Origin of the sequence: Pseudomonas sp. MEJ086, from assembly GCF_030209025.1 — a bacterium.
GTDB classification, from domain to species: Bacteria; Pseudomonadota; Gammaproteobacteria; order Pseudomonadales; family Pseudomonadaceae; genus Aquipseudomonas; species Aquipseudomonas fulva_A.
Map to the genome: position 1 here is coordinate 1 of NZ_JARVSV010000037.1, position 54,843 is coordinate 54,843.

The window sequence follows — 54,843 nt, forward strand, 5'->3', positions numbered from 1 at the left end:
AGAGAAGCTGGCGGCCTAAACCATAAACGGTGTCCAGAATTACTTGACCAGTTCACTCTGCTGCCTTATGTGATCGTTCTATTGTGGGAACGGGCCATGCCCGTGACTTTTTCGCGGGCATGGCCCGCTCCCACAGTGATCTGCACATTCCGCTACAGCTTTGTTAGCGCCGACCTTCCCCTGGCCACAAGAGAGCCGAAATAGAACGGCCGGTGTGATCGCTCACACCGGCCGTTTTTATTTCCGCTAGCACGGGCCTCAGGTAAAGACGATTTCGTCACCCTCGACCTTGCCGATCACTGTGCTGCCGGGGTTGAACTTGCCAGCCAGGATCATCTGCGCCAGCGGGTTCTCGATCCAGCGCTGGATCGCCCGCTTCAATGGCCGTGCGCCGTACACCGGGTCGTAACCCACGGCAATCAGCTTGTCCATCGCCTCGTCGGACAATTCCAGGCTGAGCTCGCGCTCGGCCAGGCGCTGCAGCAGGCGCGACAGCTGGATACGGGCAATGCCGGCGATCTGCTCGCGGGCAAGCGGTTCGAACACCACCACCTCGTCGATACGGTTGACGAACTCCGGACGGAAGTGATTGCCCACCGCGTCCATGACCGCCGCGCGCTGCGCCTCGCGATCACCGACCAGCTCCTGAATCTGCGCGGATCCCAGGTTGGAGGTCATCACGATCACGGTGTTCTTGAAGTCCACGGTACGGCCATGGCTATCGGTCAGGCGACCATCCTCGAGCACTTGCAGCAGCACGTTGAAGACGTCCGGGTGAGCCTTCTCGACCTCGTCGAGCAGCACCACCGAGTAGGGTTTACGGCGTACTGCCTCGGTCAGGTAGCCGCCCTCCTCGTAACCGACATAGCCCGGTGGGGCGCCGATCAGACGAGCGACGGAATGCTTCTCCATGAACTCGGACATGTCGATGCGCACCAGAGCGTCTTCCGTATCGAAGAGGAACTCGGCCAGCGCCTTGCACAGTTCGGTCTTGCCGACACCGGTCGGGCCAAGGAACAGGAACGAGCCGCTGGGCCGGTTAGGGTCCGACAGGCCTGCCCGGGAACGACGCACGGCATTGGCGACGGCCACCACGGCCTCGTCCTGACCGATGACCCGCTGGTGCAGCAGCCCTTCCATCTTCAGCAGCTTGTCGCGCTCACCCTCGAGCATCTTCGACACCGGAATGCCGGTCCACTTGGAGACGACCTCGGCAATCTCTTCCTCGGTGACCTTGCTGCGCAGCAACTGGTTTTCGGTCTTGCCGTGCTGATCGACCATCTGCAGGCTGCGCTCCAGGTCGGGGATGATCCCGTACTGCAATTCGGCCATGCGGTTCAGGTCGCCCTTGCGGCGAGCCGCTTCGAGTTCGGTACGAGACTGTTCGATCTTTTGCTGGATCTGCGCCGAGCCCTGAACTTCGGCCTTTTCCGATTTCCAGATTTCATCGAGATCGGAGTACTCCTTCTCGAGCTTGGCGATGTCTTCCTGCAGTTTGACGAAGCGTTTCTTGGCCGCCTCGTCTTCTTCCTTCTTGAGCGCCTGGGCTTCCACCTTGAGCTGGATCAGACGACGGTCCAGTCGATCAAGCACCTCCGGCTTGGAGTCGATTTCCATGCGGATGCGGCTGGCGGCTTCGTCGATCAGGTCGATGGCCTTGTCCGGCAACTGGCGATCGGTGATGTAGCGATGGCTGAGCTTGGCCGCGGCGATGATCGCACCGTCGGTGATGGCCACCTTGTGGTGCACCTCGTAACGCTCCTTGAGGCCGCGCAGGATGGCAATGGTGTCTTCTTCGCTCGGTTCGTCGACCAGCACCTTCTGGAAGCGACGCTCCAGCGCGGCATCCTTCTCGATGAACTGGCGATACTCGTTCAGGGTGGTGGCGCCCACGCAGTGCAGTTCACCACGAGCCAGGGACGGCTTGAGCATGTTGCCAGCGTCCATGGCGCCCTCGGCCTTGCCGGCTCCGACCATGGTATGCAGTTCATCAATGAACAGAATGATGCGGCCTTCCTGCTTGGACAGTTCGTTGAGTACGGCCTTGAGGCGCTCCTCGAACTCGCCGCGGAACTTGGCACCGGCGATCAGCGAGCCCATATCCAATGACAGCAGGCGTTTGTCCTTGAGGCCGTCCGGCACTTCACCATTGACGATCCGCTGGGCCAGCCCTTCGGCAATGGCGGTCTTGCCCACGCCGGGCTCGCCGATCAGCACCGGATTGTTCTTGGTGCGGCGCTGCAGGACCTGGATGGTCCGGCGGATTTCATCGTCACGACCGATCACCGGATCGAGCTTGCCCTCTTCGGCACGCTTGGTGAGGTCGACGGTGTACTTGTCCAGCGCCTGACGGGACTCCTCGATATTGGGGTCATTCACCGCATCGCCGCCGCGCAGGTTGTTCACGGCGTTTTCCAGAGCCTTGCGGCTCACGCCCTGGCCGAGCAGAAGCTTGCCCAGCTTGGTGTTCTCGTCCATGGCGGCAAGCAGCACCAGTTCGCTGGAGATGAACTGGTCACCCTTCTGCTGCGACAGGCGATCGGCCTGGTTGAGCAGACGCGCCAGATCCTGGGACAGGCTCACATCGCCAGTCGGGTTCTGGATCTTGCCGAGGTGATCGAGCTCTTTGCTCAGGGCCTGGCGCAGGCCATTCACATCGAAGCCCACCTGCATCAGCAGCGGGCGAATGGAGCCGCCCTGCTGGTCGAGCAGCGCCAGCATCAGGTGCAGCGGCTCGATGGCGGAATGGTCGTGGCCGACAGCCAGGGACTGGGCGTCGGAAAGGGCAAGTTGCAACTTGCTGGTCAAACGGTCGATTCGCATGGCGTCATCCTTCCTCTTGGAGGCAGGCCGGCGCGATGGATGCGCCTAAATGAAGAACCTGCCGAGATGGAGCATAGATGAGGCCGATTGCGCGGGTTTCAAGCGGAGACGGTTTTGATAGGTGTCAGTGCAGTGACCGGCAACGCAACCGTCGTAGCATTTTGGCCCTGGAGCGAAGGTTGGCGGACGTTAACGCCAACGCATCGCGCCGAGGGCGACGCTCCCACGCAATCGTGAGCTAACACCGATCCGTGGGAGCCGCGACCTCGCGGCGATTGAGTCTGATAACGCCATTATTGCGGCATAACGCTGCCGAAATTGCGCTCAGCGATCCGCCAACCAGATCAGCGAAGCGAACCGGCCGGTCTGCGCGGCACTGCGGTAGGAGTAGAAGCGCGGGTCGTTGACGGTGCAGAACCCGCCGCCATACAGGGCGTTGATACCCCGGGCAGCGAGACGGATACGCGCCAACTGATAGATGTCCGCCATGAAGCGGCCAGCATTGGCGCTGGGCACGAAGGCGCTGGCGGCCTGGGCATGCACACTGACGAACGCCTCACGTACCTCGGGCCCGACCTCGAAAGCCTGGGGACCGATGGCCGGGCCGAGCCATACCAGGGTGTCGTCAGGCTCGATGGCCAGCGCATCCAGAGTGGCCTCCAGCACACCGTTCGCCAAACCACGCCAACCCGCATGGGCGGCGGCGACGCGGGTGCCGGCGCGGTCACAGAACAGCGCGGGCAGGCAATCGGCGGTCATCACCGTACAGGCAACGCCCGGCGTCGATGTCCAACTGGCATCGGCTTGCGCGACCGTTTCCGGGTCAGCCTGGGCGACGGCAATGCCATGCACCTGCTGCAGCCAGGCCGGACGGCAACCCAGCTGACTCAGCAGACGCTGACGGTTCTTGGCCACGGCTACTGGGTCATCCTCGACATGCTCGGCGAGGTTGAAGCTGTCGTAAGGTGCCGTGCTCACACCGCCAGCGCGGGTGGTCACGCAGGCCCGCACCCAACCTGGCGCGGGCCAATTGGGCGTCAACCAGTCATGGGCCTTGCCACTCATCCGATGAAAGCCTCGCGATCCTGACGCAGCAGCGTCAGCAACCAGACGAAGTCATCGGGCAGCGGTGACTGCCATTTCATCCGCTCACCGGTGATCGGATGATCCAGCTCGAGGAACCGAGCATGCAGGGCCTGACGCGGAAACTCCTTGAGGCTCTGCACCATGGTCTGGCTGGCGGCCGGAGGAATACGGAAGCGCCCGGCATACACCGGGTCACCCACCAGCGGATAGCCGATGTGGCTCATGTGCACGCGAATCTGGTGCGTGCGCCCGGTTTCCAGTTTGACCCGGCTGTGGGTATGCGAACGGAAACGCTCGAGTACGCGGTAATGACTGACAGCGGGCTTGCCGCCGTCGGTCACGGCCATGCGCTGGCGCTGCGAGGAGCTACGCCCGATGGGAGCGTTGATCTTGCCGCCGGCGGTGATCACGCCGATCACGATGCATTCATAGATACGGCTGACCGTACGCTTCTGCAACTGATCGACCAGGCGGGTCTGCGCCTCGATGGTCTTGGCCACCACCATCAGACCGGTGGTGTCCTTGTCGAGACGATGGACGATGCCCGCCCGCGGCACGTTGACGATATCCGGCACGTGATGCAGCAGCGCATTGAGCAGGGTGCCGTCGGCGTGCCCGGCAGCCGGATGCACGACCAGGCCAGCCGGCTTGTCGATCACCAGAATCTGCTCGTCTTCGTAGACGATGTTGAGCTCGATGTCCTGGGCGATCCATTCACCCTGGGCTTCCTGCTCGGCGGAGAGGGCCAGCACGGAGCCGCCGTGAACGATGTCACGGGGGCGCAGCACCTGACCGTCGACGGTCAGATTGCCCTCCTTGATCCAGCCGGACAGGCGCGAGCGCGAGTGCTCGGCGAACAGCTGGGCGGCGACTTGGTCGAGGCGTTGACCGCCCAGATCGTAGGGCACCTCGGCGGATAACTGAATGGCCTGCTTATTAATAGATGACATGCTCGGCAACGGCGGGGGCATAGCCTTTGGTTTCAGCTACACGCTTGTGGTTAAATACGGCGTCTTTGCCCCAGGGGTACCGGGGGCGCTCATCATAACAGGACGGCCCTGCCCAAGACAGCCGCCGTCCCAGGGACGCAAGCCGCCATGCAAGTGAAACACCTGCTGCTGATCGCCATCCTCGCACTCACCGCCGCCTGTTCGTCCAAGGAAGTCCTGGATGAAAACCTCAGCGAGGCAGAACTCTACCAGCAGGCTCAGCAAGATCTGGACAACGGTAGCTATACCAGCGCCGTTACCAAGCTCAAGGCTTTGGAGTCGCGCTACCCGTTCGGCCGCTACGCCGAGCAGTCGCAGCTCGAGCTGATCTACGCCAACTACAAGAACGCCGAGCCGGAAGCCGCGCGCTCCTCCGCCGAGCGTTTCATCCGCCTGCATCCGCAGCACCCGAACGTCGACTACGCCTACTACCTGAAGGGCCTGGCCTCGTTCGACCAGGACCGTGGCCTGCTGGCGCGCTTCCTGCCGCTGGACATGACCAAGCGTGACCCGGGCGCTGCCCGCGACTCGTACAACGAGTTCGCCCAGCTGACCAGCCGCTACCCGAACAGCCGCTACGCGCCGGACGCCAAGCAGCGCATGATCTACCTGCGCAACCTGCTGGCGTCCTACGAAATTCACGTCGCCCACTACTACCTGACTCGTCAGGCCTACGTCGCCGCAGCCAATCGTGGCCGCTACGTGGTGGAAAACTTCCAGGAAACGCCGTCCGTCGGCGACGGCCTGGCCGTGATGGTCGAGGCGTATCAGCGCCTGACCCTGGACGACCTGGCCGCGACCAGCCTGGAAACTCTGAAACTCAACTACCCGGATCACCCGAGCCTGGTCAACGGCGAGTTCGTGCCCCGCGAAGAGGAAGCCGACAGCCGCTCCTGGCTGGCCAAGGCCACACTGGGCCTGATCGAGAGCGATGTACCGCCTCCGCCTAGCCAGACCCAGGCTAGCCAGGATGTGATTCGTCAGTACGAAGAAGCCTCGGATCAGATCCCTGCCGAACTCAAGCCGGAAAACCAGACCGAGCAAAGCGATGAGCCGCAAGGCAGCAAACGCTCCTGGTTCAGCTACGCAACGTTCGGTCTGTTCGACTGATCAGCACCGCAACACACGAAATGCCAGTCGATCGACTGGCATTTTGCATTCCGGTCGAGCAAAAACGCTGACCAGGCAACTGTCCGCACACCCCTTCCTTGGCTAAACTGGCGCATTCCTCTATATGAAGAGAGCGTCATGGGCCTGTTCCGCCTGCTGTTCTGGATTGCCATCATCTTCGCCGTCATCTGGGTATGGCGCCGCTACGTCGGTGCGGCTCGCCGACGCCAGACGCCGCCACCGGCAGACACGCCGGCACCGATGGTGCGCTGCGCCCACTGCGGCGTGCACACGCCACAGCAGCATGCCGTACAGCTGGCAGAGCGCTGGTACTGCAGCCAGGCGCATCTCGAACAAGGCCGCAAGCCCGGTGCCCGATAAAGCCCTCGCACTGAGCGGCCTCCAGGGCCGGCGTATTTTCAGGCTGTACCACCTGTACCGCCTGCTCATCGGCGTCTTGCTGGTCCTGCTGGTCTCCGCCGACCTGGATGCAGAGCTGCTCCAACTGGCGCACGTGCCAATGTTCCGCGGCGCCAGCTGGCTGTACCTGATCCTCAATATCTTCGTCGCAGTGCTCATTCACAACCCGCGCAGCCTCATTCAAGTGTTCGGCGTGGCGCTGGTCGACGTCATTTTGCTGTCTGCACTGTTCTATGCCGGTGGTGGTACGCCCAGCGGTATCGGCAACCTGCTGATCGTTGCAGTGGCGATCGCCAATATCCTGCTGCGTGGCCGAGTGGGCGTATTGATCGCTGCGAGCGCGGCGATCGGCCTGATCTACCTGACGTTCTACCTCAGTCTCAACCATCCACAAGCCAGCAGTCAGTACGTGCAGGCCGCGGCCCTGGGCGCGCTGTGCTTCACCGCCGCCCTGTTCGTACAGGGTGTGACGCGGCGCCTGCAGGCCAGTGAAATCCTCGCCGAGCAGCGTGCCGCCGACGTGGCGGATCTGGAAGCCCTGAACAACCTGATCCTGCAGCGCATGCGTACCGGCATTCTGGTGGTCGACGAGCAGCATCGCGTGCTGCTGGCCAACCAGGGGGCCTTGAGCCTGCTGGGGCAAGAGCATCTGGCCGGCAAGATTCTCGACCCGCACTGCACAGAGCTGGTCAAGCGCCTGCAGTACTGGCAGGAAAATACCAGCCTGCGCCCAACCAGCTTGCAGGCACGTGTCGATGGCCCGACCCTGCAACCCAGCTTCATCGCCCTGCAACGCGGCGGCCAGCGCCACACGCTGATCCTGCTCGACGATATCTCGCAGATTGCCCAGCAGGCCCAGCAACTCAAGCTGGTCGCCCTCGGCCGACTGACCGCAGGCATCGCCCACGAGATTCGCAATCCGCTGGGCGCCATCAGCCACGCGGCGCAACTGCTTCAGGAGTCCGAGGACCTGCATGGGCCGGACAAGCGTCTGGCGCAGATCATTCAGGATCACTCGCGCCGCATGAACCTGATCATCGAAAACGTGTTGCAGCTGTCTCGACGCCGTCAGGCGGAGCCGCAGCTGCTCGACCTCAAGTACTGGCTGCACCGTTTCGCCGCAGAATTTCGCAGCACCGCCCCGACCACGAAAATTCTGCACCTGGCCATCGAAGGCAGCAGCATTCAGACGCGCATGGACCCCAACCAGCTGACCCAGGTGATCACCAACCTCGTGCAGAACGGCTTGCGCTACAGCGCTCAGCTCAATCCGCAGGGCCAGGTGTGGCTGAAACTGTTCCGCGACCCGCGCAGCGATCTGCCGGTACTCGAGGTGCTCGATGACGGCCCCGGCGTTCCTGCGGACCAACTGCATCACATCTTCGAGCCTTTCTACACCACGGAAAACAAAGGCACCGGCCTGGGCCTGTATATTTCCCGCGAGCTTTGCGAAAGCAACCAGGCTCATCTTCACTACAAACCACGCGAAGGCGGCGGCGCATGCTTCCGTATCACCTTCGCTCATCCGCGCAAAATGAGCTGAACGATGAATCGCCAGAGAGCCCTGATCGTCGACGACGAACCCGATATCCGCGAGCTGCTGGAGATCACCCTCGGACGCATGAAGCTCGACACGCGCAGCGCGCGCAACGTCAAGGAAGCGCGTGACTGGCTGGCCAAGGAGCCATTCGATCTGTGCCTCACCGACATGCGCCTGCCCGACGGCACCGGCCTGGATATCGTGCAGCACATCCAGCAGCGCTATCCGCAGACCCCGGTGGCCATGATCACTGCGTTCGGCAGCGTGGATACCGCGATCAACGCGCTCAAGGCAGGTGCCTTCGACTTCCTCACCAAGCCGGTCGACCTCGGCCGCCTGCGTGAACTGGTCGCCACCGCTCTGCGCCTGGGGGGCACGGACGATGAAGGAGCACCAGGCGCCAGCCGTCTGCTCGGTGAATCGCCACCGATGCGCGCGCTGCGTGCACAGATCCAGAAACTGGCGCGCAGCCAGGCGCCGGTCTACATCAGCGGCGAGTCTGGCAGTGGCAAGGAGCTGGTAGCGCGCCTGATCCACGAACAGGGGCCGCGCCGGGAGCGCGCCTTCGTGCCGGTCAACTGTGGCGCCATTCCATCGGAGCTGATGGAAAGCGAGTTCTTTGGCCACAAGAAAGGCAGCTTCACCGGCGCCATCGAAGACAAGCAGGGCCTGTTTCAGGCGGCCAACGGCGGCAGCCTGTTCCTCGACGAAGTGGCCGATCTACCGCTCGCCATGCAGGTCAAGCTGCTGCGGGCGATCCAGGAGAAGGCCGTTCGCAGTGTCGGCGGCCAGCAGGAGGTGGTGGTGGATACCCGCATCCTCTGCGCCACCCACAAGGATCTCGCCGCCGAAGTGGCTGCCGGACGCTTTCGCCAAGACCTGTACTACCGCCTCAATGTCATCGAACTGCGCGTACCGCCACTGCGTGAACGCCGCGAAGACATCCCACTGCTCGCCGACGTCATGCTCAAGCGCCTCAACGAGGGCATCGGCCTGCCACCCGTGAAGCTCGATGGCCCGGCCCTGGACAAGCTGAAGAGCTACCGCTTCCCGGGTAACGTGCGCGAACTGGAAAACATGCTGGAGCGCGCCTACACGCTGTGTGAAGGCGATGTGATCTGTGCCAACGACCTGCGCCTGGCCGACGCCTCATCTGCCGGCGAGAACGGCGATGCCAGCCTGGCACAGATCGACAACATCGAGGACTACCTGGAAGACGTCGAGCGCAAACTGATCATGCAGGCCCTCGAAGAAACCCGCTGGAACCGCACCGCCGCAGCCCAGCGCCTGGGCCTGAGCTTCCGCTCGATGCGCTATCGACTGAAGAAGCTCGGGATCGACTGACCGCAGCGCCACTCAGGACGACCGTGCCTGACGGCGCTACGCCAACCGCCCCGATGGCGCATAAGGAGCAGGATCGATGATCGGCTCCCGCCCCAGCATCAGGTCCACCAGCAACTGGCAGGACGCTGGTGCCAGCACCAGGCCATTGCGGTAATGCCCGCAGTTCAACCACAGGCCCTCGTGGCCGGACACCTCGCCAATGAACGGAATGCCTTCGGGCGAACCGGGCCGCAACCCAGCCCAGTGCCCAACCACTTGGGCATCCTTCAGCGCCGGCAGCAAGGCTTCGGCCGACGCGCGCAAGCTGCTCAGGGCGTCGGCGGTGGGGGTCTTGTCGAAGCCGGCGTGCTCAAGCGTACTGCCCACCAGGATATGACCGTCACGGCGAGGAATCGCGTAGCGCCCACGGGCCAGCACCATGCTCGGCAGAAAATCTTCGGCGCATTTGAACAGGATCATCTGCCCCTTCACCGGCTCTACCGGTAATGCCAGCCCGAGACTACGCAGCACTTCGCCGCTCCAGGCCCCCGCCGCCACTACCACCTGCTCGCCCAACGACTCTCCGTCGGCGGTACGCACGCCGACAACCCGATCGACATCGCGCACGAAACCTTCAACCGGACTGTTTTCGATCAGCGTGACGGCAGGCATTGCCTGCAGTGCCATACGCAGCGCTTTCACCAGGCGCGGGTTGCGGACATTGGCCACGCCCGACATGTAAATGGCGCGTTGAAACCCCTCGCCCAATGGCGCAACGGCGGCGTAAGCGGAGTCGACGGAAACTTCATGCAAGGGTCGCCCTTCACGCTGCGCCCAGGCCAGCGCCTCGGCCTGATCTTCCAGATCCAGCCAGTACAGCCCGGTGATATGCACCTCGGGATCCAGACCCGTCTGGGCCAGTAACCGCTGACCAAGCCCGGGGTAGAAATCCTGAGACCAGTGGGCCAGCGCCGTCACCGCCTGGCTGTAACGCCAGGGATACAGCGGCGAAACGATTCCGCCGCCCGCCCAGGATGCCTCGCCACCCAAGGGCCCTCGGTCGAGCAGCGTCACCCGCTTGCCTGCCGCAGCCAGTTGATAGGCCGACAACAACCCGATGACCCCGCCGCCAACAACGATCACATCCGCACGCACAACTCACCCCATCGCATGAACGGCAAACCTTGACAGCGACACCTCAGGGTCTAAACAGAAAAGGCAGGCCAGGAAGGCCGCCAATGATACGCGCAAAGGGATTTGCATCATGAACGGAGATCAACAGAAGGCGTTCAGCCTCGTGGAATGGCTGGCTACGCTTGCCCTTCTTCTGACCCTGGTTAACCTCGCCATGCCATCGTTCGCGAGCTGGATGGAAAGCAGGCGCCAGGCAATCGCCCTCGACCTGCTCACCCAGTACATCCAGAAAACCCGCGCCAAGGCCGTTCTCTTCGGACGCCCCCATCGGCTGTGCGGCTCCAGCGACGGAGAGGCCTGCGACGGTGATTGGGCCGGCTACTGGCTGATTACCACGACAGGTAGCGACCCCACCCTGCTGCGCCAGCAACAGGCACCCACGAAGAACCTCTGCTGGTCCGGTTTCAGCAGTGACAGCATTCACTTCCACCCCAACGGCACCAGCTGGAAAAGCAACGGCACCTTCTCCTTCTGCAATGCGAACGGCCCCCATCGGCAGCTGATCCTCAACCGCCAGGGTCGCCTGAAACATGACAGCGGCCACAAATCGAAATGTTGCTAGACCGGCCATCCGCGCCGCGGAACCGATCATCTCCAGCCGCAAGACAGGCAACAACGGAGCCGTCAGGATTCGCTTGCCCTCCTGTATTCAGACTGGACAACCATGCCAAGACTCTCGGATAGCCAGCCATCGGCGTACTCGCATACGCAGCGTGGCTTCACCCTGATTGAGCTAATGATCATCATCGCTCTGGTCGGCATTTTTGCAGCCATCGCAGTGCCAAGTTTCACTCAGTTCATCAACAAGAGTCGTACTCAGTCGTTCAACAACGAGCTGCTGGAGTTGCTGCAATTCGCCCGCGCCAGCGCAGTCGAGCGGCGCACCTTCGTCAGGGCCTGCAAGGAAGACACTGCCTGGACAGTGAAGAAGGCCTGTACCGATACCGATGTCATCCGCCGGCTGGACATTCCGTCCACCATCACGGCAACCACGACAACCACCCCGATCAGCTTTCGCTACAACGGGAGCGGCACAGAGGCAACGCTCGTGACTTGTCAGGGAACAGATTCAGCGAATGGCTTCACCATCGACGTCAAGCCTAGCGGCAGCATCCAGGCTTGGCCACGGGGCAAGAATGGGACCAGCAGCGATATGAGCAAGTGCCAGTGAAGGGGCGAATGGCGATGAGCAAACACAATCGGGGATTCAGCCTGATCGAGGTATTGGTGGCGCTGGTGCTGACCACGGTCGGCGTGCTGGGCATGGTCGCTCTGCAAGGACGTAGCGTGCAGTACTCGCAAGACTCCGTGCAGCGTAACGTGGCCGTGGATCTGGCCAGCGAACTGATCGAGATCATCCGTACCAACCCAGGCGAAACCTTCAATAATACTGCACCACAGTTCCCAATGAACAATGGACTCAAGTCCAGTTCGATCTTCTACAAAGCCAAAACTGCCGACTTCTCCGATACCGCCGCATGCGTGTCCAGCGCTACCGTCATAGCCAAGACCGCAAAAGAGCAGCGCGACTGCTGGGCCAGCAAAGCCAAGGCTTTACTGCCGGGTGGCTCGACGGTATTCGTCAGCGATTCGTATATCTGTCGTAGCAGCAGCGCAGGCAATTGCAACGGTCAAGGCTCGATGATCGAAATTCGCCTCGCCTGGCAGGTTCGTGAAGGCACCTGCCTGGACGCGGCGGATACCAACAACTCTTCCACCATCTGTACCTACACCGTGCGAGTGCAGCCATGAGCGATATCAAGCGCCAATATGGCCTATCGATGATCGAGCTGCTGATTGCGCTGGCGATCAGCAGTTTCCTGATCCTCGGCATTACTCAGGTCTATATCGATAACCAGCGTCATTACCTGTTCCAGCAGAGCCAAAGCGGCAATCTGGATAGTGGCCGCTTCGCGTCACTGCTAATAGATCAGTATCTGGGCAAGGCCGGCTATCGCCGTACACCGTCGAGTTTGGAGGAGCTTGCCTTTCCTCAGCGTGAAGCATCGGGGGGCTGCATGAGCTTCGCTGCGGGGGCCTCGATTACCGGCCTGGACGCTTCGGAAGGAACAGGGTTCTGCCTGCGCTATCAACCTCAGGTAAGTGGCGATCTCGATTGCCAGGGCGTGGCCAGCAGCACCACATTCACTCAGGCCTTCCCGCCGAACCTGACCGCAAGTGATCTGATCGTCCTAGCCTTCAAATACGAACCGGGAGCGTCCACCGAACTGCAGAACGGCAGGCTTCTCTGCAAGAGTCTGAACGCGACTACACCTCAATTTACCGAACAGCTCACAGGCATCGCTGATATGCGCGTGGACTTCGGCATCGGCAGCGCCGATGTACTGTCGAAAGAAGTCACCTCTTTCGTCCCGCAAAAAGACTGGACCACGAGCTCTGGCGCCATCCGTAGCGTGCGCTACTCCCTTTTGATGGCAAGCCGCACCGGGCAACGCGATAGTGACGACTCGAAAATACTCGCCGACTGGCTGGTCTCAGCCCCTAACACCACCAAAACGCGCCTGCAGAACGGTGACAGCAAACGCATCTACCAAGTTGTGGGAAGCACCCAGACCGTCAGGAACCTAATGCCATGACTCAACTTTCTGATCGCCACTCGCAAAACGGGGCCGTCCTGGTCGTCGCACTTGTGATGTTGCTCGTACTGACGCTAATGGCTGTTGGCAGCATGCGTGGTACCACGCTGGAAAGCCGTATCACTGCAAACAGAGCCCACGATACTCAACAGCAAAGTGCAGCCGATGCAGCACTTCGCGAAGCAGAGTTCCGCTATTACGGCCCTGCCAACTTGGCAGACAAGCTGGAAGGGAAGATGGCCAACTGTCAAATAACAAATACGCTGAAGGCCAATGGCCTCAACAAACCTTGCCTCTTGGCCATCAATGACGCAGACCTACTCAATTTCGTGGATAAGCCTTGGCTGACCAAAGACAGTTTTCTCAAGAGCGAATCGACTCAGAGCCTGCTATGGATGCCCTATCGCGGGACGGACGCAGCCAATCAGACGGTAGCTGGTAACCGAGAAACAGGCTCCACGCAGACAACGTATTGGAACAGTACGCGCGCATTAACCGTGGGCAATGCTGCGGTGAACGCGGAGTACGGCATGGTCGCGGAAGGCCAGGGCACCTATTACTACCTTAACAATGCCAAGGCGGACGATCAGGTTTACCTGCAATCGACTCACGCCAATATCTATCTTGGCCTGAACAATTGAGAGCCAGCATGATGAAATCCCGTAGACTTACATCCTGCGCCAAAGCACTTTCATATGCGGCTTTCGGTATAACAATGCTGCATGGTGCAACGAGCTATGCAGCCGTATCACAAAGCCCGGTGAGCCTGACCATTGGCGTCCCACCGAACATGTTGTTGACGCTGGATGACTCGGGAAGCATGCGTTTTGCGTTTGCGCCAGACGGCATTAGTGGTACTTCTGCGACGAGACGCGCCAAATCAAGTGCCTACAACCCACTTTCCTACAACCCCAGCGCTACCTACGAAGCACCTACTATCTTCACGACAGCGGGTGCTGAACAACAATTGACGACTAGTTTCACTCAGGCCTGGCATAACGGATTCAACACTGCGGTAGGCTCGGTCGATCTCAGCGGAGCCAACTATCGCCCAACCTGGGACGTTCCCATTACCAGTGCTCCTTCGAGCTTCAGCTACACCAATTCGACCAACTATTCAGGTACTGGCGTCGTATTTCGTCTGGGCTCGAACCCTAGCGCGGACTTCGAAACGTCTGTAACCATGGCCAATAATGGGACCACGACCAGAACCGTTGGCACCATTACCTTCACCTTCGTCCGCACGACCAATAACAGGGGCGTTGTTTCCTGCACAGCTACCGCCAGCAGTACCGCTTGGGCCGCTGCAATCAACGCGCCGTGCACACCGGGCAATAACAACGTACTCACTGCCACGCTCACTCAAACCCCGACGCCGGCGTACTACTACGTATACGATTCAAGCCTCACCACCGGATGCAGCACCGCTAATGACGCGTGCTACAGGCTGAGGTTTGTCGGCAGCGCAGAGCAGCAGAACTTTGCCAACTGGTATTCTTTCTACCGCAATCGTGCACTTGCAACCATTTCTGCCGCAGCCTTGGCCTTCTACAACGTGTCTCCGTCCGTGCGCCTGAGCTGGCAGGGGCTGAATCGCTGCACAACCTTCACCGGCTCGGACAGCGACTGCGGCAACAATGCCTTCAAGGCCTATAACCCGACACACAAAGGTCAGCTGTATAACTGGTTGCGGACCATGACCTTCGACCAAGGCACTCCATTGCCCGTGGCCATGAAACGAGCTGGTGACTTCTACCAGACCACTACGCCATGGCAAGCTTTTCCCAATGCAACCGGCAATACCACTCAGAACACCTACGCCTGTCGCCCCAGCTATCACATCATGATGACCGATGGCGTATGGAACTCTGCGGCAACCGAACCTGGTAGCTTTCGGCACGACGCAGCCACCTTCACCCTGCCTGACGGCACCCCGTTCGTGCGCCGCGCGCCCTACTACGACAGCACGGCCAATACGCTCGCGGATTTGGCCATGCACTACTGGGCGACAGACCTCAACCCCAATCTGGCCAACAAACTGAAGGACTATACCCCCTTCAAAAGTGGCGACAGTACGACAGACTACTGGGATCCACGCAACGACCCGGCCACTTGGCAGCACATGACGAACTTCACAATGGGACTTGGCCTCACCCAGTCCCTCGATCAGAGCAATATTCCATGGGCTGGTAGTACCTTCACAGGTAGCGGATACAACGCCCTCGCTGCGGGCACGGTCAACTGGCCCGCAGCGGGGACAACCGCGACCAGCGCTAACGTCTACGACCTTTGGCACGCTGCAATCAACTCAAGAGGCGAGTTCTTCAGCGTGGACAGTCCTGAGGCAATGGTTCAGGCCTTTGCGGAAATTCTCTCCCGCATCGCTGATCGCAAATCTTCGGCTGCCCGGCCGGCAATCAATTCAGGCCAGGTCAGTACCGACGAAAACAATAACGGCACAGTCAAAACGGTGTCTTACCAGACATCCTATGCAAGCGATGAAAACTGGTCTGGCGATGTCAAGCGCTTCGAAAAAACCTGGAATGCCCAGACCAGTACCCTGGAGACCAGAGAGGTCTGGAGCGCCAAAGCGAAGGTACCAGGCGCACGCAGTATCTTTATCGCAGGTTCGAGCAATACAGGCCTTGCACCCTTTACAGCGACCAATGCGGCGTTGACCAGCTATTCGGGAACCACGTTGCTAACGTACCTGAACCGAGACCCAGAAAATGCCAACGCCACCGATAGCAAAGCCGCCGGCCGGATCAGCTACCTAAGCGGCGATCGTGCCGGCGAGGGCAGCACCTACAGACAGCGTAGTGGCGTACTCGGCGATTTCTATTCGTCAACACCTGCGGTGGTTCTGGATACACTTCGCAATCTCGAACAATTTTCCAATAGACTAGAAGGCAACACTGCATACACCACTTTCAAAACACAGATCTCCGGGCGTTCGCCGCGAATTTATGTCGGCGGCAACGCGGGAATGCTTCACGGCTTCAACGCACAAACAGGTGTTGAAGAATTTGCATTCATACCCTCGGCCGTTTTCCCAAAACTCAACAAACTAACGGGCAGTAACTACAGCCATGAGTTTTATGTCGATGGATCGCCTGTAGTGGCAGACGTCTATGACGGAACAGAATGGAAAACTATATTGGTCGGTACACTGAAGGCTGGTGGAAAGTCCATATTCGCTCTGGACATCACTAATCCTGGGCAGGAAAAACTGCTCTGGCAGTTCGATGAGAACAGCATTACGGCAGGCGATGCCGTGAAGATGGGATACAGCTTTTCACAACCCACGATCGCTCGTCTACATACCGGCAAGTGGGCAGTGGTCTTCGGCAACGGCTACGAAAGCGCTGGAAATACAAATGGCAAGGCAGCTCTTTTCATTCTCGACGCAATGAACGGCAGCCTGGTTCAAAGCCTTGAAGTACAAGGTACAACAGGTGTTGCAAACGGCCTGTCAACACCTCGACTGTCCGACTATAACGCCGACGGTACCGCTGACTACGCTTACGCGGGCGATTTACAAGGCAACATGTGGCGTTTCGATCTATTGCGCGCAACTCAAGACAGAGACAATCCCTTCAAAGTCACGAACGATGTTCCTGCGAGCGCCTTTAAAGTCGGCTTCCGTGGAAACCCGCTATTCAAAGCATCCGCCGACAACGCCGGCACTCAGCGCCAAGCAATTACGTCAGCACCAAGCCTGTTGCTGCATCCTAGCGGCACTGGATATCTGATCGTCTTCGGCACCGGCCGTTTCTTCGATACTGCCGACAAGGAAGGTGACAAGAGCATGCCGCAGACCGTATATGGCATCTGGGATAAACAAACGTTAGGGGAAACAGCCAGCAACCCTAACATCTCTCGCTCGAGCCTGCAGGCACAGAGCATTATCACAACCTCAACTGTATCCGGCGATGGCCCCGCGACTCAGGGTCGGGTTATCAGTAACAATACCGTTCGCTGGCAGCAAACTACCGACTCGTCGGGCGGTACGCTGGCAGCTCAGAATGGCTGGTATTTGAATCTGGTACAGACTGATGGAGAGATGGTGGTAGAAAACATGTCGCAATTGGGCCGCACCATTTTCTTCCAGTCTCTGGTGCCCAATAGTGACCCCTGCCTCGACGGTGCCGGCAACTGGACCTACGCGCTCAATCCGTACACTGGTGGCAGGACCACTCAGAAAGCATTCGACTACACATCAAGTGCGGATGTCGGCACGAAGATCATTTCAGCCGTTCGCCAGGATGGTGAGGGCGGCGGTACGCTGTCGCAAACCCCCAATAGCGGCTTTCAATACTGCACAGGCCAGTCGTGCATAAACATCTACCCGGACCCAACCAGCATCGGCCGTCAAGCCTGGCGCCGTACGGAGGACAAGGAATGAATCGCCTCAGAAGTAGCGCAGGGTTGTCAGGTCGCCGTAACGGCCAAGCCGGCTTCACCCTGATCGAAATGATGGTCGTGGTTGTCATTGTCGGCATCCTGGCGGCCATCGCCTACCCGAGCTACACCCAGTACGTGCAGCGCGGCCACCGTACCGAAGGCCAGGCGCTGTTGAATGATGCGGCGGCCAGGCAGGAGCGCTACTTCAATCAGAATAACGCGTACGTCACCGCTGCCGCCGATATCGGCAAGCTTGGGATGAACCTCTCGAGCAACAGGTCGGCTACGGGGAAATACGTCTTCTCGGTGAGCAAGGCCGATGGTGATGGCGGTTATACCCTTACGGCCACCCAGCAGTTCAACGACACCAAGTGCGGCAACCTGACGTTGACGGCTAGCGGTACGCGCGGCGTAAGCGCCTCAGGAGCCAGCGTGAGCGACTGCTGGCGTTGAGGCCACGGCTGTATCGCTCGATGAAAACCGCGCCTGGCGCGGTTTTTTTTGGTCCAGATTTCGCTACACCACGATCAACCAGCAGCCTCCCGCTGGAATATCCAGAAGCACACTGCACCGCCCCCCGAGCCGAGCGCCTCAGAGATCCCTGTCTATAGTTAAGGAAATAGGCCGATCACGGCGCCACGAGCTCTCGCCATGAAGCACACCCACAGCGTTGACAGTGCCCCCATCCAGGCTTTCGCCTGGAACAGGGGCCGGCCATGTCGGCAATCGATGTTCGAGCGGCACCGGCACCTTCCGCGCCTCGCCAGCGTTGAGCGCACACCGGCCCGGATATTCTTGCCTGCCCCCTGTGAATGCAGTCATGACCGTCTATAAAGCGCCGAAGGCCGCCATGAGTTGCCCTCCACCCCCAAGCATCCTCAGGGGGCGCGTCTGCGATAGACCCTCCCCCGTCCCGTGGCAGCACACCAGCAGCGATAGCCGCGTCATCGATTCACCCTCCTCACGGCCGGATAACGATCCGAGCTTCTACTTGCCGCGCCATCACGTGCCGGCGAAGCCTCACGCCATTCGTCATCGACACGCCAGCAGTGACGCTGGCGAGCGACGAGAGGTACCTGATTCAGGAAGAACTATCTGCAGTTGGCGCAAGCCTATACCTGAAGACGTTCGAGCGATGGAGAGCCGGCAGGATGAAATCTCTTACAGCCATCTTGGGCGTTAAGACGCTTTTTCACACCGTTGCCGGTATTGCCTTGCTGAGTGCTGCGAACAGTTACGCAGCCGTCTCGCAGAGCCCGCTAAGCCTAACCACGGGCGTTCCGCCCAACATGCTGCTGACGCTCGATGACTCGGGAAGCATGCGCTGGGGATTCGCGCCAGACGGGCTGAGTACCGAATCAGCTACTCGCCGCGCCAAGTCGAGCGCCTACAACCCGATCTACTACAACCCTTCTGCGACTTACGATGCACCGGTGGTCTTCGATGCAGCCGGCAACGAACAGCAATTGGCGACCTCGTTCACCCAGGCCTGGCATAACGGTTTCAGAACGACAGTGGGTTCGACCAATCTGAGTGGTGCGGGCTATCGAGTCGCCTGGGACGTACCCATTACCACGGTCCCTGGGAGTACCAGCTACAACTATGGCGACGTCAGCAACTACGCTCAACCGACAGGCACCGTCTCCAGGCTGGCCGATAACCCGAGCGCCGACTTCTCCGCCACGGTCGGCCTTGGCACGCTGTTCGCCACCCAGGTGACATCGCCCGGAGGCATCCAATTCACCATTACGCCGATCCTGATCGGCGTACTCGGCTGTACGGCAGTGGCCAGCTATCCCGGTGTTTTTTCCGGGCTCACGGCCGATTGCAGCAGAACGGCCACCGGTTACACAGCAACGCTGGTCAGGCGAGCGGTTCCCGCCTACTACTACATCTACGATTCGAGCAGAGCCAGCAATTGCAACGCCGGCAACGACAGTTGTTATGCCTTGCGATTCGTCGGTAGCGGTGAGCAGGCGAACTTCGCGAACTGGTACTCCTTCTATCGCAATCGTGCACTTTCGACCATCTCTGCAGCAGCTCTGGCGTTCTACAATCTCTCGCCATCCGTGCGACTGAGCTGGCAGGGTCTGGGCCGCTGCACCACGTTCGACGGCAGCGATACCACCTACTGCAGAAACAACGCCTTCAAGGCATATACACCCGCACACAAGGGTCAGCTATACGCCTGGCTGCAAAACATCGCCTTCGATCAAAGCACCTACCTTCCGGCGGCGATGAAACGGGCTGGAGAGTTCTACAGAACGACCACTCCCTGGCAGGCATTTCCCAATGCCGCCGGCACCAACACCACCCAGAACACTTACGCCTGTCGCGCCAGCTATCACATCATGATGACCGATGGGCAATGGAACGAAGCGGCCAGTGCGCCCAGTAACTTCCGCCATGATGCGGCGACCTTCACGCTCCCCGATGGCAGGGCATTCACTCAGCGTGCGCCCTACTACGACAGTACCGCCAACACGCTGGCCGACCTGGCGATGCATTATTGGGCAAGCGACCTGAACCCCAATCTGAGCAACGACATCACGGCCTACATCCCCTACAAGACGGGTGATACCACCACCGACTACTGGGACCCGCGTAACGATCCGGCGACCTGGCAACATATGACCAACTTCACCATGGGCCTGGGGCTGACCCAATCACTGACGCAGAGCAACATCCCCTGGGGGGGCAGTACATTTGCCGGCAGCGGATATGCCGCGTTGGCAGCGGGTACGGCCTGGCCAGCTGCAGCGGCCAACGCCACGGACGCCAACGTCTACGATCTGTGGCATGCCGCGATCAATTCACGGGGCGAATTCTTCAGCGTGGACAGCCCCGATGCCATGGTTCAGGCCTTCGCGGACATTCTTTCGCGCATTGCCGACCGTAAATCCAGTGCAGCCCGTCCCGCCATCAATTCGGGACAGGTCAGCTCGGATGAAAGCGGCACACAAACCGTGTCCTATCAAACCTCCTACGCCAGCGATGACAACTGGTCAGGCGATGTGAAACGCTTCGAGAAACGCTGGAATTCGGTGACCAATACCATCGACACCGTCGAAGTCTGGAGCGCGAAAACCAAGGTACCGGCATGGTCCCAACGCAGGATAAAAATCGCCAGCCCAGCGTCGATCAACACGAGCGGTCTGCAGGATTTCAATGCCACCAATGCGGCACTCAGCCTGTATTCAGGCAGCACCCTGCTCGCCTATCTGACAAGAAACCCGGAAAACGGCCTGACGGATACCCTGGCTGCCTCGCGGGTCGACTACCTGCGTGGCAACCGAACGGGAGAAGGCACCACGTTCCGCCGCCGTAGCGGACTGCTGGGCGACTTCTACTCCTCCAGCCCAGCCGTGGTCTCGGGCGCTCGTTATCTGGAGCAATTCTCCAATCGCCTGGAGGGCAATACGGCCTACACCACCTTCAAGGCCAGCATCGCCAATCGCACACCTCGCATCTACGTAGGCGGCAACGCAGGGATGTTGCACGGCTTCAATGCCCTGACGGGTGTCGAGGAGTTCGCCTTCATCCCGTCCTCGGTATTCCCGAAACTGAACAAGTTGACCGGTTCCAATTACTCCCACGAATTCTACGTAGACGGCTCGCCAGTGGTCGCTGACGTATACGACGGCACCACCAGGCAATGGCGGACCATTCTGGTCGGCACATTGAAGGGCGGAGGAAAATCCATCTTCGCACTGGACGTCACCACGCCAGGCAGTGAAAAACTGCTCTGGCAATTCGACGAGAACAGCATCACAGCCGCCAACGCCGTGAAAATGGGCTACAGCTTTTCCCAACCGACCATTGCCCGCCTGCACAACGGCAAATGGGCGGTGGTGTTCGGCAACGGCTACGAAAGCGCGGGCAACACCAACGGCAAGGCAGCGCTGTTCGTTCTCGACGCCATGCAGGGTACGGTGCTCAGGAGCCTGGAGGTACAGGGCACCAGTGGCATAGCCAATGGCCTCTCGACGCCCAAGCTGGCTGACTACAACGCGGATGGGGTCGCCGACTACGCCTATGCTGGCGACCTGCAGGGCAACATGTGGCGCTTCGATCTGCTGCGCAGCAATCGCAACAACACAAGCCCCTTCACAACCGCTGATGACGCAGCTGCAGCAGCCAGCGAATTCAAGGTTGGCTTCGGCGGCAACCCATTGTTCAAGGCGAGTGCGGACAATGCCGGCACGCAACGCCAGCCGATCACCTCGGCGCCAAGCCTGGTCGCTCACCCAACCGGTACCGGCTATATGGTGGTGTTCGGCACCGGCCGCTTCTTCGACAGTGACGACAAGGACGGAGACAAGAGCATGCCGCAGAGCGTCTACGGAATCTGGGACAAGCAGACCCTCGGTGAAGTGGCGAACAACCCGTCCATCAACCGCAACAACCTGCAGCAACAGAGCATTACCAACACGGTTACGGCAACGACCACCGACGGCGCAAACCGTCAGGCCCGGGTGATCAGTAACAACAGCGTCCGCTGGCAGGCCAGCACCTCTGGCGGCTCGACACTGCCGGCACAAAACGGCTGGTACCTGAATCTGGTGCAGAGCGATGGCGAGATGGTGGTGGAGAACATGTCGCAGCTCGGTCGCACCCTGTTCTTCCAGTCACTGACGCCGAACAGCGACCCTTGCGGTGACGGCGCCAGCAGTTGGACCTACGCCATTAACCCGTTCACCGGGGGCAGAACCTCCCAACGCGCATTCAACTACACCCCGTCGAGCCTCAACAGCGGCACCGGCACCTCCATCGTTTCGGCGGTTCGTCAGGATGGCGAAGGGGGTGGCACCCTTGCGCAGAATCCTGACAACAGTTACCAGTACTGCACTGGGCAGGAGTGCATCACGGTCTACCCGGATCCCTCGAGCATTGGCCGGCAGAGCTGGCGCCGTGTCGAGGAAAGGGAATGAAGTACGTCGGTAAATTGCCAGGCATGCGTATCGGGTGAGTCACGCAATCTGCCCGTACGGATCAGGGTGACGACCAACAGTCCATGCAGTGATCAGCCGCCTGCAAATGACGTGGCCGTTGTGTGCGCAACTGAGGCACCTTGCGGGCTGCCTTCACAACACGATCGTCCATCGTCAACCACACCTCCCCCGCTACTGCTACTATCTCCCTCTGTCATTCGATGCGACCAAATCGCCAGTATTGGGGTCGTATGCCGATAACGAAACAACAACGGATCGATGATGCAGGACAACCCGATTTGGACGCTTCCACCGCGCAAGCAGCGCAGCCGCCTGGCTGAAGACCTGGTGGTGAAGATTTCCCAGCATATGCGCGACGGTACGCTCAAGCGTGGCGAGAAGCTGCCGGCTGAGCTGGATATCATGAGGGCCGAGGGGGTGAGCCGCACGGTGGTGCGCGATGCGCTATCACGCCTGCAGGTGGCGGGGCTGGTGGAGACTCGCCGCGGGGTCGGGACTTTCGTTTGTGATATGCCTGCGGCGCCTGAGCTGCAGCTCGGGCCGGCGACCATCAGCACGGCTCAGGATGTACTCGAGCTGCTGGAGCTGCGCATGAGCCTGGAAGTTGCCACGGTGGGCCTGGCAGCGCAGCGGCGTACGCCGGTTTCGCTGAAGGAGATCCGCGTTGCGCTGGACGCCTTGCAGCAAGGCACCGTGCAGCTGCCAGCCGGCCTGCCGATCAGTGCGGACTTTCAATTTCACATCAAGATCGCCAAGGCCGCACAGAACTCTCACCTGCTCGACATCATGAAGCACCTGGGCGCCAAGCAGATCCCGCGCAACAAGTTCAACTCGGCCTACAAGGCTCACGAGGACGGCGAGGCGTACAAGGACAACTTGAGCATCGAGCACGAGATGATCTACGAGTCCATCGCCCGTGGCGATGTCGACTGCGCCCGTGCGGCCATGCAACTGCATCTGATCAACAGTCGCGAGCGCCTGCTCAAGGCTCAGCGTCGAGGCTGATACGCCGCGACTGCTGTACAAAACGGCGGCCTGCCTGTGAATCAAGGCGCCGCACCCCACGGCGAATAAACCGGCAATCTCGATAGCAGGGCGCGGCCACCATCGCCTCGCCCGCAAGCGGGCTCCTACACTGGCGAACGAAACGGACGCCTGCGGACTCTTCACCTTGCGATGTCGAGCCCTCGGGCGTCCGTTATTGGCACCTGCGTGCGCTCTTGATTACATGAAGTTGTACTGAACCCCGATGCGCCAGCGCATCTGGCGATCATCCTCGGTGGGGCTCACGCGTACGTCACCGATTTCGATGAAGGGCGCCCAGGACTTGTCCAGCTTGTATTTGACGATCAGGTTCTGCTCGTAGTCGCTCTTCTTGTTGTCGTAACGGATGTAGTCGGTATCGAAGTAGATGTACTGGTACTCGTAGGACAGCTTGCCGGCCGGGGTATAGCCGATCCAGCCCTCGTAGCGCTGGGTATTGCGGTTGTCGGAGCCGCGATCCGGGACGTCTTCATCGATCCGGTCGCGGTTCAGCTTCAGCGCATCGAAGCGGTAGCGGGCGGCGACATAGAACTGGTCACTCAGCTTGCGGGTGTACTTGAGGCCGAACTTGTAGGTCGTGCCGTTCTCGTTGCTGTCCAGCTGGATCGCCGGTTGCCAGGTCGACACCGCGCTGTACTTGTACTGGTAGCTGGTGGTCAGTTCGTGGCCGCTCGACACGGTGTTGTCGAAAGCGACGTCCTTGCGGTCCCCGGCGGTGCGGTACTTCAGCTCGCCTTCGAATCCCCAGCCATTGTCCATGCGGTAGGACAGTTTGACCCGGTCGGCGTGCATGCTGTCGTCGTCGAGAAACTGGTGGCGATAGTTGATCGAGGCACTGTCGGCCAATGCACTGCCGGCAGCGGCAGTGGACAGCAGGCAAACGAGTAGACGCAGTGTGAGAGTTTTCTTGGTCATGATGATCTTCTTGTTGTTTTCTATGGGTTGAGTGTGTGTTGCCCGGTTTTCAGGCAAAGCGCCGCCCTGCAGCGCTTTGTCCGCATGTTCGAATCGCTGTGTGGGCCATCGCGCAGGCGAGTCCGTGCCGCGGGCCTGCAAGCCCGTGTTGGAAAATCGGCAGGGGAGCTCGCGCTAATGCGCGGTGCAGAGCGCTCAGGTGCTGGCGGGCACCCGAGGCTTGCGGGTTATGCCGTCAAGGCGGTGCAACGGCACCGATGTCACGGCTGGCATCGACCAGCAGTTGGGTGTAGGCGTGCTCGGCACGGTTCTGCGCCAGCAAGCCGGTGTCGAGTGTTTCCACGATGCGCCCGTGCTGCATCACGGCAACCCGGTCACAGAGGTGGGCGACCACGCCCAGGTCATGGGTCACCAGCAGGTAGGTCAGGCCTTCCTGCTCGCGCAGGTCGGAGAGCAGGTTGAGGATCTCCGCCTGCACCGACACGTCGAGCGCCGAGGTCGGCTCGTCGAGCAACAGCACCCGCGGCTCGAGGATCAGCGCCCGGGCGATGGCCACCCGCTGCCGCTGGCCACCGGACAACTGGTGGGGGTAGCGATAGCGGAAGCTGTCGTTGAGGCCGACCTTGTTGAGGATCGAGGTGACCCGGTCCCCCCGATCACCGATGCCGTGCACGCTGAGCGGCTCGCTCAGTGCCGAGTCGATGGTGTGGCGCGGGTGCAGCGAGCCGTAGGGGTCCTGGAAGACCATCTGCACCTGGCGAAAGTGCGCCAGATCCAGCTTGTGGCGCAGGCCCCGACCAGCAACGCTCAGGTGCCCTTCCCAATGTCGGTACTGCCCGGCCAGGCAGCGCAGCACCGTGGTCTTGCCCGAGCCGGACTCGCCGACCAGGCCAAACGATTCGCCCTCTTCGACGCGCAGGGCAACGTCGTAGAGCACCTGATTGCGCGCCGCACTGACGCCGAAACTGAGATTGAGTGAATCCACTTCGATCATGGCCATGGGTGCGTACTCAATGGGTCAGCCAGAGGGGATCGCGCTGCAGGTTGGGCAGGCGCGGACGAGGTCGGTCGATGTTCGGCAAAGCGGCCAGCAGGCCCTGGGTGTAGGGATGCTTGGCGTTGTCCAGGTCGGCGGCATCGAGTGCCTCGACCACGCGGCCGGCGTACATCACCAGCACCCGATCGCAGAAACTGCGCACCATGTTGAGATCGTGGCTGATCAGGATCAGGCCCAGATCACGCTGCCCGACCAGTTCATCGAGCACGCTGAGCACCTGGCGGCGAACCGAGACGTCCAGCGCCGAGGTGGGCTCGTCGGCGACGATGATTTCCGGGTCGGTGATCACCATCATGGCGATCATGATGCGCTGCGCCATGCCGCCGGAGACTTCGTGCGGGTAGAGGCCGTAGACCCGTTTGGGATCACGGATGTGCACCTTGTCGAGCATGTCCAGCACCCGCTCGCGGGCGTCGGCGCGGCTGGCGCGGTGATGCGCCAGGTAAGCTTCGGCGATCTGCTCGCCGACACGCACCACGGGGTTCAGCGAGTACTTGGGGTCTTGCATGATCATCGAGATGCGCTTGCCGCGAATCGCCTGAATCTGCTTTTCGCTGGCACCGAGCAGGTCGACCTCGCCGAGCGTCATGGTCTTCGCGGTGATACGCGCGCTGGCCGGATGCAGGCGCAACAGGCTGCGCCCCACGGTGGACTTGCCAGAGCCGGACTCACCGACGATGGCCAGCTTTTCGCGGCCCAGGCTGAAGGACACGTTGCGAACCGCGTCGACCTCCTTGCGGCCGCTGGTGAAGCGTACGCAGAGGTCGTTTACTTCCAGTTTGATAGCGGACATGGGGCCTCCTTATTCGCTGCGCGGATCGAGAACGTCGCGCAGACCGTCCCCCAACAGATTGAACGCCAGGCTGACCAGCATGATGGTCGCCCCCGGCACGGCTACCAGCCACCAGCACTCGAGCATGTAGCGACGCCCGGTGGAAATCATCGCGCCCCACTCCGGCAGCGGTGCCTGGGCACCAAGGCCGAGGAAGCCCAGCGCAGCGGCGGTGAGAATGATGCTGGCCATGTTCATGGTCAGGCGGATGATCACCGACGACATGCACATCGGCATGATGTGGCGAAAGATGATGCGCGACGACGAGGCGCCCTGCAGCTGTACCGCGACCACGAAATCGGCGTTGCGCAGCGACAGGGTTTCCGCCCGGGCCAGACGTGCGATGGGCGGCCAGGAAGTCAGCGCGATGGCGATGACCGCATGCTCCAGGCCTGGGCCCAGTGCAGCGATGAAGGCCAGCGCCAGCACCAGGCTGGGGAACGAGATGAAGATGTCGGTGATGCGCATGAACAACGCATCCACGAAGCCACCGAAGTAGCCGGAAATGGTGCCGACCAGCAAGCCGATGGGGCCGACGATGATGGTCACCAGACCGATGATGTACAGGGTGATGCGCGAGCCGTAGACCAGCCGGCTGAACACGTCGCGGCCGTACTCGTCGGTGCCGAACCAGTGCGCGGCGCTCGGCGCCTTCAGGGCGTTGCCGAGGTTCTGCACGATCGGGTCGTGGGTGGCGATCCACGGCGCGAAGGCGGCCACCAGGATCAGCAGCATGACCACGCTGGAACCCATCAGCGTCATGGGGTTGCGCAGCAGGTGCTGTATCACACGCACGCTGCTGTGGCAGAACGCCTGGAACGCCGAGACTGGCGTCTGTTCGCCCGTGCGCTTGATGGATGAAGATGAAGAGATGTTGGCAATCATCGTATGCCTCCGGAACTCGGTTCGGGTCGGTAACGGGCACGCTGCCGCGCCCGATCACTCAACGCTGCTTGTACACACCCAGGTAACGCGTCGCCTCGGCGTCGGCACCCTGGAATCCTTTGACGTCAGCCGCGCTGACCACCGGATCGGTCATCTGCGAAATCATCATGATCGGCCCCGCCAGCTCGTCGTAGCGCTGCTGCACGCGGTGATACATGCTCAGCTTGGCGGCTTCGTCGCGCTCCACGCCGAGCTTGTCGATCAGCGTGTTGAGCTCGTCGTCCTGAAACGCAGCGCGCCAGCCCTGGAAGTTGGCGATACCGGCGTCATCGCGGTTGTCCGGGTTGTAAACGAAGGTGCGCAGACTGAAGTAAGGGTGCGGATAACGCTCGGCGCCGCGGGCCACGATGATCTCGAAGTTGCGCGCACGCATGGCGCCATACACCTGATTGCCGGTACCGGTGACGATGCTCGCCTGGATGCCGGCCTGGGCCAGGGTCGACTGCAGGTTCGAGGCGATGTTGACGAACGGCGGCTCGGCCAAGGTACGGATGGTAGTCTTGAACCCCTGCGGGTGGCCGGCCTCGGCGAGCAGCGCCTTGGCGGCGTCGACGTCCAGCGTGTAGCCAGGATCGGGCAGGCGCGCCGTCAGCCCCAGTTGCATGGGCTGCTGGTTGAGCTTGCCGTAATAAGGCATCACCACCTTGTCCAGCCCCTGATAGTCGATCAGCGAACGCACGGCCTTGCGCACGCGGATGTCGTCGAACGGCGCCTGCTTCATGCTCATGGCGACGTAGTACATGGTGCCGCGCTGCAGCGTCTGGATCTGCATGTTGCCCTTGGCGGCCAGCGCCTGGACGTCGGACGCGGCCATGCCGTAGCCCATGTCCAGGTCACCGCGCTCGAGCATCAGGCGCAGCGATTGCGATTCGGTGATATGGCGGATCAGTACGCGCTTGAGCTTGGTGGCGCCGCCCCAGTAATCGGCGAACGCGGTCATCACCAGGGTGTCGTTGGCACGCCAGGAGCTGAGGGTGAACGGGCCACTGCCCGCTTCGTTGGTGACCAGCCAGGCAGCGCCCAGATCGCCGTCCTTTTCATGTTCGAGCACGGTCTTGCGATCCAGCACCACGGCGCTTGGCGACGTGGCCAGGGTGTCGATCACCAGCAGCGGGTCGGTCGGCTGCGGCAGCTCGATGACCAGCGTCGAATCGTTCTCGGCGCGGATCAGTTGCCCAATGTTGTCCAGGGTGTAGCCGTAGGCCTTCCAGGTGGTGGCCAGGCCGAAGTTGAGTTTCAGCACCCGATACAGCGACCAGGCGACGTCCTCGGCGGTCAGCGCATTGCCGGAATGGAAGCGCACGTCATCGCGCAGGTGGAAGGTCAGCCGGCGACCGTCTTCGCTGACGTCCCAGCGCTCGGCCAATTGCGGGATGTGCGCGTCGGGGCTGCCGTCCTTGCGCAACACCAGGGTGTCGTACAGGTTGGCGTTGATGCCCGAGGCATCGAGCCCAGGCGCGTTGGCCGGGTCGATGGAGAACAGATTGGCCATGCTCATGCCGACGATCAGTTGATCGTCCGGGGTCTTGGCCTGGGCGGTCAGCAGCGGAGCGCTACACAGCAGCGCACCGAGCACGCCGCAGAGCAGCGTGGAGCGAAACGATTTCATGCGGATGTCCCTATTGTAATTATTGAAGGGCTGCAATCGAGTGGGTCGGGTCAGCGGGTGCGCGGGTCGAACACCTTGTACAGCGCATCGCTGAGCAGATTGAGACCGACGAAGATGAAGCCGATCACCAACACGCAGCCCATCACCGCGTTCATGTCACCGAGCAGCAGGCTGCTGGTCAGGTACTGGCCAAAGCCGGGCCAGGCGAACACCGTCTCGATCAGCACCGCACCTTCGAGCAACGAGCCATAGGCCAGCGCCACCACGGTGAGCAGCTGCACGAGGATGTTGCGGAAGGCATGGCCCCAGATCACCTTGCGCCGCGACAGGCCCTTGACCCGAGCGGTGAGAATGTACTCCTGGGAAAGCTGCTCGAGCATGAAGCTGCGGGTCATGCGGCTGATGTAGGCTACCGAGTTGAGGCCCAGGATCAGCGCCGGCAGGAGGATGTGCTTGAGGGCACTGGAAAAGGCATCCCAGTCGCCAGCGATGGCACTGTCGATCAGCAGCATGCCGGTCACCGAGGGCACCATGCCGTCGTAGGCCAGATCGATACGCCCGGCACCACCCGCCCAGCCGAGCCAGGCATAGAACACCAGCAGGCCCATCATGCCGAGCCAGAAGATCGGCGTGGAATAACCGAACAGGGTCACCACACGCGCCAGGTGATCACCGATACGGCCCTGGTTGGCCGCCGCGAATACGCCCAGCGGCAGGCCGAGCACCACACCGAAGATGATCGCCAGCGTGGCCAGCTCGATGGTCGCCGGGAACACCCGGGCGATGTCCTCGATCACCGGGTGGCCGGTGAGCAGCGCATTGCCGAAATTGCCCTGGGCAAGATCGCGCAGGTAGTAGCCGAACTGCACCAGCAGCGGCCGGTCCAGGCCCATGGCCTGATAGACCTGGTCGTAGGTGGAACTGTCGGCATCCGGGCCGACCACCGCCAGCACCGGATCGAGTGGCATCACTCGGCCGATGAAGAAAGTCATCGCCAGCAAGCCCAGCAGGGTCATCAGCACCGCGCCGAAACGGCGTGAAGTGCCGCCCATCCGCGTGCCGAAGAAAGACGCAGTCGAAGCAAACATAACAGGCTCCCGATTGATCGCGCTCGTTCGTCTAAGCAGGGGCGGCGCTACGCCGCCCGGGGGCTCAACGATCCTTGTGCACATCCTTGTAGCGCGTGGTCGCCGCGCTGTGACCGATATAGCCGACCACGTCGTGGTAGATCACCACCGTGTCGGTCATCTGCGAAATCGGCATGATGGCGCCGACCTGCTCGTCGTAGAGGTTTTGAAACTGGTGATACAGATCCATCTGGGTCTGCTTGTCCGGCTCTACCTCGGCCTTTTCGATCAGCGCATTGAGCTCGGGGCTGTAGAACGAGGTACGCCAGCCCTGGAAGTTGCTCAGCTTGGCTTCGTCACGGTTGTCCGGGTTGTAGACCAGGGTGCGCAGGCTGGAATGCGGGTGACGCTCAGCGCCGCCACCGCCACGACCGACGATGATGTCGAAGGTGCGTTCACGCATGGAGCCGTACACCTGAGTGCCGGTGCCGGTGACGATGCGCGCCTTGATGCCGGCCTGAGCCAGGGTCGATTGCACGCTGGAGGCGATATTGATGAACGGGGGTTCCGCGAGTACACGGATAGTGGTCTGGAAGCCGTCCGGGTAGCCGGCTTCGGCCAGCAGCTTCTTGGCTTCCTCGACGTTCAGGCGATAGCCGGGATCATCCAGACGCGCGGGCAGGCCGAGCGGCATCGGGCGCTGGTTGAGGGTGCCGTAATGCGGCATCACCACCTCATTGATGCCCTGATAATCGATCAACGAACGGACCGCCTTGCGCACGCGGGCGTCAGCGAACATCGGCTGCTTGGTGCTCAGCGCCAGGTAGTAGAGCGTGCCGCGCTGCACGGTCTGGGTCTTGACCTTGTCCGAACTGCTCAGGGCCGTGATGTCCGGTGCCGACATGCCACGGGCGATATCCAGGTCGCCCCGCTCGACCATCAGGCGCAGCGACTGCGACTCGGTCATGTTGCGCATCACCACGCGCTTGAGCTTGGCTGGGCCGCCCCAATAGTCCTCGAAACGGGTCATCAGAATCACGTCATTGGCGCGCCATGCGTTGAGCACGAATGGTCCGCTGCCCGCCGCATTGGTGGTCAGCCAGGCACCGCCCATATCGCCATTCTTGTCGTGCTTGAGCACCTCTTTCTTGTCGAGGATGAATGCACTGGGCGAGGTGGCCAGGGTATTGAGCACCAGCATCGGATCGGTCGGGCGAGCCAGCTCGACCACCACGGTGTGGTCGTCAGGGGCGCGGATCTGCTGCTCGACGTTATCGGCGGTGAAGCCGTAAGCCTTCCAGGTCGAGGCCAACGCCAGGTTGAGCTTGAGCACGCGCTGCAACGACCAGATCACATCCTGGGCGGTCAGCTCGTTGCCGGAGTGGAACTTGACGCCGCTGCGCAGGTGGAAGGTCAGCGTCTTGTGGTCATCGCTGACTTCCCAGCGTTCGGCCAGGGCCGGTACCAGGTTGTCCGGCGCGGCAGCGTCCTGCACCAGCAGCATGTCGTACAGGTTGGCGTTCACCTCGGACACGTCCAGGCCAGTAGCGGCAGCCGGATCGAGGGACAGCAGGTTGATCATGCTCATGCCGACGATGAGCTGATCGGCAGGGGTCTTGGCCTGCACCGTGGTCACGGAGCCCAGGGCCAGGGTAGCGGCCAGCAGGCCCGCGACCAGATGCGGAATTGGTTTGATCATGAGATAGCCTTCTTATAGTTATTCGACTCTCAGAAACAGCGCAGCCGCGTGCGGCTGCGCACCGGTGCATCAGTACCGGTTGACGGTGTTCGTCTCGATGTAGGCGAAGTTGATGTCTTCGCCCAGACCCGGACGATCCGGCAGGTGCACGTAGCCATCGCTGTCCATCGGGTCGACGATGCTGTTCAGATAGGCAGGCACGTCGTCGTAGTTGAGGAACGGGTGCAGCAGGCCGCGCTCGTACCAGTCACAGTTCTTGATCGCACCGACCACCGCCAGGTTGGCGGCGCCGTTGCCGTGAATCTCGCAGTGCATGCCATAGGATTCGGCCAGGTGCGCGACCTTCAGGCACGGCGCGATACCGCCGACCCCGGCCACGCCGGCGCGCAGGATGTCACAGGCGCCCTGCCCGACCCAACTGGCACGGCTCATGTACTTGCCACCAAGGGATTCCGGCCCCAGCACCGGGATGTCCAGGTTGGCCGCCAGCCAGGCATAGGACTCGGCGGACTCCTCCATCATCGGCTCTTCGAACCAGGCGAAGTCGAGCTTTTCCAGTTCGCGGCCGATGTACAGCGCGTCGGTGCGGCTATACCAGTGATAACCGTCGAGCATCAGGGCGATATCCGGGCCGACCGCCTCACGCACAGCGGCGCAGGCACGCACGTCCATCTTCGGATCCGGCGCGAAGGAGATCGGTGGCATCCAGGTGTGCAGCTTGATCGCCTTGTAGCCACGGGCGACCAGTTGCTCGGCGAAGCGGCCGTACTCCTCGGGAGTCGACAGGCCGCCCGGCAGGTCATCGCCGCACATGGTCGACCCATAGGCCAACACCTTGTCGCGATAGCCACCAATCAGCTTGTGCACCGGCTGCTTGAATTTGCGCCCCGCCCAATCCCACAGCGCCTGCTCGACGAGCGCCAGTGCGCGGTCGGTCAACTGACTGGCACTGCCGCGCTGCCAGTGAGCGAGGTCCTGCCAGATCTTCTCGCGATCCATGACGTTCTGCCCAATCAGCACCTTGCGTACGAAGCTGTCGATGATGTGCGGACGAATCAGCTCGGGCGCGCCAAAGGCATAGCCTTCCACGCCGTCTTCGGTGGCGATGCGCAACAGCGCCATCTTGGCCAGGGATTCGTCGCCCGGGTGGGCATGACCGGCAGCATCGACGCTGCGACGAGTGGGGTAGGTGAAAACCTCGACATTGACCTGAGTGATCTTCATTGAACGCGCCTTGGATCTTGTGATTATTTGAGTGGCCCGATGTATGTTGTCATACAGCGAATGACCCGATAATTGCGCCAATCCCAAACGCTGTCAAGAACCTGTAAAGAAGAAAATCATCCCTCGCAAAGATGTGAAATGGCCATCACGCACTCCCGTCAACGCCAAATGAAATCAATTAAAAACCTGTAAATTCATATATTTATTTAAAAATAACCACGAATTCAAAGCGGGCAATGAAAAATATAGGCCCTCCCTTGAATGCCAGAAATTTCCACAACCGCGGGGCTGCGCGTCAAAAAGATGAGCGGGGCCAGTCCGCCGAAAAAGGACAACTCAGGGAGGTTGTCGTACAGCGTAATTTCACATGGTGGGAATCGTAGGCACAAAAAAACCGCGCATTGCGCGGTTTCTGAGCCAGCCTGGAATCAGCGTTTGGCGATGATATACACGGCGTGAATGATGCCCGGGAAATAGCCGCACAGGGTCAGCAGGATATTCAGCCAGAAAGCGCCGCCGAAGCCGACCTGCAGGAAAACGCCCAGAGGCGGAAGAAGAATGGCGATCAGAATGCGGATCAGGTCCATGGTGTACGTCCTATTGAAGTGGGCCCGGCTGGGCTATACCCCACAATCGACTGGCGCCACCGGCATCCGGTTCAAGGAAAATCACATCGCCATCAACCTCATGCAACGCGGTGCAGTGCCTATCCGCGCAAGCGCCACGTGCGATCGGGAGACAGCTATAGTGTTCTGGCTTGCCAACACCCCCTTCCACTCCTGATCAAGGGAACCCCCATGAGCAAGACCTACAACGTCGCCGTACTGGTCGGTAGCCTGCGCAAAGCATCGATCAACCGCAAACTCGCCTTGGCACTGGCCGACCTGGCACCGCAGAACCTGAGTCTGAAAATCGTCGAAATTGGTGATCTGCCCTTGTATAACGAAGACATCGACGTCGATCCGGCACCCGCTGCTTACAGCCACTTCCGCGCCCAGGTGAAGGCGGCGGATGCCGTGCTGTTCATCACCCCGGAGTACAATCGCTCGATCCCCGCCCCTCTCAAGAATGCCGTCGACGTAGGTTCGCGTCCCTACGGCCAGAGCGCGTTCAGCGGCAAGCCGGCTGGCGTGGTCAGCGCCTCCCCTGGCGCAGTGGGCGGTTTCGGCGCCAACCATCAACTGCGCCAGGCGCTGGTGTTTCTCGACATGCCCCTGCTGCAACAGCCGGAAGCCTACCTGGGCGGCGCCGGCAACTTCTTCGATGAAAGCGGCAAGCTGAGCGACGGTATCCGGCCGTTCCTGCAGAAATTCATCGACACCTATGCCGCCTGGGTCGAGACGACCGCCAAAGGTTGAGCCCTGCCGACAGGGAGCCCAACTGCCGGGCTCCTTCCAATTGAAAAAGCCTCTCAATCAGGTCTAGAGTACCGCCTTTGCCGGGCCAGACGATTTGCGTCTGCAGTACGACGAGGCGCAACCATGAACGATTCGGCCGAGAAGCTGGATATCTTCCTGTCCTGCCGCAGGGCATTGGTCAACTATGCGGCGCAGATCACCCAGGACCGGGATCGTGCCGAGGATGTCGTTCAGGAAGCCTATCTGCGCCTGCATCCCCTGCAGCGCCCCGAGCTGCAAGCCATCGAACAGCCCGTCGCTTACCTCTATCGCATCGTGCGCAACCTTGCCCTCGACATGCGCCTGAGCGAGGCCCGCGAGCAGCGCCGCCACGCCATGCCGCCGGACTGGCTGCTGCCGACCCTGGTCGCCAGCCCCGAAGAGGCCTGCCTGCACAGCGATGAGCTGGAGCACCTGTCCAGTGCCCTGGCGGACCTGCCGGAGCAAAGCCGCCGCGCGCTCGAGATGCATCGCCTGGGCGGCAAGACCCTGGCGCAGATCGCCGAACAGCTGGGCGTGTCCCTGGCCACGGCTCATCGCCTGGTACGCGATGCGCTGGTACGCCTGGCCCGCGCCCTGCCCGGTGATGACACGCGGGACCAGCAGCGTGACTGACTCTGCGGGCAACACGGACGACCTGCTCGAACAGGCCGCCGACTGGCACCTGCGCCTCAGCGAAACGCCGAGCGCACGCAAGGATTTCGAACGCTGGCTGGCGCAGGGCCCGGAGCATCTGCATGCCTGGCAACAGATCGAGCGAGTGTGGGGAGGCATCGCGCAACTGCGCGAACCCCCGACACAAACCGCTCGCCCGGCCAACCCCCCGCCGCGACGCAAACGTCGCTGGCTGCCCGCGGCACTGGCGGCCGGCATCGCTGCGCTGGCGATCCTCACTTATCCCCAGGCCGCACTGCACTGGCAGGCCGACTACATCACCGCAGCGGGGGAAACCCGCACGGTGACCCTGGCCGACGGCTCGCTGGTCACCCTCGGCCCGCGCAGTGCCTTGCGCAGCGAATATCGCAGCGAGCGCCGTGATCTGCAGCTACTGGCCGGCCAGGCGTTCTTCGATGTACAGCGCGATGTCGAGCGGCCCTTCGTGGTCCAGGCCGGCAGCAGCGCAGTGCGGGTACTCGGCACCGCGTTCGAAGTCGACCTGAGCGAACGTTATCTGGACGTCGCCGTAGAGCGCGGTCTGGTGCGCGTAAGCAGCCAGGTCGATGGCGCCAGCAGCGAAGATGACCTCCACCCTGGTGAAGGCCTGCGCCAGGACAGATTCAGCGGAACCCTGCAGCATCTGCGGGTCGACAGTGAGCGCGTAGCCATCTGGCGGCGTGGCCAGTTGTTCGTGGAAAACGCCAGCGTCAGCGAAATTCTCGAGCAGATGCGCCGCTACACGCCGGGCTGGATCGTGCTCGCCGACCCGGCTCTGGCGCAGCGCCGCCTCACTGGCATCTACGACATGCGCGACCCGGATCGCGCCCTCGGCGCCCTGGCTCAATCGCTGGCGGTACCCAGCCGGCGCATGACGCCCTGGATCCGCGTGCTGGGAACGCCTTGATCGCACCGCGCGGCGGACCATCAGAAAAAAATCCCTCGGCGATGAAAAAAATTGCCGAGGGTGTCGTCTTTACAATCGTAAATTTGAGAATCCCTCTCAAACGTTAACGATATGTATGAAGGACGACAGCATGCTGGTGCCGCGTTTGCGCTTTTCTCCTCGACTCGTCTTGCGTTTCGGCATCGGCTGCTTCGCCGCCCCCTGCCTGCTGCTCGGCTCGCCTCTGGGCATGGCACAGAGCGCCTTGCAGGCGCCAGGCAGCGGCGAAGACCAGCAACGCCATGCCTTCTCCATCAGCAGCCAACCGCTGGCCTCGGCGCTCGCCACCTTCGGCAGCCAACGGGGCATCCAGGTCAGTTTCGACGCGCGCCTTGCCGATGGCCTGAGCGCACCGGCGGTACAGGGCAACTACAGTGAGCGACAGGCGCTCACCCTGTTGCTGCAAGGCTCCGGCCTGGGCTGGACGCTCACCCCGGAGCGCACCCTGCTACTGTTCCCGCAGGACAACAGCGGCTCACTGTCCCTGGCGCCGTCGACCATCAGTGCCAGCGGCGAGCACGAGTATGCCGATGGCCCGGTCAGCGGTTACCGCGCCACCCGCAGTGCCACGGGCAGCAAGACCGACAGCGCCCTGCGTGACATTCCACAGTCCATTCAGGTGGTGCCTCGTCAGGTTCTCGAGGACCAGCAGCTCAACCAGTTGGCCGACGCTCTGGTCAACGTCAGCAGCGTGCAACGCGGCAACTCCCACGGAGGTTCCACCGAGAGCTTCGTGGTGCGTGGTTTCCACTCTCGCACCTACGCGGTCGACGGCATGCTGATGAACCCGCTGGTGTCGCGCCCTGAGGTGATCAGCGATCTGGTCAACGTCGAGCGCGTGGAAGTGCTCAAGGGCCCGGCCTCGGTGCTTTACGGCCAGGGCGACCCCGGCGGGCTGATCAACCTGGTGACCCGCAAACCGACGTTCACGCCGGAGACCCGGATCAAGGCCCAGGCCGGCAGCGAAGACTTCTATCGCCTGGAGGTCAACGCCAGCGGCCCGCTGGACGAAGCGAAAACCCTCGCCGGGCGTATCGCCATCGCCGGGCAGACCGAAAGCAGCTTCCGCGATACCTTTCGCGACAACCGCCATACCTACATATCCCCCACGTTGCGCTGGGAGCCAACCGAATACACCCGGGTCGATGGCGGTCTGGAATACACCAACCAGACCAGCCAGTTCGACCGCGGCGTGATTCCGCAAAACGGCCGCATCAGCATGAAGCCGGAGCGCTTCCTGCACGAGCCCTGGTCCCACGACGACGCCAGGAAGGTCGCCGCCTGGTGGCGTGTCGAGCATGACGTCAATGACTGGCTGACCCTGCGCCAGGCGACCCGCTGGGACGAGTCGGATAAACAGCGCTACGTCGTCGACCTGCGCGACATGCGCGCCGACGGCCGCACCCTGCGCCGCCGCGCCACCGACGGCAAGGAAGCCGTACGCACTCTGGACATGCAGTTCGAGGCCATCGCTCGTTTCGCCACGGGCGGCCTGCAGCATACGGCCCTGGTCGGCTTCGAATACCTCGAAGGTGATCGCCATGCTGGCAGCGACCGCGCCCCGCTGGCCGATATCGATATCTACGAGCCGGTCTACGGCGCGGTACCCGGCACGTTCACCTATGGCGGCGGCTCGGAGTACGAGCTGGAAACCCAGAGCCTGTATCTGCAGGATCAGATCGACCTGAGCAGCCAGTGGAAACTGCTGGTCGGGGCACGCTACGACAGCACACGGCAGAAAAACCTGACCATCGAAGACGACTACAGCGAGGTTCCTACCAACCTCGATCCGGAAAAGGTCTCCCCGCGCGTCGGCCTGGTCTACCAGCCCAACGATCAATTGTCGCTCTATGCCAGCTACAGCACCTCGTTCGTCCCCCAGGGCGATATCGATCGCTCAGGGCGGCCGCTGGATCCAGAGGAAGGCAAGCAGTTCGAAGTGGGCGCCAAGGTCGAGCTGATTCCACAACGATTGAGCGCCACACTGGCAGTGTTCCAGCTAACCCGCGAAAACGTCGCCAGTACCGATCCGGAAAATGAAGATCGCTCCATCCAGACCGGCGAACAGCGCGTGCGCGGCGTAGAACTGGATATCGTCGGCGAACCGCTGGACGGCTGGCACATCATTGCCAACGCCAGTGTGCTCAACGCCGAGCTGACCAAGCACACCCCCACCGCTGACTCACTGGTGCGAGAAGGCAACAAGCTGCAGGGCGTACCGACCCTGAGCGGCTCGCTGTGGAGCAGCTACCAGTTGCAATCGGGCAACCTGAAGGGGTTGGGCTTCGGTGCGGGAGTAATCGCCGTTGGCGCCCGCGAAGGCAATCTGGAGAACAGCTACGACGTCTCCGGCTACACGCGCTTCGACGCCAGCCTGTTCTACGACCTCAGCGAAGAGGTTCGCGTCTCGCTCAATGGACGCAACCTCACCGACCGCGAGTATCTGGAAACCGTGGCCTCCACCGATGGCAACTACTACGGCGAACCGGCCTCGCTGCTGGCCACCATCAGCGCGAAATTCTAGCCATGCACGACACCTTCACGGCCCGGGAGCTGGCCGCGGCGTACGGGCGGGTGCTGCACAAGCGTCTGCTGATCTGCGCGGCACTGCTGGTGGCGGTGTTCATCAGCCTGGTGCTGGATATCGCCATCGGCTCCACGCTGTTTTCGCCTGGTGAAGTGCTGGGTGCGCTGTTCACACCCCAGATGGTGGATATCGACACGCAGGTGATCGTCCGCGAACTGCGGCTGCCCTTCGCGTTGATGGCGGTGCTGGTCGGCGTGGCCCTCTCGCTGGCCGGTGCGGAAATGCAGACCGTGTTGGGTAATCCCCTGGCCGATCCCTTCACCCTCGGTCTGTCCTCCGCCGCCTCGCTCGGAGCGGCGCTGGCCATCGTCCTCAACCTGGGCATTCCCGGTGTACCGGATAGCGCCCTGGTGACCCTGAACGCCTTCTTCTTCGCCTTCGCCTCGGTGCTCCTGCTACAGGGCGTCGCGCGCCTGGCTGGCGGCGTGCAGACCCTGCTGCTGTTCGGTATCGCGCTGGTGTTCTGCTACAACGCGCTGGTCGCTCTGCTGCAATACATCGCCTCACCCGACGCCCTGCAACAACTGGTGTTCTGGAGCCTCGGCAGCCTGACCCGCTCCAGTTGGCCTGCCGTGCAGACCCTGGCGCTGGTGGTGGTGCTGACCATTCCCTTCAGCCTGCGCGCGGCCTGGCCACTGACCGCCCTGCGCCTCGGCGAGGAGCGTGCGCTGACCCTGGGTATCGATGTCGGCCGCCTGCGTTTCGGCTCGCTGCTGCGCATCAGCCTGCTGGCCGCCACGGCGGTGGCCTTCGTCGGCACCATCGGTTTCATCGGCCTGGTCGGCCCGCATATCGCACGCCTGCTGATCGGCGAAGATCACCGCTTCTTCCTGCCGGTCAGCGCGCTGGTCGGTGCACTGGTGATGTCCCTCGCCTCGATCGCCAGCAAGCTGGTGATTCCTGGCGTGATCCTGCCGGTGGGTATCGTCACCGCACTGATCGGCGTGCCGCTGTTCATGACGCTGCTGCTGCGCCAGGGGCGGCGCCCATGACTGCGCCGGCCCTGACGATTGCCGGGCTGCAGGTGCACTGCCGTGGCACGCGGATTCTCCATGGCATCGATCTGCCCGCCATCGAGCCGGGGACACTGGTGGCGCTGGTCGGCCCCAATGGCGCAGGCAAGTCCACGCTGCTACGCAGCCTGGCAGGGCTGTTGCCCACGACCGGCAGCCTGCGCCTGGGCGACTTCGATCTGCTGCGCTGCTCGCGCCGCGAGCGCGCGCAGCAGATGGGTTTCATGCCCCAGCAATTGCCCGATGGTATCGCCATGAGCGTACTGGAAACCCTGCTCGGCGCTCTGCATGCCGGGCAGACTGGTCAAACGCCGGGCGCCATACAGCGAGCCCATGGCGTGCTGGAGCAGCTTGGCATCGTGCACCTGGCCATGCGCCCGCTCGAGCAGTTGTCCGGAGGCCAGCGGCAATTGGTGAGCCTGGCCCAGGCGATGATTCGCGAGCCATCGCTGCTGCTGCTCGACGAACCCACCAGCGCCCTCGACCTGCACCACCAGAACCGGGTGATGGGGACCGTGCGCGGTCTCGCCGACCAGGGCCGCATCGTCGTCGTGGTGCTGCATGACCTGGCCCTCGCCGCGCGCTGGGCGGATCGCCTGGTGGTGCTCGCCAATGGCCGCGTGCAGGCCACCGGCGGCCCACAGGAAACGCTCACCCCGTCGCTGCTGGCGAACGTCTACAAGGTCGATGCTCGGGTCGAAACCTGCAGCCGTGGGCACCTGCAAATTGCCGTGGATGCTTCGCTGTGACGCTTCGTGCTGCGCTGTCGGTGATCCTGCTGCTGACGGGCGCTGCCGTCCAGGCCGATGACTATCCACGCACCGTGATCGACCTCGCCGGCCGTGAGGTGCGCATCGAGGCACCGCCGCAGCGGATCCTGCTGCAGGACAGCAATGACCTGCTGGCCCTGGCCATTCTCGAACGTGAAGCGCCACTGGCCCGCGTGGTGGCCTTCAACAACAACCTGCGCGGCTCGGATCCCAGCCTCTGGCAACTGCTGATGGAACGCTGGCCAGCTGCCGCCCAGATACCGACACTGGGCTTTTCCTCCGCCGGGGATGTGGATATCGAGCGCGTCATTCGCCTTCACCCGGACTTGCTGGTGGTGCGTCTGGAGGCCCGGCCGGCCGTGGAAAACAGCGTGCTTGGCAGCCTGCTCGAACGCCTGGGCATCCCGTTGATCTACGTCGACAGCCAGGATGACCCGCTACGCAACGTACCGCGCAGCCTGTTGCTGCTCGGTGACGTACTGAATCGCCAGGCTCGCGCGCGGGCCTACGTCGACGCCTATCAGGCAAAACTCCACGACTTGCAGCGACGCAGCCGTGACCTCCCCAAACCCCGGGTGTTCATCGAAGCCCGAGCGGGCCAGGCCGGCAGCGGTAGCTGTTGCCATACCCAGGGCGACAAGGGCTGGGGGGCGATGGTCAAGGCGCTCGGCGCGACCAATCTGGGCTCGCGGCTGCTGCTTGGCGACTCCGGAGACGTCGCCCTGGAGATGCTTATCCGCAGCAAACCGGATCATTACGTGATGACCGGCACTCAGCGCCTGCGTGAAGGCGTGGGTGCTTTGCCATTCGGCTATCGTGCCGACCCAGGCGCCGTGCAGGATCATCTTCACCGCCTGCTGCAACGGCCGGGCTTCGAGCGCGTCCGCAAGGCGCCGAACCACTGCGTCCATGGCCTTTACCATCAGTTCTACAACAGCGTGTTCAACGTCATCGGCGTCGAATACCTGGCCAGCATGCTCTGGCCGCAAGCCTTCGCCGACCTCGATGCGCAGGCCAGCTATCGCGCCTGGATCGCTCGCTTCACCGAACTACCCGACGCGCCACTGGTATTCTCCGCCCGCCACTGCGGCATCGATGAGGCAACCCCATGAAAACCCTGCTAAGCACCCTGCGCACATGGGCCAAGGCGCTCAAACGTCAGATCATCCTGCTCTGGCTCTGCTGCCGTCAGCCCGACATGCCCTGGCCAGCCAAGCTGGTGGGCATCGCCGTGGTGTTGTATGCCGTCAGCCCGGTGGACCTGATCCCGGATTTCATTCCGGTGCTCGGCCTGCTCGACGACTTGCTGCTGTTGCCGCTGGGCATCGCTCTGGCCGTGCGCCTGACGCCTGCCGAGTTGATCCAGCGTTGTCGCCCGCAAGCCGAACGCCTGGCCGACACGCGCATCGGCGGGCGTGGTCGCTGGGTGGCGGCGGCAATCATCGTGGCGCTCTGGGTGCTGCTCGCAGCACTGGTCTGGCGCGGGCTTCGAGGATGACAACGATCAGATGAAGAGCAGGGCCGACGCCTCGGCAGGCGGGCTGGCAGTTGGACGATAGGCAATGCATCGGCAGCGGCCATGAAACACGTCATCGGGTGAGACTGACTTTATTCGCCCCAAAAAGAAAACCCCGCCGAGGCGGGGTTTTTCAGTCTGTATCCTGACATCCTTGATCAGCACGCCATCCTGGCAGCGTCCCACGTATCCCTGTCTGTTTCAGTGCGCTTCCTGCGCTAAGTCCTTGAAGTGAAGATTACGCTTCGCCTGCAAATGCCAATAGTGGCTAAAGGCAGAACTGCGTGTAAGCATTGGCCTACACGCTGCAGACCAACGACAGCGCGGACCACACCCCGTCAGAACTGCTCGGCATCGAGCAGGTACAGGCTCTCGCTGCCAGCGCTCACCGACGCACTCAGGGAATGGATGCGTGGCAGCAGGCGAGCGAAGTAGAAACGCGCGGTGCCCAGCTTGCTGGCGTAGAAATCCTCCTGCCCTTCCTTGCCCAGTGCCGCCTTGGCCATCATTGCCCACATGTAGGCGTAGGCGGTGTAACCGAACAGGTGCAGGTACTCCACCGAGGCCGCGCCGATCTCGTTGGGGTTGCTCCGTGCGCGCTCGAGCAGTGCCGTGGTTTGCGCCTCCAGAATGGCGACCGCGGCCAGCAGCGGCTCGCTGAACTCGGCAGGCGGAGCATCCGCGGCGCTGGCGAAGGCACGAATCTCATCGGTGAAATGCTGGGAGAAGGCGCCACCACTGCCAACCACCTTGCGACCGACCAGATCCAGCGCCTGGATACCATTGGTGCCTTCGTAGATCTGCGTGATGCGGCAGTCGCGAACCAGTTGTTCCTGGCCCCACTCCCGCACGTAGCCATGCCCACCGAACACCTGCTGGCCGTGAAGGGTGGTTTCCAGGCCGAGATCGGTCAGGAACGCCTTGGCCACCGGAGTCAGCAGCGCCACCAGTTCTTCGGCGCGCTTGCGGGTGATCGCATCTTCGCTGAACTTGGCGGTGTCGAGCTGCATGGCGACGTAGCTGGAGAAGGCACGTCCACCCTCGTTGAGGGCCTTCATGGTCAGCAACATACGGCGCACATCCGGATGGACGATGATCGGGTCGGCCGCCTTGTCCTTGGCCACGGCACCAGTTGGCGCACGGCTCTGGATACGCTCGCGGGCATATTCGATGGCGCTCTGGTAGGAACGCTCACCGGTCGACAGCCCCTGGATGCCGACCCCCAGTCGCTCGTAATTCATCATGGTGAACATGGCGGCCAGGCCGCGGTTCGGCGCGTCGATGATGTAACCGGTGGCACCATCGAAGTTCATTACACAGGTACTCGATGCCTTAATGCCCATCTTGTGCTCGATGGAGCCACAGGACAGCGCGTTGCGCTCACCCAGCGAGCCATCGGCATTGACCATGAACTTGGGCACCAGGAACAGCGAAATGCCCTTGGGGCCAGCCGGTGCATCTGGCAGCTTGGCCAGCACCAGGTGAATGATGTTCTCGGTCAGATCGTGCTCACCACCGGTGATGAAGATCTTGGTGCCGCTGACCTTGTAGCTGCCATCGGCCTGAGGCTCGGCCTTGGTACGGATGATGCCCAGATCGGTACCGGCATGGGGCTCGGTCAGGCACATGGAACCGGCCCAGACGCCGGCATACATGTTCGGCAGATAAGCCTGCTTCAGCTCTTCGCTGGCGTGTGCATTGATCGACAGACAGGCTCCGGCCGTGAGCATCGGGTAGAGGCCGAACGACAGGCTGGACGAGTTGACCATTTCCTCGACCTGGGCAGATATCACCTTGGGCATGCCCATGCCGCCGAACTGCGGATCGCCACCGACACCGACCCAGCCACCCTCGGCATACGCCCTGTAGGCCTCGATGAATCCGGCTGGCGTGGTGACCACGCCATCGGCCCACGAACAGCCCTCTTCGTCACTCGCCCGGTTCAAGGGCGCGATCATGCCTGCGGTGATCTTGCCCGCTTCTTCGAGGATCGCGTTGGCGGTCTCCTCATCGACGACCTCGGCCAGGGCTGGCAACTGCGCCCACAATGTTGAGACCTGTAAAACCTCGTTGAGCACGAAGCGCATGTCACGCAGGGGAGCTTTGTAATCGGCCATGGGAAGTCCTCGGTAGCACGTTCAGAAGCCGAGTCTAGCCCAACAACTTTTCAGACACATAGGGTCGTGTCGTGACCGGTCAGCCACTGATCGATCACACAGACGATCAGCCGCGCTCGGCCTTCAACTTGACCGCGCCGCGCCGCTGAACCTGACTGCTCACGCAGTTGCGCCCTGCGCTCTTGGCACCATAGAGGGCCTTGTCGGCGGCCTTGAGAACCTCCTCCACGCTGCGCTGCTCCTCGCCACGCTGAGCCACCCCGATACTCACCGTCACGGACACATGGGTGGCAGCGGAACCCCGGCGGCGCTGACGCCCCAACTGGTCGTCGTTCGGGCGCTGCTGGCCATCGCGCAACTGAATCCGGTAGCGTTCGACGGTCTGGCGTATCGCTTCCAGATGCGGCAGGCACTGTTCGATGGTCTTGCCGGGAAACACCAGGGTGAATTCCTCGCCGCCGTAGCGGTAGACCTTGCCACCGCCGCCGACCTTGCGCAGCTGGCTGGCGACCACACGCAGCACCTGATCGCCAACATCGTGACCATGGGTATCGTTGAATTTCTTGAAGTGATCGACATCCGCCATGGCGAGCACGTAGCTGCGCCCCAAGCGCTGCAGCCGCTCGTTAAGCGCCCGACGCCCGGGCAACCCGGTGAGCTCGTCTCGGAAGGCCATCTGGTAGGCCTCGTGCGCCACGCCGACGACGATCATCAGCATCACCACGCTGGACATCACCTGCAGCGCATGAGGCTGGATGAAGGTATTGGGCAGCATCCATAACAGAGCGATCACCCCGACGCACTGCACCGCGTGTACCGGGCGAGGCGTGCGCAGGTACTGCACCAGCAGTGCGACGATGACCAGCAGGAACAGCGGATAGGCCAGTTGCACGAGGCTCATCCACTCGGCATGCAGGGCGGGCCAGCGGATCACCGACAACCACTGCTCGAGCGCTTGCGGATAGCGTCGCGCAAGCGCAGCGGCCACGGCACAAACCGCCAGCAGCACCGCAAGGCGGGCGACCAGATCCTGGATCAGGTGGGTGCGCTCTCGCCACAGAGCGAACAACCCATAGAGCATCGGCAACAGCAGGCTGCAGAGGTGAAAGACCAGGGCCGCATCATCGCGCACCTGACCGAAATCGCGGTAATGATCGGCCTGCTCGTCGAGCACGAAGTAACCCAGATAGAGCACCAGCAGCAGGAACAGCTCGCGTTGCCGGCCGTAGACCACGCAGAAGGTGCCACCGAGCAGCAGCAACAGGGTCGGCAACACATTGAAGAGGGAGGTGAAGAAGTCGGTCAGCGTTGGCAGAGTCGCGGCCAGCAAGCCGCCGCCGAGCAGCAGCAACGCTGGCAGGAAGTGTCCCAAGCGCAAGGCGGTTAGGCGCGACAAGACGAGCTCCGCAATGACCAGAAAGAGACTGGCATTCTGCCTGTATTTGGTCAGCTACGCACGAGGTCCGAGCATCTCACCAGTGCAGGTCGGGCCGCAGCACCTCAGCCGATGCCAGCCTGAAAGACAGCCATAAAAAAACCGCGCCCCACTGGGCCGCGGTTCTTGCATCGCATGGGCAATCAGTAACCCAGAGCGAAGTCTTCTTCGTTCATGTCCATCAGGCTGCTTGCGCCAGACAGCATGGTCGCAACGTGGGTGCGGGTACGCGGCAGGATGCGTGCATAGTAGAACTGCGCGGTCTGCAGCTTGGCCTTGTAGAAGGCCTGGTCACCCTCGCCCGAAGCGATCTTCTCGGCGGCGACACGCGCCATGTCGGCCCAGAAGTAAGCCAGGCAGGCGTAGCCGGAGTACATCAGGTAATCCACCGACGCGGCACCGACTTCCTCGCGGTCCTTCATGGCGGCCATGCCGATCTTCATGGTCAGCTCGCCCCACTCCTTGTTCAGCTTGGCCAGCGGCTCAACGAACGCCTTGATCGCTTCGTTGCCTTCGTTGGCCTGGCAGAACTTGTGGACGATCTTGGTGAAGCCCTTGAGCGCTTCGCCCTGAGTCATCAGCACCTTGCGACCGAGCAGGTCGAGGGCCTGAACACCGGTAGTACCTTCGTACATCATCGAGATGCGGCAGTCGCGCAGGTTCTGCTCCATGCCCCACTCGCTGATGAAACCGTGGCCACCGTAGATCTGCATGCCGTGGGATGCGGACTCGAAGCCGACCTCGGTCATGAACGCCTTGGCGATCGGGGTCAGGAAAGCCATCAGGCCATCAGCGGCTTTCTTCTGTTCCTCGTCCTGGGCGTACTTGAGGATATCCACCTGCTTGGCGGTGAAGTAAACCATCGCCCGATTACCCTCGGCGAAGGCCTTCATGGTCAGCAGCATGCGGCGAACGTCGGGGTGCACGATGATCGGATCGGCGGCTTTTTCCGGCGCTTTCGGGCCAGTCAACGAGCGCATTTGCAGGCGATCACGGGCGTACTTGATGCCACCCTGGAAGCCCAGTTCGGCATGCGCCAGACCTTGCAGAGCAGTGCCCAGGCGAGCGGTGTTCATGAAGGTGAACATGCAGTTCAGGCCCTTGTTCGGCGGGCCGATCAGAAAGCCGGTGGCAGCATCGAAGTTCATCACGCAGGTGGCGTTGCCGTGAATGCCCATCTTGTGCTCGAGCGAGCCACAGTTCACCGCGTTGCGCTCACCGACGCCGCCTTCGGCGCCGGGCAGGAACTTCGGCACGATGAACAGGGAAATACCCTTGGTACCAGCCGGTGCATCCGGCAGGCGAGCCAGTACGATGTGCACGATGTTATCGGCCATGTCGTGCTCACCGGCCGAGATGAAGATCTTGGTGCCGGAGATTTTGTAGGAACCGTCGGCCTGAGGTTCGGCACGGGTGCGCAGCATGCCCAGGTCGGTACCGCAGTGGGCTTCGGTCAGGCACATGGTGCCGGTCCATTCGCCGGAGACCAGCTTGGTCAGGTAGGTGTGTTGCTGCTCGGGCGTGCCGTGTGCGGAGATGGTGTTCATCGCGCCATGGGACAAGCCGGGGTACATGCCCCACGACCAGTTGGCGGTACCGACCATTTCACTGACAGCCAGGCCAAGCGACTCGGGCAGGCCCTGGCCGCCATGTTCGACGTCATGGGCCAGGCTGGGCCAGCCGCCTTCGACGAACTGCTTGTAGGCTTCCTTGAAGCCGGTCGGCGTTTTCACACCGGATTCGCTCCAGGTGCAGCCTTCGGTATCGCCTACGCGGTTCAGCGGAGAGAGCACCTGCTCGCAGAACTTGGCGCCTTCCTCGAGGATGGCATCGACCATGTCTGGCGTGGCGTCCTGGCAGCCGGGCAGGCTCTGATAGTGCGCTTCATAGCCGAGCAGTTCGTCACGAACGAAACGGATATCACGCAAGGGGGCCTTGTATTCAGGCATAGCGGGTACCTCTGCGGGTGGTCTCTTATGTTTGGGATGACCGATGGGCGGTCGTTTGCAGAATGGCCATATATGGAGTCGGCTGCCAGCGCAGCGACTCAAACACATGTTTGAAACATACGTTTACGCCCTGGCACTGTCAAGGCCCGACACCGTTCGCTCAAGCGCGCAGATCGAGCGATCCAGAGGGATTCTGATCGGCCGCGAACGCGGCGTAGAGGCTGATCCCGGCGGGCTCCGGGCGGGCCTGCTGATCGGCGGACGTGACTGACGGGTCGTCGCTTTCCTGATCCGTTTCGTCGGCAGGTGCCTTCGCCTCCTCGGCTTCGCTGCGCTGCTGTGCGGCGAGCTCGGCACGGGCTACCGCCATTTGTGCCTGCGCCTGGCTGGCGACGCTGCGATCCTGGGCAGAGGGTTCGGCCGGCGCCAGCGCGGCACGGATCACGATCTCCATCTTGCTCAGCGTGGCCTGAGGATCATTGGCTACCGCCCCCACGTCGATGCTCACCTCACCCCCGGAAGCATAGCGCTTGCCATCCGGGCCACGGGTATAGGTGTAGGTGGGTGCGCCAGCGTGCACGCCGCCAACCGCCGCGTGCGCCTGCTCGTGGGTTCGCACCTCACGATCCCGGTTGACCAACTCGGAAATGACCAACTGCAACTCCTGCTCTTCCTGAGGAGTGCGGGGCTCGCCTGGTTTGGCGGTAGCAGAGGAGTCTTCTGACTTGTCCTGTTCCTCCTGCCCGGTTGCAGCTTTTGAGGAATCGGACTCAGCACTAGACGCCACAGGCGCAAAAGCGGCGCGGGCCAAATCAGGGGAGCTGGAGGAATCGACGGGGCGTGGAACGGCGGTCGCGGCAGGAAGTACAGGATAGTAAGAGGGAGAGAAGCCAGAAACTTGCATGTCATCCTCCCTCCTGGAACCGAGCGCCCGAAGGCGCGACGATTAGGCGGTGACGTCGATCAAGGTGCCCAGCACCTTGTCCGCCGTCTGAACGACACGAGCGCCAGCCTGAGCTTCATATTGACCGACGCGCATCTCGACCATGTTATCGGCGATATCGGAGCGGGCAGCCGAGGGCTCGTTGGCCTGCGCGCGCTCGGCAATCACCGGCGCTCTGGCGATTTCACCGGCAGCCTGATCGACGCGACGCTGGCCGGATTGAATGGTATTGATGCCAGCGTTGAATGCGCTGGTGGATGAGATCTGCATGGACGTCTCCTGGTGCAGGGACCTATGGCATGTATTTAAGCAGAAGCCGCTTAAAAAATGTACAGCCAAAAATAATGCATGAGCTGGCTTTATAGCATCATTCGCGATAAATCGAGGTACTGCGCCACCCGCTCCGGCAAAGCCGCTGACAAGTGCGGCACCTCGCCGATGCAAGGTGCGGGCAAACGCTCGCTCAGGGTATCGAGATTGTCCTGCAGCCGCGCCGCATGCGGGTCAACGATATTGGCCACCCAGCCAGCGAGCGGCAAGCCATCGCCCAGGATCGCCTCGGCGGTCAGTAGCGCATGGTTGATGCAGCCCAGGCGTACGCCGACCACCAGAATCACCGGAAGCTCCAGTGCCCGAGCCAGGTCCGACAGGTTGGCCGCGCCCGTCAGTGGTACGCGCCAGCCACCGGCACCTTCGACCAGCGTGAAGTCCGCACCTTTGCCCAGAATCGCCCGAACCGCTGCGCTCAACGCCGGCACCTCAAGCTGCACGCCCTCGTCGCGCGCCGCCAGATGGGGGGCGATGGCCGGTGCGAAGGCATTGGGGTTCACCTCGTCATAGCGCAGCGGCAGGCTGCATTGAGCGAGCAGTGCCAACGCGTCGTCGTTGCGCAGCCCCTCTGCGGTAAGCACACAGCCGGAGGCGACCGGCTTGGCCGCAGCCGTCGACAGCCCGGCGGCGCGGGCCGCATACAACAGGCCGGCGGCGATGGTGGTCTTGCCGATTTCGGTGTCGGTGCCCGTGATGAAATAGGCTGCACTCATGAGCGCTGCTCCTTTTGCAGTACGCCATAGATGACCTGGTAGGTGCAGGGCAGTCCCTCGGGCTGGCGCCGTTGTTCGTAAGCCTCGGCGAGCGCGCGCAAGCGTGCGCGCCCGGTCAGCCCGGCCGGGCGGCCATCGTTGAGATTATGCGCCCCCAACGCCTTGAGGCCGTGGGTGAGGCTGCGCAGATCCGGGTAGTGGAGGCGATGCGCCTGAAGCTGCAGCGCCTGCACCTGCATACCGCTGGCAGCGCACAGCGCCTCATAGTCCTCGACGCGGCGGAAGCGGTTGACGTGCACGAAACCGTCCACGGCCTGCCAGCTGTCACGCAGCTCCTGCAAGGTGCCGACGCACAGGCTGCTGAACGCCAGCACACCACCCGGTCGCAATACCCTGCGCGCCTCGCTGAGCACGGCCTGGAAGTCGGCACACCACTGCAAGGCCAGGCTCGAGAAAATCAGATCACAGCTCTGATCACGCAGTGGCAGCTGCTCGGCGTCTCCAGCCACGTGGCACTGCGCGCCGCCCTGTTGCCGAGCGTGCTGCAGCATGCCTTCGGCGATGTCCAGGGAGATGCCCTGTGCAAGGGGGAACCATTCGCCCAGCGCCCGGCTGAAGTGGCCAGTACCACAGCCAAGGTCGAGCCATCGCCCCGGCTGCGTGGACAACGGCAGCCGCCACAACAACCGCCGCCCCACATCGCGCTGCAATTCGGCAACGCTGTCATAACTGCCAGCGGCCCTGGAAAAGGACGCCGCCACCCGGCGCTTGTCAGGCCGCTCGTTCACCGTGCGCCTCCATGAAACCGAGCAGCATGGCCGCTACGTGCTCGGCCTGTTCCACAGCGAACCCATGGCTCGCGCCCTCGACACTGCGCACCTGGGCAGCAGGCTGCACGGCCTGAACAGCAGCAGCGGCAGCCGCCGGTACCAACGCATCGGCGGTGCCGAACAGGTGAAGTTGCGGCCCCTGGAACTGCAGCAGTGCGGGTCGGGTATCGAGGGTAGCAAGCAGGTCGAGCCCGGCCAGCGAGTCGACGCCGCCAGCCTGCGCCAGCAATGCACGGGACAGCCCCCGAGCATCGGCAGCACCCTGGCTGCAGAGCATCGCGAAGCGCTTGAGGGTTGCGCTCGGGTTCTGGCGGTAGGAATCGTGAAACGCCTCGAAGGTAGCCGTCGGCATCGCTGCCGACCAACCCTCGCGGGCAATGAAAGAGGCATTGCTGGCCAGCGTCAGCAGACCAGGACAATCCTCTGCCCGCCGTGCTGCCAACAGGCTGGCGAGCATGCCGCCCAGTGACCAGCCACCCAGCCAGGCACCCCGGGGCAGGCGCTCGTCCAGTTGGTCGAGCCACAGCTCCAGTTGCCCATGTTCGAGCGGCGGTAGCGGCTCGATATCGACCTGCAACTGCGAGCCGAGGGCATCGACGAGCGGCTGCAGCGGCGCACTGCCGAGCCCCCAGCCGGGTAACAGAATCAGGCGCTCGGTCATCGTTCCGACTCTCCCGGCAGTTGCAGCCAGCAATGGGCGAGCACTTCAAGCAGCCGATCGACCTGGGCGAGTTCGTGGGCAGCCGACAGGGTGACCCGCAACCGCGCGCTGCCTGCCGGCACGGTCGGCGGGCGAATCGCCGTGACCAACATGCCGTGCTCGCGCAGCGCCTGAGACAAGGCGACGGCGCGGCCGCTATCGCCGACCAGGATCGGCTGGATCGGCGTATCACTGTCCATCAGTTGCAGACCGATGCTCGCGGCGCCCTCGCGGAATCGACGGATCAGTGCGGCCAGGTGCTCACGTCGCCAGTGCTCGCTGCGCAGCAGTTCGAGACTCTTCAGGGTGGCACAGGCCAACGCCGGCGGCTGACTGGTGGTGTAGATGTATGGCCTGGCGAACTGCACCAGGGTATCGATCAGATCGTCGCTGCCAGCGACGAAGGCGCCAGCGGTACCGAACGCCTTGCCCAGGGTGCCGACCAGTACCGGCACGTCGCTGATGCCGAGGCCGAAATGCTCGACCACACCACCGCCCGTTGCGCCCAGGGTGCCGAAGCCATGGGCGTCATCGACCATCAGCCAGGCATCCCTGCGACGTGCCTCGGCGCACAGTGCAGGCAGGTCCGCCATATCGCCGTCCATGCTGAAGACGCCGTCGCAAACCACCAGGGTATTGCCCTCGGCCTTGCCCAGGCGCGTAGCGAGGCTGCCACGGTCGTTATGCAGGTAGCGCGAGAAACGCGCGCCGCTGAGCAGGCCAGCATCCAGCAATGACGCGTGGTTGAGTCGATCTTCGAGTACCGTATCGCCTTTGCCGACCAGCGCCGTGACGGCGCCGAGGTTGGCCATGTAGCCGGTGGAAAACAGCAATGCGCGGGGGCGGCCGGTGAAATCGGCCAGGGCTTCTTCCAGTTCATGGTGCGGCGTGCTGTGGCCGATCACCAGATGCGAAGCGCCACCACCGACCCCCCAACGTTGGGCGCCAGCCCGCCAGGCCTCGACCACCAGCGGATGGTTGGCCAGGCCGAGATAATCGTTGGAACAGAACGCCAGCAACTGGCGCCCGTCCACCTCCACCAGCGGCCCTTGCGGGCTGCCTAGCAGCGGGCGCTGTCGATAGAGATCGGCGGCACGCCGCTCGGCCAGGCGAGCGGCAAGATCGAAAGGCATGCAAAAGCTCCAGGCTGCAAGCCACAAGCTTCAAGCGGCGCAACCATTCAGATCGCGCCGCGATGCTCGTCGCTTGTGGCTGTTCTCAGACCGCGTTGTAGAACAGCCGCGAGTCGCGCTGCTCGACCAGCGCCTGCTCGATGGCCGCCTGGTGCACCTCGTCGGCGTGCTCCTCGCGCGCTTCGGGCTGAATGCCCAGGCGTGCGAACAGCTGCATGTCCTTGTCAGCCTGAGGGTTGGCAGTGGTCAGCAGTTTTTCGCCGTAGAAAATCGAGTTGGCGCCAGCGAAGAACGCCAGGGCCTGCATCTGCTCGTTCATCGCCTCACGCCCGGCGGACAGGCGCACATGGGATTTCGGCATCATGATGCGCGCCACCGCCAGCATGCGGATGAAGTCGAAGGGGTCGACATCTTCCTCATTGGCCAGCGGCGTGCCCTCGACCTTGACCAGCATGTTGATGGGCACCGACTCCGGGTGCTCCGGCAGGTTGGCCAGCTGGATCAGCAGGCCGGCGCGGTCATCCAGCGACTCGCCCATGCCGAGAATGCCGCCGGAGCAGATCTTCATGCCGGCGTCACGCACGTAAGCCAGCGTCTGCAGGCGCTCGGAGTAGGTGCGGGTGGTGATGATGCTGCCGTAGAACTCCGGCGAGGTATCGAGGTTGTGGTTGTAGTAGTCGAGGCCCGCCTCGGCCAGGGCAGCGGTCTGTTCCTTGTCGAGCTTGCCCAGGGTCATGCAGGTTTCCAGGCCCAGGGCCTTCACGCCTTCGACCATCTTCAGCACGTAGGGCATGTCCTTGGCGGACGGATGCTTCCAGGCCGCGCCCATGCAGAACCGGGTCGAACCGATAGCCTTGGCCTCGGCCGCGGCCTCCAGCACCTTCTGCACTTCCATCAGCTTCTGCTTGTCCAGACCGGTGTTGTAGTGGCCGGACTGCGGACAGTACTTGCAGTCTTCGGGACAGGCCCCGGTCTTGATCGACAGCAGCGTCGAGACCTGCACACGGTTGGCATCGAAATGCGCGCGGTGCACGGTCTGGGCATGGAACAGCAGGTCGTTGAACGGTTGCTCGAACAGCGCCCGAACTTCCTTCAGGCTCCAATCGTGACGCAGGGTGGCGGCGGTACTAGCGCTCATGGGGGCAAGTCCTTATCTACAGGCGGCCTGCTACAGTCGAAAGCAGACCCTACACGGATGTGCGGCATAGTTAAGGAAGCATCATGCACTGTCAACCATATGCATTTATCAAGGTTTACAACTGGTTAAAAATAAAACAAACCTGCTCGCTCTGTGATGAGCGGGTGGATACGCCTTTGCCGCTGTGCGCCGAGTGCGATGCGGAGCTCCCATGGCTGGGGCCGCGCTGCCAGATCTGCGCCCTGCCGCTTGCTGTCGACGGCCTTGTCTGCGGCAACTGCCTGAAGCGCCCGCCTGCATTCAGCAGGGTCGAGGCCCCGTGGCGCTATGCGTTTCCGGTGGACGCCCTGATCAATCGCTTCAAGCATCAGGCTCGCTGGCCCATCGGCCGGTTACTCGGTGATCTGCTCGCCCGCCATCTGGTGCACGCCTTCGGCGAAGGGCTGCCCAGGCCGGACGTATTGTTGCCCGTGCCGCTTTCGCCCAAACGCCAGCGCCAACGCGGTTTCAACCAGGCGCAGATGCTCGCTCAGGTGATTGGCCAAGCCGTGCAGATTCCTCAGCGCAGCGAGTGGCTGCAGCGCATTGGCGATACACCCGCCCAACAGAAACTCGATGCCGTCGCCCGTCGGCGCAATCTGCGTGGCGCCTTTGCGGTCAGCCCCCAGGCGCAGGTGAAGAAGCGGCACGTTGCGCTGATCGATGACGTGCTGACTACCGGCGCCACGGCGCAGCAGCTTGCCCGCCTGCTGATTCGCGCCGGGGCGGCGCGCGTGGATGTCTATTGCCTGGCCCGTACGCCCGCGCCCGGGGATCATTGACGAGGGCTGGAGCGTCACGCACAGTGGCCAGCCGTCGTGATTACCGCTGCCCTGCCCATGACCACCCTCTCGCTGCTCGCCCAACACGTTACCCGCCGCCCGCAGCGCATCGCGCTGCTCGAACAGATCGCCGCGCAGGGCTCGATCACCCGCGCGGCCAAGGCCGCCGGCATGAGCTACAAGGCGGCCTGGGACGCCATCGACGAGCTGAACAACCTGGCCGATCAACCCCTGGTCGCTCGCAGCGTAGGCGGCAAGGGCGGTGGGGGTACTCGGCTGACGCCAGCCGGGGAGCGTCTGCTGCAGTTGCACCAGCGCCTGCAGGCCATTCAGGCCGAAGTGCTGCAGGCCGCCGAAGACGACGCCGACCTGCAAGTGCTCGGCCGGCTGATGCTGCGTACCAGCGCGCGCAACCAGCTCAGCGGTCGGGTACAGGCGATCCAGCGCCAAGGCGGCAACGACCTGATCGAGATCGAACTGCCCGGAGGCTCGTCGATCCAGGCGCAGATTACCCACAGCAGCACCGCTCACCTGCAACTGCAGGATGGGGTGCCCTTGATGGTGCTGATCAAGGCCGGCTGGCTGCAGCTCAGCGGGCTGGACCAGGAAGCCGACCCGAGCCTTAACGCGCTAGTGGGGACCATCGAACAGATCCTGCCCGAGGCCGATGGCCCCTGCGAGGTGCGCATCGCCCTGCCCAACGGGCAAACGCTGTGCGCCCAGGCCTGCGCCGAACAGCTCACCCGGCAGGGGCTGGGTGCGGGCAGCCCGGTACGCGCCCAGTTTGCAGCCAGCCATGTGTTGCTGGGGACGCAGGTCTGATGCGATTGGCGGGCTGAAACCCACCCTACTCCCCAGGTGCATCAACCGTAGGGTGGCGCTTTAGCCCACCAAAGCCATTCAACGCCGATGGTGGCTGACTGTTCAAAGCATGCGCTTCGAAGCTCCGGGCCGTGGGGGTATTGGTGGTGGGCTGAAGCCCACCCTACTCCCAAGGCGCATGAACCGTAGGGTGGCGCTT

The 54,843-nt window shown here is 62.4% G+C and carries 46 protein-coding genes; 23 read left to right on the top strand and 23 right to left on the bottom strand.

The window, feature by feature from the left end; translation table 11 throughout:
• Positions 1-258: 258 nt before the first annotated feature.
• The 3 genes from clpB to rluD form a co-directional block, all read right to left on the bottom strand.
• Entirely contained in the window at positions 259-2,823 is a 2,565-nt protein-coding gene (gene clpB, locus QRN22_RS22370; RefSeq protein WP_042553346.1) for an ATP-dependent chaperone ClpB, read from the bottom strand.
• Positions 2,824-3,147: 324 nt separating this feature from the next.
• On the bottom strand, positions 3,148-3,888 hold the full coding sequence (gene pgeF / locus QRN22_RS22375) for a peptidoglycan editing factor PgeF (RefSeq protein WP_042553345.1): 741 nt from the start codon (positions 3,886-3,888) through the stop codon (positions 3,148-3,150).
• Positions 3,885-4,859, bottom strand: coding sequence for a 23S rRNA pseudouridine(1911/1915/1917) synthase RluD (rluD, locus tag QRN22_RS22380; protein WP_042553344.1), 975 nt, complete (start codon positions 4,857-4,859; stop codon positions 3,885-3,887). Before rluD ends, pgeF begins: the two co-directional genes overlap by 4 nt.
• A gap of 147 nt (positions 4,860-5,006) precedes the next feature.
• Here rluD and QRN22_RS22385 point away from each other — a divergent pair, with 147 nt between their 5' ends.
• From QRN22_RS22385 to QRN22_RS22400, 4 genes are all read left to right on the top strand, one after another.
• Positions 5,007-6,008 carry an outer membrane protein assembly factor BamD gene (locus QRN22_RS22385; protein ID WP_042553343.1) on the top strand — a complete coding sequence of 334 codons (1,002 nt, stop codon included), beginning with the start codon at positions 5,007-5,009 and terminating at the stop codon, positions 6,006-6,008.
• Positions 6,009-6,146: 138 nt separating this feature from the next.
• Positions 6,147-6,389 (top strand): PP0621 family protein, encoded by a 243-nt coding sequence (locus QRN22_RS22390; RefSeq protein ID WP_042553342.1) that lies wholly within the window; start codon positions 6,147-6,149, stop codon positions 6,387-6,389.
• Entirely contained in the window at positions 6,379-7,971 is a 1,593-nt protein-coding gene (locus tag QRN22_RS22395; RefSeq protein ID WP_042553341.1) for a sensor histidine kinase, read from the top strand. The genes QRN22_RS22390 and QRN22_RS22395 overlap by 11 nt, the downstream gene beginning before the upstream one ends.
• A 3-nt stretch (positions 7,972-7,974) precedes the next feature.
• The gene (locus QRN22_RS22400) at positions 7,975-9,312 is read left to right on the top strand and encodes a sigma-54-dependent transcriptional regulator (RefSeq protein ID WP_042553340.1); all 1,338 of its coding nucleotides are present in this window, start codon (positions 7,975-7,977) and stop codon (positions 9,310-9,312) included.
• Positions 9,313-9,348: 36 nt separating this feature from the next.
• Here the strand turns inward: QRN22_RS22400 and thiO are convergent, their stop codons facing one another.
• Positions 9,349-10,446, bottom strand: a complete 1,098-nt coding sequence (gene thiO, locus QRN22_RS22405; protein WP_042553339.1) for a glycine oxidase ThiO — start codon at positions 10,444-10,446, stop codon at positions 9,349-9,351.
• A gap of 109 nt (positions 10,447-10,555) precedes the next feature.
• Here thiO and QRN22_RS22410 point away from each other — a divergent pair, with 109 nt between their 5' ends.
• The 9 genes from QRN22_RS22410 (at position 10,556) to QRN22_RS22450 (ending at position 23,443) form a co-directional block, all read left to right on the top strand.
• Complete coding sequence (locus QRN22_RS22410) at positions 10,556-11,047, top strand: GspH/FimT family pseudopilin (protein ID WP_042553338.1); 492 nt, start codon at positions 10,556-10,558, stop codon at positions 11,045-11,047.
• 102 nt (positions 11,048-11,149) lie between these two features.
• Positions 11,150-11,656 (top strand): GspH/FimT family pseudopilin, encoded by a 507-nt coding sequence (locus tag QRN22_RS22415; protein ID WP_042553337.1) that lies wholly within the window; start codon positions 11,150-11,152, stop codon positions 11,654-11,656.
• 14 nt (positions 11,657-11,670) lie between these two features.
• Positions 11,671-12,237, top strand: coding sequence for a type IV pilus modification protein PilV (pilV, locus tag QRN22_RS22420; RefSeq protein WP_373565131.1), 567 nt, complete (start codon positions 11,671-11,673; stop codon positions 12,235-12,237).
• A complete protein-coding gene (locus QRN22_RS22425) occupies positions 12,234-13,082 on the top strand; it encodes a PilW family protein (protein ID WP_042553335.1) in 849 nt (282 codons plus the stop codon). The genes pilV and QRN22_RS22425 overlap by 4 nt, the downstream gene beginning before the upstream one ends.
• Positions 13,079-13,723, top strand: coding sequence for a PilX N-terminal domain-containing pilus assembly protein (locus tag QRN22_RS22430; RefSeq protein WP_042553334.1), 645 nt, complete (start codon positions 13,079-13,081; stop codon positions 13,721-13,723). The genes QRN22_RS22425 and QRN22_RS22430 overlap by 4 nt, the downstream gene beginning before the upstream one ends.
• A gap of 8 nt (positions 13,724-13,731) precedes the next feature.
• A complete protein-coding gene (locus QRN22_RS22435) occupies positions 13,732-17,487 on the top strand; it encodes a pilus assembly protein (RefSeq protein ID WP_231570140.1) in 3,756 nt (1,251 codons plus the stop codon).
• Complete coding sequence (locus tag QRN22_RS22440; protein WP_042553333.1) at positions 17,484-17,939, top strand: type IV pilin protein; 456 nt, start codon at positions 17,484-17,486, stop codon at positions 17,937-17,939. Before QRN22_RS22435 ends, QRN22_RS22440 begins: the two co-directional genes overlap by 4 nt.
• Before the next feature lie 866 nt (positions 17,940-18,805).
• Positions 18,806-22,417 carry a pilus assembly protein gene (locus QRN22_RS22445; protein ID WP_231570139.1) on the top strand — a complete coding sequence of 1,204 codons (3,612 nt, stop codon included), beginning with the start codon at positions 18,806-18,808 and terminating at the stop codon, positions 22,415-22,417.
• 282 nt (positions 22,418-22,699) lie between these two features.
• Positions 22,700-23,443 carry a FadR/GntR family transcriptional regulator gene (locus QRN22_RS22450; RefSeq protein ID WP_042553332.1) on the top strand — a complete coding sequence of 248 codons (744 nt, stop codon included), beginning with the start codon at positions 22,700-22,702 and terminating at the stop codon, positions 23,441-23,443.
• 219 nt (positions 23,444-23,662) lie between these two features.
• On the opposite strand, the gene QRN22_RS22455 is transcribed toward QRN22_RS22450, so the two are convergent.
• The 9 genes from QRN22_RS22455 to QRN22_RS22495 form a co-directional block, all read right to left on the bottom strand.
• Positions 23,663-24,397 carry an oligogalacturonate-specific porin KdgM family protein gene (locus QRN22_RS22455; protein WP_082045758.1) on the bottom strand — a complete coding sequence of 245 codons (735 nt, stop codon included), beginning with the start codon at positions 24,395-24,397 and terminating at the stop codon, positions 23,663-23,665.
• 235 nt (positions 24,398-24,632) lie between these two features.
• Positions 24,633-25,397: an ABC transporter ATP-binding protein gene (locus tag QRN22_RS22460; protein ID WP_042553331.1), complete on the bottom strand. Its 765-nt coding sequence runs from the start codon at positions 25,395-25,397 to the stop codon at positions 24,633-24,635.
• Between the two features lie 10 nt (positions 25,398-25,407).
• Positions 25,408-26,247: an ABC transporter ATP-binding protein gene (locus QRN22_RS22465; protein ID WP_042553330.1), complete on the bottom strand. Its 840-nt coding sequence runs from the start codon at positions 26,245-26,247 to the stop codon at positions 25,408-25,410.
• A 9-nt stretch (positions 26,248-26,256) separates the two neighbouring features.
• Positions 26,257-27,171 (bottom strand): ABC transporter permease, encoded by a 915-nt coding sequence (locus QRN22_RS22470; protein ID WP_042553329.1) that lies wholly within the window; start codon positions 27,169-27,171, stop codon positions 26,257-26,259.
• Positions 27,172-27,229: 58 nt separating this feature from the next.
• Positions 27,230-28,840 (bottom strand): ABC transporter substrate-binding protein, encoded by a 1,611-nt coding sequence (locus QRN22_RS22475; RefSeq protein ID WP_042553328.1) that lies wholly within the window; start codon positions 28,838-28,840, stop codon positions 27,230-27,232.
• A gap of 50 nt (positions 28,841-28,890) precedes the next feature.
• Positions 28,891-29,928, bottom strand: a complete 1,038-nt coding sequence (locus tag QRN22_RS22480; protein ID WP_042553327.1) for an ABC transporter permease — start codon at positions 29,926-29,928, stop codon at positions 28,891-28,893.
• Positions 29,929-29,992: 64 nt separating this feature from the next.
• On the bottom strand, positions 29,993-31,606 hold the full coding sequence (locus QRN22_RS22485) for an ABC transporter substrate-binding protein (RefSeq protein WP_042553326.1): 1,614 nt from the start codon (positions 31,604-31,606) through the stop codon (positions 29,993-29,995).
• 69 nt (positions 31,607-31,675) lie between these two features.
• Positions 31,676-32,830 carry a mandelate racemase family protein gene (locus QRN22_RS22490; RefSeq protein ID WP_042553325.1) on the bottom strand — a complete coding sequence of 385 codons (1,155 nt, stop codon included), beginning with the start codon at positions 32,828-32,830 and terminating at the stop codon, positions 31,676-31,678.
• Positions 32,831-33,258: 428 nt separating this feature from the next.
• Entirely contained in the window at positions 33,259-33,417 is a 159-nt protein-coding gene (locus tag QRN22_RS22495; RefSeq protein ID WP_042553324.1) for a YqaE/Pmp3 family membrane protein, read from the bottom strand.
• 210 nt (positions 33,418-33,627) lie between these two features.
• Here QRN22_RS22495 and QRN22_RS22500 point away from each other — a divergent pair, with 210 nt between their 5' ends.
• From QRN22_RS22500 to QRN22_RS22535, 8 genes are all read left to right on the top strand, one after another.
• Positions 33,628-34,188: an NADPH-dependent FMN reductase gene (locus QRN22_RS22500; protein ID WP_042553322.1), complete on the top strand. Its 561-nt coding sequence runs from the start codon at positions 33,628-33,630 to the stop codon at positions 34,186-34,188.
• Between the two features lie 123 nt (positions 34,189-34,311).
• Positions 34,312-34,842, top strand: coding sequence for a sigma-70 family RNA polymerase sigma factor (locus QRN22_RS22505; protein WP_042553321.1), 531 nt, complete (start codon positions 34,312-34,314; stop codon positions 34,840-34,842).
• A complete protein-coding gene (locus QRN22_RS22510; protein WP_052493774.1) occupies positions 34,835-35,788 on the top strand; it encodes a FecR family protein in 954 nt (317 codons plus the stop codon). Before QRN22_RS22505 ends, QRN22_RS22510 begins: the two co-directional genes overlap by 8 nt.
• A gap of 115 nt (positions 35,789-35,903) precedes the next feature.
• On the top strand, positions 35,904-38,351 hold the full coding sequence (locus QRN22_RS22515; RefSeq protein ID WP_052493773.1) for a TonB-dependent siderophore receptor: 2,448 nt from the start codon (positions 35,904-35,906) through the stop codon (positions 38,349-38,351).
• A gap of 2 nt (positions 38,352-38,353) precedes the next feature.
• Positions 38,354-39,406 carry a FecCD family ABC transporter permease gene (locus tag QRN22_RS22520; protein WP_042553319.1) on the top strand — a complete coding sequence of 351 codons (1,053 nt, stop codon included), beginning with the start codon at positions 38,354-38,356 and terminating at the stop codon, positions 39,404-39,406.
• Positions 39,403-40,176: an ABC transporter ATP-binding protein gene (locus QRN22_RS22525; protein ID WP_042553318.1), complete on the top strand. Its 774-nt coding sequence runs from the start codon at positions 39,403-39,405 to the stop codon at positions 40,174-40,176. The genes QRN22_RS22520 and QRN22_RS22525 overlap by 4 nt, the downstream gene beginning before the upstream one ends.
• Entirely contained in the window at positions 40,173-41,309 is a 1,137-nt protein-coding gene (locus QRN22_RS22530; protein ID WP_052493772.1) for an ABC transporter substrate-binding protein, read from the top strand. Before QRN22_RS22525 ends, QRN22_RS22530 begins: the two co-directional genes overlap by 4 nt.
• A complete protein-coding gene (locus tag QRN22_RS22535; RefSeq protein ID WP_042553317.1) occupies positions 41,306-41,695 on the top strand; it encodes a YkvA family protein in 390 nt (129 codons plus the stop codon). The genes QRN22_RS22530 and QRN22_RS22535 overlap by 4 nt, the downstream gene beginning before the upstream one ends.
• A gap of 356 nt (positions 41,696-42,051) precedes the next feature.
• Here the strand turns inward: QRN22_RS22535 and QRN22_RS22540 are convergent, their stop codons facing one another.
• From QRN22_RS22540 to bioB, 10 genes are all read right to left on the bottom strand, one after another.
• Complete coding sequence (locus tag QRN22_RS22540) at positions 42,052-43,830, bottom strand: acyl-CoA dehydrogenase C-terminal domain-containing protein (protein WP_042553316.1); 1,779 nt, start codon at positions 43,828-43,830, stop codon at positions 42,052-42,054.
• 106 nt (positions 43,831-43,936) lie between these two features.
• Complete coding sequence (locus tag QRN22_RS22545) at positions 43,937-45,226, bottom strand: GGDEF domain-containing protein (protein ID WP_042553315.1); 1,290 nt, start codon at positions 45,224-45,226, stop codon at positions 43,937-43,939.
• Positions 45,227-45,408: 182 nt separating this feature from the next.
• The gene (locus QRN22_RS22550; protein WP_042553314.1) at positions 45,409-47,214 is read right to left on the bottom strand and encodes a phenylacyl-CoA dehydrogenase; all 1,806 of its coding nucleotides are present in this window, start codon (positions 47,212-47,214) and stop codon (positions 45,409-45,411) included.
• A gap of 160 nt (positions 47,215-47,374) precedes the next feature.
• Positions 47,375-48,118, bottom strand: coding sequence for a putative metalloprotease CJM1_0395 family protein (locus QRN22_RS22555; RefSeq protein WP_042553313.1), 744 nt, complete (start codon positions 48,116-48,118; stop codon positions 47,375-47,377).
• Positions 48,119-48,160: 42 nt separating this feature from the next.
• Positions 48,161-48,427: a hypothetical protein gene (locus QRN22_RS22560; protein ID WP_042553312.1), complete on the bottom strand. Its 267-nt coding sequence runs from the start codon at positions 48,425-48,427 to the stop codon at positions 48,161-48,163.
• Between the two features lie 89 nt (positions 48,428-48,516).
• Positions 48,517-49,200: a dethiobiotin synthase gene (bioD, locus tag QRN22_RS22565; RefSeq protein ID WP_042553311.1), complete on the bottom strand. Its 684-nt coding sequence runs from the start codon at positions 49,198-49,200 to the stop codon at positions 48,517-48,519.
• On the bottom strand, positions 49,197-49,988 hold the full coding sequence (bioC, locus tag QRN22_RS22570; protein WP_042553310.1) for a malonyl-ACP O-methyltransferase BioC: 792 nt from the start codon (positions 49,986-49,988) through the stop codon (positions 49,197-49,199). Before bioC ends, bioD begins: the two co-directional genes overlap by 4 nt.
• Positions 49,972-50,691: an alpha/beta fold hydrolase gene (locus QRN22_RS22575; protein ID WP_042553309.1), complete on the bottom strand. Its 720-nt coding sequence runs from the start codon at positions 50,689-50,691 to the stop codon at positions 49,972-49,974. The genes bioC and QRN22_RS22575 overlap by 17 nt, the downstream gene beginning before the upstream one ends.
• The gene (bioF, locus tag QRN22_RS22580) at positions 50,688-51,863 is read right to left on the bottom strand and encodes an 8-amino-7-oxononanoate synthase (RefSeq protein ID WP_042553308.1); all 1,176 of its coding nucleotides are present in this window, start codon (positions 51,861-51,863) and stop codon (positions 50,688-50,690) included. Before bioF ends, QRN22_RS22575 begins: the two co-directional genes overlap by 4 nt.
• A gap of 85 nt (positions 51,864-51,948) precedes the next feature.
• The gene (bioB, locus tag QRN22_RS22585; RefSeq protein ID WP_042553307.1) at positions 51,949-53,001 is read right to left on the bottom strand and encodes a biotin synthase BioB; all 1,053 of its coding nucleotides are present in this window, start codon (positions 52,999-53,001) and stop codon (positions 51,949-51,951) included.
• Between the two features lie 83 nt (positions 53,002-53,084).
• Between bioB and QRN22_RS22590 the strand changes: the two genes are divergently transcribed.
• Both QRN22_RS22590 and QRN22_RS22595 read left to right on the top strand, forming a co-directional pair.
• The gene (locus QRN22_RS22590) at positions 53,085-53,822 is read left to right on the top strand and encodes a ComFC family protein (protein WP_042553306.1); all 738 of its coding nucleotides are present in this window, start codon (positions 53,085-53,087) and stop codon (positions 53,820-53,822) included.
• A 57-nt stretch (positions 53,823-53,879) separates the two neighbouring features.
• Positions 53,880-54,644, top strand: a complete 765-nt coding sequence (locus tag QRN22_RS22595; RefSeq protein ID WP_042553347.1) for a TOBE domain-containing protein — start codon at positions 53,880-53,882, stop codon at positions 54,642-54,644.
• Positions 54,645-54,843 lie beyond the last annotated feature (199 nt).

Coding starts and splice junctions, on each gene's coding strand:
- clpB (WP_042553346.1), bottom strand. CDS start 2,823: ATGCGAATCGACCGTTTGACCAGCAAGTTGCAACTTGCCCTTTCCGAC.
- pgeF (WP_042553345.1), bottom strand. CDS start 3,888: ATGAGTGGCAAGGCCCATGACTGGTTGACGCCCAATTGGCCCGCGCCA.
- rluD (WP_042553344.1), bottom strand. CDS start 4,859: ATGTCATCTATTAATAAGCAGGCCATTCAGTTATCCGCCGAGGTGCCC.
- QRN22_RS22385 (WP_042553343.1), top strand. CDS start 5,007: ATGCAAGTGAAACACCTGCTGCTGATCGCCATCCTCGCACTCACCGCC.
- QRN22_RS22390 (WP_042553342.1), top strand. CDS start 6,147: ATGGGCCTGTTCCGCCTGCTGTTCTGGATTGCCATCATCTTCGCCGTC.
- QRN22_RS22400 (WP_042553340.1), top strand. CDS start 7,975: ATGAATCGCCAGAGAGCCCTGATCGTCGACGACGAACCCGATATCCGC.
- QRN22_RS22410 (WP_042553338.1), top strand. CDS start 10,556: ATGAACGGAGATCAACAGAAGGCGTTCAGCCTCGTGGAATGGCTGGCT.
- QRN22_RS22415 (WP_042553337.1), top strand. CDS start 11,150: ATGCCAAGACTCTCGGATAGCCAGCCATCGGCGTACTCGCATACGCAG.
- pilV (WP_373565131.1), top strand. CDS start 11,671: ATGAGCAAACACAATCGGGGATTCAGCCTGATCGAGGTATTGGTGGCG.
- QRN22_RS22425 (WP_042553335.1), top strand. CDS start 12,234: ATGAGCGATATCAAGCGCCAATATGGCCTATCGATGATCGAGCTGCTG.
- QRN22_RS22430 (WP_042553334.1), top strand. CDS start 13,079: ATGACTCAACTTTCTGATCGCCACTCGCAAAACGGGGCCGTCCTGGTC.
- QRN22_RS22435 (WP_231570140.1), top strand. CDS start 13,732: ATGATGAAATCCCGTAGACTTACATCCTGCGCCAAAGCACTTTCATAT.
- QRN22_RS22440 (WP_042553333.1), top strand. CDS start 17,484: ATGAATCGCCTCAGAAGTAGCGCAGGGTTGTCAGGTCGCCGTAACGGC.
- QRN22_RS22445 (WP_231570139.1), top strand. CDS start 18,806: ATGCGCTGGGGATTCGCGCCAGACGGGCTGAGTACCGAATCAGCTACT.
- QRN22_RS22450 (WP_042553332.1), top strand. CDS start 22,700: ATGCAGGACAACCCGATTTGGACGCTTCCACCGCGCAAGCAGCGCAGC.
- QRN22_RS22455 (WP_082045758.1), bottom strand. CDS start 24,397: ATGACCAAGAAAACTCTCACACTGCGTCTACTCGTTTGCCTGCTGTCC.
- QRN22_RS22460 (WP_042553331.1), bottom strand. CDS start 25,397: ATGGCCATGATCGAAGTGGATTCACTCAATCTCAGTTTCGGCGTCAGT.
- QRN22_RS22465 (WP_042553330.1), bottom strand. CDS start 26,247: ATGTCCGCTATCAAACTGGAAGTAAACGACCTCTGCGTACGCTTCACC.
- QRN22_RS22470 (WP_042553329.1), bottom strand. CDS start 27,171: ATGATTGCCAACATCTCTTCATCTTCATCCATCAAGCGCACGGGCGAA.
- QRN22_RS22475 (WP_042553328.1), bottom strand. CDS start 28,840: ATGAAATCGTTTCGCTCCACGCTGCTCTGCGGCGTGCTCGGTGCGCTG.
- QRN22_RS22480 (WP_042553327.1), bottom strand. CDS start 29,928: ATGTTTGCTTCGACTGCGTCTTTCTTCGGCACGCGGATGGGCGGCACT.
- QRN22_RS22485 (WP_042553326.1), bottom strand. CDS start 31,606: ATGATCAAACCAATTCCGCATCTGGTCGCGGGCCTGCTGGCCGCTACC.
- QRN22_RS22490 (WP_042553325.1), bottom strand. CDS start 32,830: ATGAAGATCACTCAGGTCAATGTCGAGGTTTTCACCTACCCCACTCGT.
- QRN22_RS22495 (WP_042553324.1), bottom strand. CDS start 33,417: ATGGACCTGATCCGCATTCTGATCGCCATTCTTCTTCCGCCTCTGGGC.
- QRN22_RS22500 (WP_042553322.1), top strand. CDS start 33,628: ATGAGCAAGACCTACAACGTCGCCGTACTGGTCGGTAGCCTGCGCAAA.
- QRN22_RS22505 (WP_042553321.1), top strand. CDS start 34,312: ATGAACGATTCGGCCGAGAAGCTGGATATCTTCCTGTCCTGCCGCAGG.
- QRN22_RS22515 (WP_052493773.1), top strand. CDS start 35,904: ATGAAGGACGACAGCATGCTGGTGCCGCGTTTGCGCTTTTCTCCTCGA.
- QRN22_RS22520 (WP_042553319.1), top strand. CDS start 38,354: ATGCACGACACCTTCACGGCCCGGGAGCTGGCCGCGGCGTACGGGCGG.
- QRN22_RS22525 (WP_042553318.1), top strand. CDS start 39,403: ATGACTGCGCCGGCCCTGACGATTGCCGGGCTGCAGGTGCACTGCCGT.
- QRN22_RS22535 (WP_042553317.1), top strand. CDS start 41,306: ATGAAAACCCTGCTAAGCACCCTGCGCACATGGGCCAAGGCGCTCAAA.
- QRN22_RS22540 (WP_042553316.1), bottom strand. CDS start 43,830: ATGGCCGATTACAAAGCTCCCCTGCGTGACATGCGCTTCGTGCTCAAC.
- QRN22_RS22550 (WP_042553314.1), bottom strand. CDS start 47,214: ATGCCTGAATACAAGGCCCCCTTGCGTGATATCCGTTTCGTTCGTGAC.
- QRN22_RS22555 (WP_042553313.1), bottom strand. CDS start 48,118: ATGCAAGTTTCTGGCTTCTCTCCCTCTTACTATCCTGTACTTCCTGCC.
- QRN22_RS22560 (WP_042553312.1), bottom strand. CDS start 48,427: ATGCAGATCTCATCCACCAGCGCATTCAACGCTGGCATCAATACCATT.
- bioD (WP_042553311.1), bottom strand. CDS start 49,200: ATGAGTGCAGCCTATTTCATCACGGGCACCGACACCGAAATCGGCAAG.
- QRN22_RS22575 (WP_042553309.1), bottom strand. CDS start 50,691: ATGACCGAGCGCCTGATTCTGTTACCCGGCTGGGGGCTCGGCAGTGCG.
- bioF (WP_042553308.1), bottom strand. CDS start 51,863: ATGCCTTTCGATCTTGCCGCTCGCCTGGCCGAGCGGCGTGCCGCCGAT.
- bioB (WP_042553307.1), bottom strand. CDS start 53,001: ATGAGCGCTAGTACCGCCGCCACCCTGCGTCACGATTGGAGCCTGAAG.
- QRN22_RS22590 (WP_042553306.1), top strand. CDS start 53,085: ATGCACTGTCAACCATATGCATTTATCAAGGTTTACAACTGGTTAAAA.
- QRN22_RS22595 (WP_042553347.1), top strand. CDS start 53,880: ATGACCACCCTCTCGCTGCTCGCCCAACACGTTACCCGCCGCCCGCAG.